Origin of the sequence: Grimontia marina (assembly GCF_900060185.1) — a bacterium.
Classification (GTDB): domain Bacteria; phylum Pseudomonadota; class Gammaproteobacteria; order Enterobacterales; family Vibrionaceae; genus Enterovibrio; species Enterovibrio marinus.
Genome location: NZ_FIZY01000003.1, coordinates 57,672 through 114,922, shown reverse-complemented (window position 1 = coordinate 114,922; position 57,251 = coordinate 57,672). Strand labels below are relative to the sequence as shown.

Below are 57,251 nucleotides of genomic sequence, written 5' to 3'. Positions count from 1 at the left end.
CACAAACCATCGAAGTGCTGTTTTCCAAAGGCGTAGCAAAAGATGCTCTGACCTTAAACTATTTAGATGCGGGTGTGCTCTCTATTCCCGTCTCTGAAGTTCAAAGTGCAAATGCTGCTGGCAGTAATAGCGCCACTGAAGTTGAAGAAGATTCGAAGAGTGTTGAAAGCAGACAATTAAATGGGGATATCTCTTTGCATGCGCGCCCTTACACTTTTGCTGTTTGCGGCAGTTTACCTTCACTTTCAGATGTGTCGAACCTGAAGGCTTTTGTCAAAGCTGGTGATCCGTTTACCGCCGCTTTGAAACCTGTCATATGGCAAAGCGGAGATTTGTCAGGAACTGCACTGACCAACGGAGGAGTCGTTCCACTCAAGCCAAATTTCTGTGGGCGAGCTACAACACCGAGCTTTTGGCATCAAAATGCGCCTGCTGCCACAGTGACCTTGGATGAAACTGCCTTTGTGGTCACGCCAGTTAACGGAAGTAATGCGTCTATAACCGGTATTGTTCCTCTTGCGCATACAGAAACGAATAATGCGAGTGATGTAAACAACGTTCGTTATCGATTTGTAGATGTCTCAGTTGATGAGGTCGGCGCATTTGGAGTTCGTTCAAAGCTGGCAGCAAACTACCTCGATATGGCAGTGAATCCAGGTGAAAGGCCATTAGGCCGTTTTTATCCTTCCCACTTCTCTGTTTCTGGTAGTTTAACTTCTGCTATCACTGCCAGTGAAGACAGCAGCGGTGATGGTTTTACTTACCTCAATCAGCCTTTTGATGGTCAATACACGGTTTATGCAATGACGGCCGATAACAAGCCGGTTAAGAATTACCATCTGTTTGGCGATGCATACAAAGCAGAGTTTGAAGACTATGTAATTAAACCAACATCGACGAATCCCGTTGCGGGTCAGGACCTTTCTGAACGTTGGGTAAGATCATCGCAAACCCAGTGGAAAGCAGGTGACGATGGAACAAGTCAACTGTCACTCACGTCTGAGCGAATGAGTGTTGGGAAAGGGAGCACCCCAGATTCACCATTTGATCCACTGCACTTTGCTGTTGGAGTGAGCAAAAATGATATCGATAACACCGACTTCATCTTTTGTGATGTTCAGAATATTGCTGGGTGTGAGACCAGAGTTGTTAGGCCAGTTAGCGGAGATAGACCATCAACAGATGGCGCTGAATTTTCTACGGGTGAATTCATGTTCGGGCGTATGCGTATCGAAGGTTTCACTGAAACCCATGATTTCTCTTCTGAACAAACCATGCCTGTTGCAGTCGAAGTCTTTGATGGTTCGAGATTTGTCACTAATGCCCGGGACAATGCTTCGTTTGTTTCGACAACGATTGGTGAAAAGGAACTGTTGTTTAGCTCAACGCCAGATGCTAATCAGCAGGCTAAGATTTCACTGAAAGATGATGCGGGCAATACCATCAGCAAGAAAACTGTCAAAAATGGCCGTTCTGAGTTCAGAGTGACCCCTCCATCCCAAAATGGACAGTTAAACCGGGAGCAGTTCCGTTACTGGCAAAAGCTTGGAGAAGGTGTGTTACCTCAAACCTGGTTGCAACATAATTGGCAGGGTAGGCAATTTGATGATGATCCCAGCGCAATTGGAACCTTTGGGTTTTACCGAGGAAGTGATCGTGTCATCTATAAAGGTGAAAAAAACATCACATTGACAGGGGAATGAAAAAAAAGACAGATCTCATTCAGGTTTGTAGATCATCACCTTGCCGCGCCCCGTCAGCGTTGGTACATTTAGCGGAATTTGAAGAATTTTAACGCTTGCAGGATTAACCGAAGATTATGTTTAAGAAACTTCGTGGCATGTTCTCTAACGATCTGTCTATCGATCTGGGAACAGCTAACACTCTCATCTATGTAAAAGGGCAAGGGATCGTTCTGGATGAACCTTCTGTTGTCGCAATTCGTCAAGATCGTGCAGGCTCACCAAAAAGCGTCGCGGCAGTCGGTCATGAAGCAAAACAAATGCTGGGCCGTACGCCAGGAAACATCGCAGCTATTCGCCCAATGAAAGACGGCGTTATCGCTGACTTCTACGTGACTGAGAAAATGCTGCAGCACTTCATCAAAACGGTTCACGACCATAGCTTTATGCGCCCCAGCCCACGTGTACTGGTGGCAGTTCCTTGTGGTTCTACCCAAGTTGAGCGCCGTGCTATCCGCGAATCTGCACTGGGCGCAGGTGCGCGTGAAGTTTATTTGATTGACGAGCCAATGGCTGCTGCAATCGGTGCGGGTCTGCCAGTATCTGAAGCGACCGGTTCCATGGTGGTCGATATCGGTGGTGGTACAACGGAAGTTGCTGTTATCTCTCTGAACGGTGTGGTTTACTCATCCTCTGTACGTATCGGTGGTGACCGCTTTGACGAGTCCGTCATCAACTACGTGCGTCGTAACTACGGTAGCCTGATTGGTGAAGCAACTGCGGAACGCATCAAGCATGAAATCGGTTCTGCGTACCCAGGTGATGAAGTACGCGAAATCGAAGTGCGCGGCCGTAACCTTGCAGAAGGTGTGCCACGTAGCTTTACTCTGAATTCGAACGAGATTCTGGAAGCGCTGCAAGAGCCGCTGACAGGTATCGTATCTGCAGTGATGGTTGCACTGGAGCAATGTCCACCAGAACTGGCATCCGACATTTCTGAACGTGGTATGGTGCTGACCGGTGGTGGTGCGCTACTTCGCGATCTAGACCGTCTGCTGACCGAAGAAACCGGCATTCCGGTTGTTGTTGCTGAAGAGCCGCTGACCTGTGTTGCCCGTGGTGGTGGTAAAGCGCTGGAAATGATCGACATGCACGGTGGCGATCTGTTCAGCGAAGATTGATCCTCTTCCATCAACAAACAGGTTGTAACTGAATGAAACCAATTTTTGGCCGTGGGCCATCGCTACAATTACGCCTGTTCTTCGCTCTTTTAATATCAGCCAGCCTTATGCTGGCTGATAGTCGTTTGGGTGCCTTCACCAATTTCCGTTATTTGCTGAACTCGCTGGTCGCTCCGTTGCAATACGCGTCGAACGTGCCGCGTGATCTGCTCGATAACGTCTTCCGTCAGTTCACTTCGCACCAACAGCTGTTGATTGACAATACCAAGCTCAAAGAAGAAGTCCTGCTGCTGCGAAGCGGACAGTTGATCCTGGATCAACTGGAGCAAGAAAATCAGCGTCTACGCGAGCTGCTGGGCTCTCCGTTTGTGCGTGATGAGCGTAAAATGGTGGCGGAAGTGATGGCAGTGGACTCCGACCCTTACAAGCATCAGGTAATGATTGATAAAGGTCGTACAAACGGTGTGTACGAAGGCCAGCCAGTGATTAACGAGCGCGGTATTGTGGGGCAAGTTTCCTATGTCGGTGCGCACAATAGCCGTGTACTGCTTATCACTGACCCAACCCATGCGATTCCTGTACAGGTGGTGCGCAACGATATTCGCGTTATCGCTTCAGGCCGTGGAGATAACGACAATATCCAACTGGAAAATATCCCCAGCAGCACGGACATTGAGCCGGGTGATATGCTGGTTACATCCGGCTTGGGTGGTGTATTCCCTGAAGGCTATCCTGTGGCGAAAGTGACTTCGTTCTCATTTGATAACAAGCGCCCGTTTGCACAGGTAGATGCCAAACCGGAAGTGCAGTTTGACCGTTTGCGATACCTGCTATTGGTGTGGCCAACTGACGTTGAGAAAAAAGAAGCGGTTGAAGAAGAAGGGCAAACACCTGCAAGTGAAGATGCTCAACCTTCAACAACTGAAGAACAAGCTGAAGAGGTAAGCAATGGCTAATTCAAGCATGCGTGGCCGTGCGCTTATCTGGCTGTCGTTTATTATCGCATTGATCCTTCAGGCCGCTCCCTGGCCGGGTGAACTTGCACCATTCCGCCCATCTTGGGTCTTGCTGGTGGCTTTCTATTGGGTGCTGGCATTGCCGCACCGTGTGAATGTCGGTACCGCACTGATTGTCGGTTTACTTTGGGATCTCATGCTTGGTTCCACGCTCGGCGTGCGTGGCCTGATGATGTCGGTGCTGGTCTATATTGTCGCACTGAACTTCCAGATGCTGCGTAATATGTCGCTTTGGCAACAGGCAGCACTCTTGTCTTTGCTGACGTTGGCAGGAAAAGTGCTAGAGTTTTGGGCGGAGTATTTAGTCTCCAACGTTCAGTTCGATCCCGCACAGCTATGGGCGGGTCTGCTCAACTTCTTATTGTGGCCTTGGCTATTTTTACTGCTGCGACGGGTACGCCGTCAGTTTTCGATCAAGTAACCTGGAGAAACCATGGCAGGTCTTCAACTTTATCTCGCATCTGCCTCACCTCGAAGGAAGGCGCTGCTGGAACAACTCTCTGTCCAGTTCGAGATTTTACGTGTTGACGTTGAAGAGCAGCGCCAGCCTAATGAACAAGCGGCGGATTATGTCCGCCGCTTATCCTTTGATAAAGCCAAAGCTGGTGTAGATATCGCACCCGAAGATCTGCCTGTACTCGGCTCTGATACGATCGTAGTCTGTGATGGCGAGGTGTTAGAAAAACCGACTGACCTTGATGTGTCGCGTGCCATGCTGCGCCAGTTGTCAGATCGCCAACATCAGGTGATGACGGCTGTCACGCTGGCTGACCGGAACCATTTTCTGACTACATTGGTCACAACAAATGTGTGGTTCAAACCCCTGAGTGATAAAGAAATCGAAGCCTATTGGCATAGTGGTGAGCCTTGTGACAAGGCGGGAAGTTATGCGATTCAGGGACTCGGTGGCAGATTCGTGACCCGTATCGATGGTAGCTATCATGCCGTTGTCGGTCTGCCACTTTACGAAACAGATACTCTGTTGAAAGAATTCAAAAAATTAAGCGGTAAAAACTTATGAACGCAGAGTTATTAATTAACGTCACGCCTTCAGAAACCCGGGTCGCCATGATTGAGGCGGGTAATCTGCAGGAAGTGCATATTGAACGCGAAGCGAAGCGCGGTATCGTTGGCAACATCTATAAAGGTAAAGTGAGCAGAGTGCTGCCAGGTATGCAGGCAGCCTTCGTTGATATCGGCCTTGATAAAGCAGCCTTCCTACATGCCTCTGACATCGTTCCTCACACCGAATGTGTGGCTGAAAACGAGAAGCAGCAATTTCAGGTGCGCGATATTTCTGAGCTGGTCCGTCAGGGACAGGATATTGTGGTGCAGGTGGTGAAAGACCCGCTTGGTACCAAAGGCGCGCGGCTGACCACAGATATTACCTTACCTTCTCGTTATCTGGTGTTTATGCCTGGGGCTTCACATGTGGGTGTATCCCAACGTATCGAAAGTGAAGAAGAACGCGAACGACTGAAGAATATTGTTTCTGACTACTGTGACGATCTGGGTGGCTTTATTATACGCACAGCGGCAGAAGGCGCATCAGATCAGGAAATGTCCCAAGATGCAGCTTTCCTCAAACGTCTCTGGAATAAGGTGTTAGAGCGTCGTGCCAAACGCCCTTCTAAGTCGATGCTCTATGGTGAGTTGGGTTTGGCACAACGCATCTTACGTGATTTTGTTGGTACAGAGCTCAACATCATCCGTGTTGATTCCCGTACGGCGATGGAAGCACTTCGCGAGTTTACCGAAGAGTTTGTGCCTGAGCTTTCTGGCAAGCTTGAGCTCTATACCGGTGAACAGCCAATTTTTGATATGTATGACACTGAAAACGAAATTCAGCGCTCGCTTGATCGTAAAGTGGAGCTGAAATCCGGTGGATATTTGATCATCGATCAGACTGAAGCCATGACGACGGTGGATATCAACACCGGCGCTTTTGTGGGCAGACGTAATCTCGAAGAGACCATCTTCAACACCAACACTGAAGCCACTCGTGCCATTGCGCGCCAACTTCGTCTTCGTAACCTCGGCGGTATCATCATTATCGATTTCATCGATATGAGCTCAGAAGAGCATCGCCAGCGTGTGTTGCAGTCACTGGAGCAGGCCCTGTCGAAAGATCGTGTAAAAACCAACATCAACGGATTCACTCAGCTCGGACTGGTAGAAATGACCCGCAAACGCACCCGAGAGAGTATTGAGCACGTTTTGTGTGGCCAATGCCCAACCTGTGAAGGTCGTGGTTCAGTGAAGACGGTCGAAACGGTGTGCTATGAAATTTTGCGCGAAATTACCCGTGTGAACCGAGCATACGAAGCCGACAAGTTTGTGGTATATGCGTCGCCGTCTGTAGGTGAAGCACTGGAAGGTGAAGAATCGCACGCGGTGGCGGAGCTTGAAGTCTTCATTGGGAAACAAGTGAAAGTGCATATAGAGCCGCTGTATACCCAAGAGCAGTTTGATGTAGTGATGATGTAAGCGAGACCGTTCTTTTAATGGCAAAATTTGCTCAACGCTTAGCAGTGACGGTGAAATGGCTTCTTGTTGTTTTACTGGTGAGTGCTGCGGTATTTACCGCAGCCATGCGTCTTGTATTGCCTAATCTTGATACGGCTAAAGCGCCGATACAGCGTTGGGCAAGTGAGACCTCTGGTTTTACTGTCGATTTCTCTACCTTCAAAGGGCACTGGCGTTATCTGGTGCCTTCTTTGTCTTTGAATGACCTAACACTTTCTACTGAAGCCTCCCATCTCGAAATTCTGACGGCTGAAAGCATCGACATGCAGTTCGATCTTTGGGCGAGTCTTCAGCGCCGTAAGCCGACATTTTCCAATGTGACCATCACTGGGCTAAATGTCGACCTAACCCAACTCCCTGAGCGAGATAACACGGGTAATGAAAGTCTGAAGTCCCAGTTGGAGCGCCTGTTTCTGGTCGGGCTTGGCCAGTTTGCTATTCATGACGCCCAAGTGACCTTGCTGTCGCCGTCTGAAGAGCGCAAAACCATAGATATTAACTCTCTGCTTTGGGATAACCGCGCAGGGACTCACCATGTTCAAGGTGTGGTGAGTGTTCAGGGAACATCACTCAATAAGCTGGATGTGCAGGGTGTGTTTACCGAAAACAACGGTTTGGGTTCACTCGATGGTGAGTTCTACGTGAAGGCAGACGATGTGTCGCTGAAAAGCTGGATCAACAAATTCATCAATCCTGACGTATCACTGGCGACTGCAAAAGTGGGTGGCGAAGCATGGCTGAAAGTAGATAAAGGTAACGTACGTTCGGCCCTTATCAGCTTGAATAACAGCGATATTGCCTGGTTCCCGAACGTTCCCGCATTACAAAGCCAGGCCAGCAGTACTCAATCGGTCAATATTCAGCGCGGACAACTCCTGGTTGAGCAATCCGGCGATAGCTGGCATATCGCCACTGATAACTTCGCGATTAAAACCGATGGCAAGCTCTGGCCCGAGCCGAACCTGCGTGCAGATATCAACGATGATGCTTGGCGGGTGAACCTTGGCTACTTTGACGTGCAGTTGTTGCTCCCTCTTCGAGAGTTGGTCGCGCTGCCCAAAGGGGTGGAAAACGCCATCAATGAATTGGCGCCAAAAGGCATGGCGCAGGATATTCGTGTTGAGCAACAAAAAGGCGGTGAGGTTCACTACTCTGCAGCCCTGAAAAACGTTGGTTTCAAGCATTGGACCTACTTGCCGGAAGTACACAAACTGGATTTGACCGTGGCAGGTGTGGGTCAAAACGGCAAGGTCACGTTGGCAATGACTGAGGACATCCTGCCGTATGGAGAGTTCTTTCAGGCACCTCTCAATATCGAGCAGGGTAATGTGGTTGGTTATTGGCAGATGCATGAAGATAGCGTGACTATCTGGTCTGACAGCGTGGCTGTGCGTTCGCCTCATCTGGATGTGGTGGGAGAGTTCCGTCTGGATATCCCGTTTGATAACCGAAGTTCCTGGCTCGCTTTCTATGCCGAAGCCAGCCTGAATAATGCGGGTGAAACTTGGCGATACCTGCCTGCCTTAGCGTTGGATGAAGAGCTCACCGACTACCTTTCAGCTGCGATTCGCGGTGGACAAGCAGACCATGCCAAATTGTTGTGGTATGGCGACTTTGAAACTTTCCCGTACCCTGAGCATCAGGGCATTTTCCAAGCTTATGTGCCGCTCAAACGAGGCCAGTTTAGCTTCGATACCCAGTGGCCGACACTGACCGATTTGGAACTGGATCTGCTGTTCCAAAATGACGCCCTGTATCTTGATGCGTCCAATGTTGGCTTGATGGGTGCGCGTGGCTATGGATTGAAAGGGGAAATCCCTTCCTTCAGCGATGAAGATAGTGTACTGCTGATTGAGGCCAATATTGCCTCAAGTGGTGCAGACCTGCGTGACTACATGCTGGCGACGCCACTTATAGACTCTGTCGGTGCTGCACTGACTCATGTTCAGGTTGATGGAAAAGTGAATGGTAAAATTTCACTGAACATCCCGCTCAATGGTGATGATGTATTGACCAAAGGCAAGGCGACGATAAAAAACAGTACCGTCTCCATCGTTAGTCCTGAAATGACCTTCGAGAAGGTCAGCGGTGCCATCGAATTTGATAACGATGTGGTGTGGGCGAAAAAGCTGAAAGCCAAGTTGTTGCAGCAGCCCATCAACATAGGGTTTAAAGGTGAAACCGAATCCGATAACTATCTGGTTAACATTAACATTGATGGTAAATGGGAGGCAGACAAGCTGAAAGCTGCGTTGGACCAGCCAGATATGTCTTTCATTGAAGGGTATTCTGCATGGGATCTGAACGTTGGTATTGCACTAAAAGATGTGGGCTTTACCTATGACGTGAAGCTCGATGCTGACCTAACGACGTTGGACTTCAATTTGCCTGCGCCTTTAGATAAGCCCTCCTTCATCAAAGGCCAGGGGAGTATGAAAGCCTCTGGCGATGCTCAAAGTTTGGTTGGACAGGTAGAGTTGCCAAACGTGAAATATCAGGCCAATGTCGACATCAGTGGTGAGTTGCCTGTGGTGAAGAGAAGCCGCACTGTGATTGGTAAAGGCGAATTATCGTTGCAGCCACCTTCTGGTAATACGGTCAGTGTTGATGTACCTGTTTTGGATATAGATGCATGGAAAGAAGTGGTGGTAAAAGCTGAAGCAGCGCACCGTCATTCCAAAGATTCGATGCCCATTGTACTGCCAAGCCCGTCACGCCTGAATGTTAAAGGGGGCAAGGTGCAGGCTGGAGATCTGGTCTTCAATAACTTTTCCATGGCGGCGCGTAAGAAAAGCGATGGCTTCCATGTGTTGGTGGGCAGTGAAGAACTGTCGGGTGATGCTTGGTGGGATGAAGATAATTTCCTGACTGTTTCTGTCGATCACCTGTTTCTCAATGTGGATTTGGGCAAAGAGACGCCCGAAGAAGGTGCTGATCGCAAAGATACCCGACTGGCGAATGATGTGGACCAAGCCTTAATGCACTACATCCCATCGACTGATCTGATAATCAGGGAGTTGTGGCTGCAAGGGTACCGTGTTGGTAAGGTGGAAACCCAACTGCTGAAGCGGGGCAAGACGATCACCATGCCGAAGTTTGCCATCGACAGCGGTGGCGCACGTGTTCTTGCCAATGGTAATTGGTCTATATCGAATAAAGGCTTTAACCATTCAGAACTTACCTTTGATGTGTCGGCAAAAAACAGCAGCGATCTGATGGGACGCTTTGCTGTAACGGGTGGTATTCATGACGCGACGGTGAAAACCTCGGGTGAGCTTAGCTTTGATGGTGCGCCTTGGTCGGTGAATGTCGAGACCCTGAATGGCATGCTCGAAACCAAAATAGAGAATGGATATATCAGTGGCGTGGGTGGTGCTGGGCGGTTGCTTGGCCTGTTTAGCCTTGATTCCATCTTACGGAAAATACAGCTCGACTTCACCGGTGTATTTGAGGATGGTCTTGCTTTTGATGAGATAAGTGGCCGTGCTTCAATCACTAACGGGGTAATTGTCACGGATAATATCCAGATGAATGCGCTCGCAGGTGATATGTTTATTAGAGGGATAGCAAATCTTGCGAAAAATCAGGTTAATGCGGACGTAAGATTCGTACCTGATTTGACCTCTGGGATTCCGGTTTTGACTGCATTTGCTGTCACTCCTCAAACCGCTATCTATGTATTGGCAGTCACTACAGTGCTCTCGCCAGTTGTAGATGCGTTCACACAGGTTCGTTATCAGGTAGCCGGGACCATTGATGACCCCGTTGTCAGGGAAGTTTCGCGTAGCACAGGCGAAGTAACGTTGCCTGTGCAGGCCACCAAGCGCCTGCGGGAACAGCAGAAGGAGCAATGAGTAATGACCAAATTTGGCGTCGTACAAATGAATTCAGGGATGGATCCCGAAGCTAATCTGGAAGTGCTGGAAGGCCAGCTTAAGCATCTGAAAACACAAGGCGTAAGCTTGGTGTTGACACCGGAGAACTGTCTGGTGTTCGGCACAAAGGAAGATTATGACAAACACGCCGAAGTGTTGGGTCACGGTCCGCTCCAGAAGAAGCTTTCCCAACTGGCGTTTGAACTCGGTATTTGGCTGGTGATGGGGTCATTCCCTATCCGCAATAACGACGGTACGCTGAGCACGACTTGTTTGGTCTACGATGCTACAGGTAATCTCCGCGCTTCCTATGAGAAGCTGCACATGTTTGATGTCGATATTGCTGACAACCATCGCAGCTATCGTGAGTCTGATACCTTCAAGTCCGGTGACAACTTGGTTTTGGTAGATACGCCTTTCGGCACGCTGGGTCTTTCTATCTGCTATGACATCCGCTTCCCGCAGCTTTATTCGGCACTTCGCCAGCGCGGCGCGGACATCATTGTGGTGCCAGCAGCGTTTACGAAAGTCACCGGTGCGGCGCACTGGGAAGTGTTGCTGAGAGCTCGTGCGATTGAAACCCAATGTTGGGTGCTTGCAGCAGCACAATGTGGCAGCCATCAGGGTGGTCGAGAAACCTATGGTCACTCTATGATTGTTGACCCTTGGGGTCAGGTGGTCTCCGGCCTAAATGACCAGATTGGTGCCGCCTGGGCAGATATTGATTTGGCTTCAAACAGCGCCATTCGTAGCAAAATGCCTGTCATGCAACATGCCCGGTTGCAATGCGCGATGAAATAGCGCAGTCTCGAACTCATATCTTTCCCGCAATACACTTGATTGCTGGACATTATTTTTTTAGTGCTAAAGAGCAGTTTATTCATGAGCCTGGAACACGTGGAAGAAACCATGCTGCACCTTTCCGGTGTCAGTAAAAGTCAACTTAGCGAAACGCTTGAGCATTTGGCGGCAAGAAACATCGACTATGGTGATGTTTACTTCCAGTCGTGCTGGCACGAGTCGCTGGTGCTTGAAGATTCCATCATCAAAGATGGCTCATTTAACATTGATCGCGGTGTTGGTGTCCGAGCTATTGCGGGTGAAAAAACCGGCTTTGCTTATTCAGACCAGATCAATGCTGATGCCTTGATGCAAAGCGCGACCGCGGCGCGCGGAATCGCAGACAAAGGCGGAAAGCTAAAAGTGTCTGCGTTTACTTCCCGTCAGTATCCAATGATTTATCAAGCGACTGACCCGCTGCAAAGCATGTCCAAAGAGGAAAAAATCGCACTGCTGAAAGAAGTAGATGCTTATGTCCGTGCCAAAGAGCCTTTGGTGCAGGAAGTATCAGTCAGCATTGTGGGCGTGTATGAGCAGGTATTGATTGCTGCAACAGACGGTACTTACGCAGCTGATATCCGACCGCTGGTGCGTTTTTCTGTCAGCGTACTGGTGGAAAAAGACGGCCGCCGTGAGCGCGGCTCTGCTGGCGGTGGTGGCCGATTTGCCTATACCTACTTCACCTCAGAAGAAGACGGTAAAACCGTTGCGATGAATTATGCCGATGAAGCAGTCAGACAGGCGCTGGTGAATCTTCATGCCAAAGGTGCACCAGCTGGCACCATGCCTGTGGTGCTGGGCGCAGGTTGGCCAGGCGTCTTGCTGCACGAAGCGGTGGGTCATGGTCTGGAAGGTGACTTTAACCGTAAAGAGTCGTCTGTGTTTACCGGTCAGGTAGGAGAGCAGGTGACTTCTCCACTTTGTACCATCGTTGATGACGGCACTCTGCAAGATCGCCGTGGCTCGCTGAACATTGACGATGAAGGTGTGCCGGGTCAGTACAACGTGCTGATTGAAAATGGCATCCTCAAAGGTTATATGCAGGACAAGCACAATGCGCACCTGATGGGCGTGGCGCCAACGGGTAACGGCCGTCGTGAGTCCTACGCACATTTGCCGATGCCTCGCATGACGAATACCTACATGCTGGCGGGCAAAAGCACGCCGGAAGATATCATCAGCAGCGTGGAATATGGCCTTTATGCCCCTAACTTTGGTGGCGGCCAGGTGGATATCACCTCTGGCAAATTCGTGTTCTCTACCAGTGAAGCCTATCTAATCGAAAACGGTAAAGTGACGACGCCAGTGAAAGGTGCGACGCTAATTGGCAGTGGTATTGAAGCTATGCAGCAGGTGTCTATGGTCGGTAACGACCTGAAGCTGGATCGTGGTGTTGGCGTGTGTGGTAAAGCTGGTCAAAGTGTGGCGGTTGGTGTGGGTCAGCCAACCCTCAAGCTGGATGCAATGACGGTCGGCGGCACAGAATAATTGCTGCGGATTAAAGACTAAGAAGCCGGGTAAACCCGGCTTTTTTAGTCTTCAGACTCTGCTTTCAGCGTTTTCAGCATCTGGAAGATTTCGCGGTAAGCTTTTGGCGGCTTATTGCCTTCCTGTTCTTTCTTAGCCTGACGGGCTAATTGACGCAGTTTCTGACGGTCAGCGGTTGGGTACTGAGCCACTACATCGTTAATGGCAGCATCACCTTCTGCGACGACGCGATCACGAAGCTTTTCCATTTTGTGCAGCTCAATCGACTGTTGGCTGTGCTTGTTACGCAGCAAATCCAAAGCAGCCTGAATAGGCTCAGGATCGCGGGCGCGCATCAGTTTGCCGATGAACTGCATTTGCCGGCGCTTGGCTTCTTTGTCAAAGCGTTGTGCGTCAGAAATTGCTGTACGCAAATCGTCGTCCAGCGGAAACTTTGCCAGTACAGAAGGTTTTAAAGCAACCAGCTCTTCGCCCAGCTTCTGCAGTTCTTCCATGTCACGTTTCATTTCGGTCTTGCTGACCCAAATGATCTCTTCTTCCTCTTCCCAAGGCTCACGTTTGTTCTTACGGCCCATAATTCTTCCCGAGGTTGTTTGACTGTTTCGATAACGGCGTATCTTATCAAGAATGTCGAATTTTGCTGGTGTTTTTTAAGCATTGCGGCCCTCTCGAGTGGTATGCTTATCAGCAACACTCATTAATTTAAGACCTTATGGACGTGAAACAACAGGTTGCTCAGCAACGTACTGAGCTGGAAGCGGCGGTGACCCGTGCGCTGGAGTTGGCGGGTAAGAAAGCGGATGGGGCAGAGGTGGCAATCACCAAAACCACGGGCATTAGTGTATCGACCCGCATGTGCGAAGTGGAAAACGTCGAGTTCAACAGCGATGGTGCGCTGGGTATTACTGTTTATCGCGGCAACCGTAAGGGCAGCGCTTCTACCTCTGATTTGTCTGAAAAGGCGATAGCTCAAACCGTTGAAGCGGCTTTGGATATTGCAAACTATACCTCAGAAGACCCGTGCTCAGGCCCTGGCCCGAAAGAGCTGATGGCGTTTGATTATCCAGATTTGGATCTGTTCCACCCGGATGAGCCAGAGCCGGATCACGCGGCAGAAAAAGCGATTGCTGCTGAGCGTGCAGCGTTGGATTATGACAAGCGCATCAAGTTCAGCGATGGTGCAAGCTATGATAGCCACTACGGTGTGCGTGTTTACGGTAACAGCCATGGCATGCTGGGCAGCTATGCCTCCAGTCGCCACAGCATCAGCTGCAGCGTGATTGCTGAAGACAGCAAAGGCATGGAGCGCGATTACAGCTATACCGTTTCCCGTGACAAAGACGAACTATGGGCGCCGGAAAAAGTGGGTACCGAAGCAGCCAAGCGCACTCTCTCGCGCATGGAGCCGCGTCGTCTGGCGACTGGACAGTTTCCTGTGATGTTTGCTGCGGATGTGGCAACTGGTTTGCTTGGGCATTTGGTGATGGGGATCAGCGGTTCAAATCTCTACCGTAAGTCTTCTTTCCTGCTGGACAAGCTGGGTCATCAGATCCTGCCTGATTGGTTTGAAATCAACGAGCGTCCACACATTTTGAAAGGTATGGCGAGCGCACCGTTTGACAGTGAGGGTCTGGTGACCCGCGATTTGGATATTATCAAAGGTGGCGAGCTGCAAACCTATTTGGCAACCAGCTATGCGGCTCGTAAGCTGAACATGCAGCCGACAGGTCACGCTGGTGGCATTCACAACTGGTTTGTGAAAAACACCGGCCAGTCATTTGAGCAAATGCTGAAAGAACTGGGCACCGGCCTTATGGTGACTGAGTTGATGGGGCAGGGTGTGAATATTGTGACTGGCGATTACTCACGTGGTGCAGCGGGCTTCTGGGTAGAGAACGGTGAAATCCAATATCCTGTCAGTGAAATCACGATCGCAGGTAATCTGGAGGATATGTATAAGCAGATTGTGGCAGTGGGTGCAGATACGGAGTTCCGTAGCCAGATCCAGACCGGTTCAATCCTTATCGAGTCGATGAAAGTGGGCGGCGAATAAGCGCATTGCTGAATAGGCCGAGAGAAGAAAGCCACCTTAGTCAGGTGGCTTTTTTGTCGGCTAATAGCCAATGATATAGCGGGACTTCACTTTTCCTGTCAGGAGTTTGTTCAAGGCAATGGCAATCAACATGCTTAGGGTGATCACAACAAAACATGTCACGAGATAGTACGGAATATTCGTTGATTCCGGGTGATTCAGGAATGGCAGCCTTTTAATGGTGGTCAATACCCATGGATGGATAAAGAAAATCGCAAAGCTGGTATCGGATATCAGATCCGTTAATTTGGTTTTGAAAACGAAGGTTTCCAGTAAGAAATAAAGCCCAATAGATAAAAACATTTTCTGGATAAACATGATATCGATACCGGCATATTCGAAAATGTTTTTTGAGTAGCTCCCTATATGTCCCTGAGTATATTGGTAAAATGCCAATATAACGGCAATTGAAAGAAGAATTAGTGATTTGATACCACAGTTTTTATTGATTTCTTCACGGTAAAGTGAAATGTAGATGCCAGCCAGATAAAAAGGCGTGAAGTAAACCAACATCTGTATCGGGTTAATATTCTCATAAGATCGGTGTAGGAAAATAGAAATAACAGAGGATAAGGTAATAATTATGATTTGAGTACGTCGGGATAGTTCAATAAATTTAAAATGAAATGGAGAAACGAGGAATAAAAGAATGGCAAATGGAATATACCAATAAGCGGTCAGCATTCTTCCTGTTAAGTAATACCTAATAGCTGTCGTAAAGGAGCTGTCATCCTTAGAGAAAAATACAATTCTGTAATAGTCTGCATCCGCAGCGAAGAAGCCAGACTTGATTAAGTATACGAGTGGGATTGCGAGCGAAGTAAGAATCAGGTATGGGACGATAATTCTTTCAAACTTCCCTTTCATAAATAATTTGTATTGATATCTCTTATAGAAGATATGATGGAACATATAGCCAGAGATAAAAACAAAAAGTGCGGTGCCACCAGTAAGGATGTTTTTAATAACTGAAATAATTCCATCTGTATTAACAAAGCCATAAATATATGAGTGACTCATCACGATCGCGATGATTGCGACAGCTCTATAATTATGGATCGATTGTAAGAACATAATAAACTCCTTCTCCAGCATTAGGGCTGGATACTTCACTTTTGATAAGTTATTAATGGAGCCTAATTTTTAATTGTTCGTAAAAAATAAACAGCATGAATTTTTTGCAGTTTTAAAACTAAAAAAGTGTGTAAGTTTTATTTATGGGGAGAGCTTCATTTATTTAGAGATGAATTGGTTAAACTTGTGACAAAAAAGCCTCCCGAAGGAGGTCTTTGTGAAAAAACTGTTGCAACTTAAACAAGGAACAGCGTTGCCAGTCCTAAAAATACTGATAGGCCAACCATATCTGTGATGGTCGTCAGTGCCATTCCTCCAGCGAGGGCTGGGTCGACTTTCATCTTCTTGAGCAATATCGGGACGGTCACACCTGCGACACCCGCAACCACTAGATTGGTCAACATGGCAGCAGCAATGATACCACCCAGCATCAAATTACCTTTCCAAAGCACGACCACTCCGCCGATGATACAGGCCCAGAGCACGCCATTTAGAAGGCCAACCAAAGCTTCTTTGTTTAGAAGCCACCGGGTATTGGAATCACCAATGTGACCAACAGCGAGACCTCGGATAACCAAGGCGACTGTTTGGTTACCGGCAACACCGCCCATGGAAGGGACGATAGTCATCAATACTGCGATGGCTGCCATTTGATCGAGAGTATTTTCGAAAAGGTTGGAGACAGAGGCAGCAGCAAGGGCGGCGAGTACGTTGGCGCCTAGCCAGATGCTGCGGCTTCGGGCTGATTTCAATACCGGCGCGAAGGTGTCTTCTTCGTCATCCAGACCCGCCATACTCATCATCGAGTGCTCCGCATCTTCACGGATGATATCAACCACGTCATCGATAGTGATACGGCCAACAAGCTGGTGTTCTTCATCGACAACAGGTGCCGAAACCCAGTTACGGCGCTCAAAGAGGCTGGCAACGTCACTGTCGCTCATATCGACAGGGATGGCGTCATCTACATCTTCCATCACTTCCAGTACTTCAGTATCAGGCTGGGAAGTGAGCAAGACGGTGATGGGTAATTCACCAATCAGTCTGCTGTTTTCATCGACAACATAGAGAGCGTCAGTGGCTTCTGGCAATTCGCCTTTCATACGAAGGTAGCGCAGCACCACATCCACAGTCACGTCTGAACGGATGGTCACCACGTCGGTGTTCATCATCCCACCGGCGGTTTCTTCCGGGTAGGCCAGAGCCTGCTCTACGCGCGCCCGATCCTGTGCATCCATCTGCGACAGAACGTCTTGGGAGACATTTTCCGGCAGGCTTCGGAGCAGGTAAGCCAGGTCGTCGGTGTCCATACCTTCCGTCGCAGCAGCAAGCTGCTCGGGCTGCATTCGGACCATGATGCCGTCTTTGATGTCCTCAGAAAGCTCTTCGAGAATCTCACCTTGCTCTTCAGGATCGGTCAATTGCCATAGAACCAAACGGCTCTTTGGTGGGGACGCTTCCAGCAGGTGCGCAATGTCCTCGGGCTCCATGTCTTCCAGCATGCGACGGACATGAACGAACATGCCGTTTTCGAGGGCGCGACTCACTTCCTGCAGTGTTTGGTGCGTTTGGCTGGGTTGTTCTACTTCGTAATTCTCTGCCATGTGAGTGTCCGTATGACGGCGGGTAACGCAATGACATGAATATTAACGCAAACAGTCAAAGCTGTCTTTGGCGTTTAAGAAGGAAAAGGGTGGGAAATGAGATTATTTCTGTGAGAAAAGGTTAGTTCTCCTCGTCAAAGCCTGCTTCAATGAGGGCCGTGATAGCATCGAAGGCTTGTTGCGCTTCGGAGCCTTCCGCAGAAACCTTGATTTGTTCACCCTGACTGGAGTCGAGAAGCAGAATACCCATAACACTATCTGCCGTCACGGTTTGTTCGTTTTTGGTCAGCATGATCTGAGCATCAAAACTCTGTGCGAGTTCGACCAGTTTAACGGCGGCACGGGCATGTAGCCCCAGACGATTGCGGATTAGAACGTCCTTGCTGAGTTGATTCATACTTTCCCCTCCAGTGTACGGTGACGAACCTGAACCTGATGACCTGTCGCAGCGAAGTAATCCGCAAGATACTGAGCGATGTATACAGAGCGGTGTTGGCCACCTGTACAGCCAATGGCGACAGTCAGGTAACTGCGGTTGTTGTTTTCCAGTGCTGGCAGCCATGACTCAAGGAAGCTTTTCACCTGGGCAATCAGCATAGCGACGTCCTGCTCACCCGCAAGGAACATTTTTACAGGCTCATCCAGTCCGGTGAGTGGACGCAACGCAGGCTCCCAATGTGGGTTAGGTAAGAAACGGACATCAAACACATAGTCTGCATCAGATGGTAGCCCATGTTTGAAACCGAAGGATTCAAACACCATCACCAAGTCGCGGTTAGTGCGGCCAAGAACCAATGAACGCACAGCTTCACTTAAATCATGCACTGAGTGTTTGGAGGTATTGATAACTTTATCTGCACGCTCTTTGAGTGGGGTCAGCAACTGATTTTCACGCTCAATAGCTTGTTCAAGGGAGAGGTTATCTCGGCTCAGTGGGTGGAGACGTCGGGTCTCGCTGAAACGTTTAACGAGCTCTGAATCGTCGGCGTCGAGGAAGAAAATATCAATATCGACATCGCTTGGCAGCTTGGCCAGTGTGAGGGCGATTTCTTCTGGATCAGCCGGCATATTGCGGATATCGATACTGACAGCAATGAGGCTGTCTTGGTCGTTTTGAGCTGCAATAAACTGCGGCAACAGGTTCACGGGAAGGTTATCAACGCAGTAATAACCCAGATCCTCCAGAACCCTTAGTGCGACGGATTTTCCAGAGCCTGAACGGCCGCTGACAATTTTAAGCTGCATGATGCGCGTCCCTGAGCTGCTTAGCTTGTAATTATATCGTAGAGCTCTTGGTCTGAGCTTGCATGACGAAGTTGACGGCAAATCTGTTTGTCACCGAGCTTCTGCGCAATCAATGAGAGTGTTTTGAGGTGCTCCTTACACTGGTCATCCGGCACCAGCAGGGCGAATAGTAGATCAACAGGTTGGTTGTCGATAGCATCAAACTCGATGGGCTCTGCACACTTTACAAGCACGCCGACGGCGTGGTCACTGTTGAAGATACGGCCATGGGGAATGGCGATACCATTTCCGATACCCGTACTGCCCATTTTCTCTCGGCCAAGCATACACTCGAACAGCTTTTGCGGGTTTTGATCCAATTGGCTGGCAGCCAGTTCGCTAATCACTTCAAGTGCACGTTTCTTACTTGAACAAAGGACTGCACTTTTTGTGCAGTCCAATTTGAGTACGTCTTTGAGTTCCATGATTAATGGTGATTCATCTTTTCTTTGTGTTTGGTTAACTGTTTAATCAGCTTATCGGTCAGCGAATCGATCGCCGCATACATGTTTTCTGAGTCGGCTTTTGCGTGAATTTCACCGTTATTGACATGCAGGGTCGCTTCGGCAATCTGCTGCAGTTTTTCGACGTTAAGCACTACATGAACATTATTGATGTGATCAAAAAAGCGCTCAAGCTTATCAAACTTGGTTGTCACGTAGTCTCGGAGTGCATCTGTGACTTCAACGTGGTGACCGGTGAGATTGATTTGCATAAACATCTTCCTTCTGGTTGAGACGCCTAGATAAGGCGCTTGCGCTGATTTGACGGTGCAATTCCCAGAGACTCACGATATTTTGCTATCGTTCGTCGCGCGACCTGGATCCCTTGCTCCGCCAGAAGTGTGGCAATCTTGCTGTCGCTGAGTGGCTTGGCTGGGTTTTCGGCAGCAACCAATTTTTTCACTAGCGCGCGGATTGCCGTAGAGCTGCATTCACCGCCATTGTCAGTACTGACATGGCTTGAGAAGAAGTACTTCAATTCAAATATGCCACGGGGCGTGTGCATATATTTCTGCGTGGTAACACGGGAGATGGTGGACTCATGCATGTCCACGGCTAGCGCGATGTCGTTAAGAACCATCGGCTTCATGGCCTCCTCGCCGTATTCAAAGAAGTCCTGTTGGTGTTCCACAATGCAACGCGCCACTTTCAGCAGGGTTTCATTGCGGCTTTCGAGACTTTTAATCAGCCATTTTGCATCTTGCAAATGGCTGCGGATAAATTGGCTGTCTGCAGCGCTGCAACCGTTTTTGGTGAGTGCCGCATACTGCTGGTTAACCTTCAGACGTGGCACGGCATCCGGGTTGATTTGCACCACCCACTTGCCACGGTCTTTGAAGACGGAAACGTCCGGAACAACATATTCTGCTTCATTGGTGACGATGAGGTTTCCGGGGCGTGGTTCAAGACTGTGGATGAGGCGCATGACCTCTTTTAGCTCCGGCTCGCGAAGCTTGGTGTCTTTCATTAACTGGCGGTAGTCGCGATTCGCAAGCAAGTTCATGTGCTCACGCAGCACCATGCGCGCTTCAGCCAGCCAAGGCGTATCTTCAGCAAAAGCAGCGAGTTGGATCAGCAAACATTCTTGTAGTGAACGTGATGCGACACCTAATGGGTCAAACTGTTGAACTCGCTTGAGTACGGCTTCGACTTCATCAAGTTCAACTTCATCGTCCTCCGTACCAAGGCTTTCAAGAATGTCTTCTGCAGAAACGGTGAGATAGCCCTTGTCGTCGACAGCATCAATGATGGCGGTAGCAATGGCAAGGTCGACTTCGGTAAAGGGGGTGAGTTGTAGCTGCCAGTTGAGATAATCGTAAAGGGTTTCGGTGGTTTCACCTTGATAAACGGGTGCGTCGTCACTGACGGAAATTCCGGTACTTCCGGTATTGGCACTGTAGAAGTCGTCCCAGGTGGTGTCGACAGGCAAGTCGTCGTGCATTTCCTGCTGACCCAGTGCATCAGAACTATCCATAGTGTCAGGGCCATCTGTTTCAGATTCTGACGCGGAGGCGCTGACTTTCTCTTCCCCCTCAAACTCCTGTGCGCTATCGCCGTCGATATTGTTATCGGCGTTTTCGTCTTGCTCGAGGAGTGGATTAGCTTCCAGCGCTTCCTGGATCTCCTGTTGCAAATCAAGCGTCGACAGCTGAAGCAGGCGAATTGCCTGTTGCAGCTGTGGAGTCATTGCAAGTTGTTGGCCAAGCTTGAGCTGAAGCGAGGGTTTCATAGTTATACTGGCACCTTTCCTTTTATCTATTATCAGTGCAAATGTCAGTGCATATATTGGAGCGATTCGCCAACCGTTCTTCCTTAACTATAGCTTGAACTGGTCTCCGAGATAGACTCGTTTTACATGCTCATCGTTGAGTACTTCATCAGGTGTGCCGTGGGCAATCAAGTGCCCTTGGCTAACAATATAGGCGTGTTCACAAACACTGAGTGTCTCACGTACGTTGTGATCAGTGATTAATACTCCCAGACCCCGATCGCGAAGATGCTCAATGATCTTCTTAATGTCGATAACCGAGATAGGGTCAACACCCGCAAACGGCTCATCGAGAAGAATAAACTTCGGATTTGCCGCCAGTGCCCGGGCGATTTCAACGCGGCGGCGCTCACCACCAGACAAGGCCATGCCCATGCTGTTACGAATGTGCTGAATGTTAAACTCATCCAGCAAATCCTCTGCTTTGTCCTGACGTTCTTCTTTGGTCAGGTCTGAGCGGGTTTGCAGCACAGCCATCAGATTATCGTAAACGCTGAGCTTGCGGAAAATGGATGCCTCCTGTGGCAGGTAACCGACACCCATTCGGGAACGGTTATGCATCGGCTGGATGCTGATATCTAAATCATCGATTTTAATGACGCCTTCGTCACGGGCTACCAAGCCAACAATCATATAGAAAGAGGTGGTTTTACCTGCGCCGTTCGGGCCGAGCAGTCCAACGATTTCGCCAGACTTCACTTCCAGACTCACATCTGTAACGACCTTACGGCCGTTATAGCTTTTAGCGAGATTTTGAGCGGTGAGAATAGCCATGAAAGATTAGTTCTTCTCTTGTTTTGACTGTGGCTGCAATACTGTGGTGACACGACTGCTGTCGTCACTTTCTGCTACCAGCAATTGTTTGTCGATGTTGTAGGTAATCTTCTGGCCTTCTACTTGGTTGCCGCCTTCCTGGATAAGCACAGCATTACGCTTCATGGTCAGGAAGCTTTTCCCGGTTTCATAACGAAGGTCGAAGGCCTCTCCGTTAATTTTCTTACCGTCATCCATGGTTTGCTCAAAAGTGGCAGGCTTACCGTAGGCATCGATCACTTCTACACCTTCCTCACCAGTAGGGCGGGTGACGACGACCTTGTCCGCATTCAGGCGGATAGAGCCCTGACGTAGGTATACGTTACCAGTAAAAATCACGGTGTTGGTGTTCATGTCGAGGTTCTGCGAGTCGGAGTCAATGTAGATCGGCTGCTCTGAGTCTGTTGACAGTGCCATCGCAGTTCCAGAAAACAGCATCAATACCGCGGCAAAAAATTTAGTTCTTTTGTTGTTCATACCTGCTCTTCACTTGGTCAATCAGTTCCATTTGGTGGGAGCCAAAATTACCTTTTACTCTCTCGCCACGAGTTTGCAGGCCCACACCGGTAATTTCGGTTTCGGTGTCTGACCAGAAATCACGTGTCACGAGGTCCAGAGTAAGTTCTTCGGTAGTGACGACTTTAATTTGAGCGTCAGGCAACAGGTTAAAGATCCTGACCCGACCTGTCATCACCAGAGTTTTCGTATCCTCAAGAACAGCGAACTCGGAACTGACACGCCACTCTTCTTCTTCCCCGTTACTGTATGTCCAAAGCACAGGCTCGTTAAAGTGGGTCTCGTCGAGTTGCTGATAGTTCTCTACATGCACAGATTCGATACGGTAGGTCCGGATACCTTGCATGTTGTATGTGGTTGAGTTGATATTATCAGCCGTAAACAGGGGCTTCTCAGCATCTGGCGCAACCTGTATCTCCGCTTCCCAGTAGTGTTGGGTCAGCAGGTAGTACCCTGTATAACCACAGACTGCGAGAAGGGCAACGATACCAAGGCGTTGCAATATCATATACTGAGCCCGTTATGCGCATCGAGTTCTCCACGCGCTTCAAGAATCAAATCGCAGACTTCACGCACAGCACCGTATCCACCCGGAGTGCGGGTGACCACGTCGGCGCGTTTCGCCAAAAGAGGATGACCGTCACTCACACACACGGACAGACCTACCTGAGACATGACTGACCAGTCGATAAGATCGTCACCGATATACGCGGTTTGCTCAGCTGGCACGCCTAGGCGCTTGACGAGGTCTTTGTACGCTGAGGCTTTGTCGTCCTGACCCTGATAAATGTGCTGGATGCCAAGGGCCCCCATTCGACGTTCGACAATAGCGGATTTACGACCGGTAATGATCGCGATTTCCACGCCAGCATTCATCAGCGATTTTACACCGTAGCCGTCACGGGTATGGAAGGCCTTCAGTTCTTCACCGTCATTGCCCATGTATATCCGGCCGTCAGAGAATACACCGTCAACATCGCAAATCAGCAGTTTGATGTCACGGGCTCGTTCCACGAATTCAGTAGGTACAGGGCCATACAGGGTTTCAGTCATGGGTTGCATTACATCACTCCAGCTTTCAGCAGATCGTGCATATTCAGTGCGCCAATCAGCTTGTCATTATCTGTGACCAGCAATCCGTTGATTTTCTTCTCTTCCATTAGCTTTAGGCCTTCAGCGGCCAGCACATCTGAGCCAATCAGTGTTGGCTTTTTGCCCATCACTTCGCCGATTTCGGTGGTGTGAACGTCTATGCGCTGATCCAGAAGGCGACGGAGATCGCCGTCGGTGAAAATACCGAGCACGCTGTCGCTGTCATCGACGATAGCGGTCATGCCAAGGCCTTTGGCAGACATTTCCAGTAGCGCATCACGGATGGAGTCGTTTGGCGCGACTTTTGGCAGTTTGTCGCCAGAGTGCATTACATCAGCAATACGCATCAATAGCTTGCGGCCCAACGCACCGCCTGGGTGGGACAGGGCAAAATCGTCGGCTGTAAAGCCTTTGGCTTGCATAAGCGCAACCGCCAGCGCATCACCCATGACGAGGGTTGCTGTGGTGCTGGAAGTGGGGGCCAGTCCAATAGGGCAGGCTTCTTTTGGCACTTTTATGCACAGGTTGATTTGCGCCAGTCGCGCCATGGTCGAAGAGGGATTGCTTGTCATGGTGATGAGCGCAATGCCACGGCGCTTCACCACAGGCAGCAGCGTAATGATTTCTGAAGCTTCACCGGAATTTGATATTGCCAGGACCACATCGCCTTTCTCAATCATGCCCAGATCGCCATGACTGGCTTCACCGGGGTGAACAAAGAAAGAGGGTGTGCCGGTACTTGCCAGTGTCGCGGCGATTTTGTTACCGATGTGGCCGGATTTTCCCATGCCCATCACGACCACTTTGCCTTTGGCTTTAAGGATGAGACTGCAGGCGTTTTCAAAGTCTTCGTTGATGTACTGCTCAAGTTGGACAATAGCATCCATCTCGGTTTTCAGTGTTGCAATGCCTGCCTGGCGAAAATCAAAAGTCATAATCGGTCCGGTTATGCCGCTAGATGAGAAAACAAGTAGCCTTGGTAGCCCACGAAGCAAACGAGAAGAGCAACGCCTTCCCAACGGTTAATCGTGCGCACTTTGCCGACAGCAAACAGGAATAGTAATACGGACAGTGCCAGCATGACGTAAAAGTCACGATCCATTGCCAGTGGGTTAATGGCTGATGGCGCTAGTATACCCGGAATACCCATGACCGCGAGAATGTTGAAGATGTTAGAGCCGATGATGTTTCCCACCGCCAGATCGTCTTCGCCTTTCATCACACCAGCAATCGATGCTGCAAGCTCAGGAAGGCTGGTGCCGACGGCAACGATTGTCAGACCAATCACCAGGTCGCTCATACCAAAGGCTTTTGCAATGATAACGGCAGAATCAACCACCATGTCTGCGCTGAAAATGAGAAGCACCAGACCAACGACAACCCAGATACCCGCAGACACGTTACTGACGCCTTCAGGAATTTCAGACTCCTGCTCAGCTAGCATAGGGTCTTCTTCTCCGCTTTCACGGCCAAACTTCATCATAAGAAGCAGGAAACCCGCAAAAAACACCGCGAGGAGAACACCTTCAAAAAAGCTCAGGTAGTTGTTCCACAAAATAGCACCTGCCAGCACCGTCACACCCAGCATCAGGGGTAATTCGCGGCGGAGAATGCCAGAACTGATAGCGAGGGGCTTTATAAGAGCTGTCACGCCAAGAATCAGTGCTATGTTGGCAATGTTTGAACCGAGGACGTTACCTACAGCAGTGTCGGTTTTCCCGCTAAGTGCGGCAGTTGCCGAAACCACCATCTCTGGCGCTGAACTTCCCATGGCTAGAATAGTCATACCGATGACAAGGGGAGAGATGCCCACATTACGGGCGATAGCGGCTGCTCCGTAGACGAGCCTGTCAGCACTCCATACCAACAAACACAAGCCCACGATGAGAATAGCGGTCGCTTCAAACATTTAGATACCTTCAGAATTAGCTGGGCTAAGAACAATACAAAAGCGCAATTTTGACCGCTAATTGAGGAAATGTGAAGGAAAAGGACGGATGAGTTTCGACGAGCTTTCCGCAAACCCCCTAAACAGTGAAGTGTTTTCCGCTGAATTACGCCGTCCCCAATTCACAAAATAATAAAAAATCTTACGAACAAAGGTAAAAACGGAGGGCAATTTCTAGCCTGAAATAAGTGATCTTAATTCCAGTGCTTGCATATAGGAAAAGACAGCGATTGTCTGAATATTGATAGGTTACTGATAAAGATTTTGCAAATGAATGGTGTACAATTACTTGTTTTGCCTTTGTCACCCTTCTATGATCGGGCAATTAACACTCAAGGAAATACAACGTCAAAGGGCCTTGATGAGTACTATAAACCTGGTTGAAGTGAACAACCTGACTTTCTCGCGCGGCGAGAGGGTGATTTTTGACAATGTCAGCCTCACAGTCCCTGTCGGTAAGGTCACGGCGATCATGGGGCCTTCAGGAATTGGTAAAACGACACTGCTACGACTGATTGGCGGGCAAATCCAGCCAGAAAAAGGCACTATCGAATTTTCGGGCCAAAATATTCCTTCGCTCTCCAGAAGCAAACTCTACGAAGTGCGAAAGCGCATGAGTATGCTTTTCCAGTCCGGGGCGCTGTTCACCGACATGACGGTTTTTGATAACGTCGCGTTCCCCCTTCGCGAACACACTGAGCTTTCCGAATCTCTGATCAAAACCATTGTGCTGCTTAAGCTTGAGGCGGTTGGTCTGCGTGGCGCTGCTGATTTGATGCCAAGCAGCCTTTCTGGTGGTATGGCAAGGCGTGCGGCACTTGCTAGAGCGATTGCGCTTGACCCTGAGTTGATTATGTTTGATGAACCCTTTGTTGGTCAGGACCCTATCACTATGGGTGTTTTAGTTTCCCTTATCCGCAACCTTAATCAAGCATTGGGCTTGACCTCTATCGTGGTGTCGCACGATGTGCCGGAAGTCATGAGTATCGCCGACCACGTTTATCTGCTGGCGGATGGTAAGATCATCGCATCGGGTTCCCCACAGTCTTTGCGTGACAATCCTGATCCCCGTGTCAGTCAGTTCCTTCAAGGCGATGCTGACGGTCCTGTTCCGTTTCGCTATCCGGCTAAGGACATTAAACAGGAGCTTTTCTCGTGATTGTAAGCATGGTGCAGGCGATAGGTGCTCGCGCAATGGCTGTGTCCCAAACTATGGGACGTGCGACATTTGTCTTGCTAGGTGCCCTCATTGGCAGGCCTCAGCCAAAAAAAATGTTTCCACTACTGTTAGCCCAAATTTATTCGGTTGGCGTGCGCTCACTGGCGATAATCATGGTGTCAGGGCTGTTCATCGGCATGGTGCTCAGTCTTCAAGGCTACCTTGTTCTGGCCGATTTTGGTGCAGAGAGTTCCCTTGGGCAGATGGTGGCGTTGTCGCTACTACGTGAACTTGGTCCGGTCGTGACCGCACTCTTGTTTGCGGGCCGCGCAGGCTCAGCGTTGACCGCAGAAATTGGCTTAATGAAAACGACTGAGCAGCTTTCCAGCCTTGAGATGATGGCGGTTGACCCGCTGCGCCGAGTGGTTGCACCGCGCTTTTGGGCGGGTGTCATCTCAATGCCACTTTTGGCAATGATTTTTATGATGGTGGGCATCTGGGGCGGACAGCTCGTGGGTGTTGACTGGAAAGGTATTGATTACGGTAGCTACTGGGCGGTGATGCAGTCATCCGTTGAGCTGGGTTATGACATCGGACAGTCTTTTATCAAGAGCTTGGTGTTTGCCATTACCGTAACCTGGATTGCCTTGTTTAATGGTTATGATGCGATTCCCACTTCAGAAGGGATCAGCAGAGCCACTACACGTACTGTCGTGCATTCATCTTTAGCAGTGTTGGGATTGGATTTTGTCCTCACAGCACTGATGTTTGGGAGCTAATTAAATGCAACAAAACCGAAAAACAGAATTTTGGGTAGGCACTTTTGTCATTGCGGGGATTGCAGCAGTGTTACTGCTCATTTTCCAAGTCGCTGATGTTAAGAGCTTTTCGCGATCTGAGCACTACTCGCTTGAAGCCCATTTCGATAACATTGGTGGTTTGAAAGTTCGCTCTCCGGTGAAAGTAGGCGGGGTTGTTGTGGGCCGTGTTAGTCATATTGCTTTGACGGCACCGGACTATATCCCGACGGTAACAATGGATATTGAGCGCAAATACGGCTATTTCCCGGAAACCAGTTCGGCGGCGATTTTGACGTCAGGACTTCTGGGTGAACAATACATTGGCATTCGCCCAGGGTTTCTGGATGAAGACATAGATGTCCTACAGGATGGCGATTTGCTGGAAGATACACGCTCAGCGATGGTATTAGAAGATCTTATTGGTCAGTTCCTATACAGCGTCGGTGGGTCTGAGGAGTAAAGTAATGAAAAAGTGGTTTGTTACTGTGTTTGCTGCATTGACAGTGACGTTATCATCATTTTCTTTCGCTGCAGAGATTGACGCGAAAGACCCTTACTTTTTGATTAATCGTGTGGCAGAGAATGCTTTCAGCCGTCTCAAGGCCGACAAAGATCAATTCATTCAAAACCCCGAGCTATTACGTGTCGTGGTTAGAGAAGAATTGATGCCTTACATCAATGTCCGCTATGCCGCGATGAAAGTACTGGGCCCACAGGCACGCAAAGCCAGCAAAGAAGAGCGCGATCTGTTCACTGAGGCATTTTATGATTATCTGGTTGCTTCCTATGCCCAGATCCTGACGCAATATACCGATCAGGAAATCAGTGTGGAACCAGCAAAGAAAATTGATGCCAAACGTAAAGTAGTGTCTGTTCGTGTTGATATTCTAGATAAAGCCCGTCCTCCCATTCGTCTGGATTTTGCTTTGCGCAAAAACCGTAAAACGGAAGAGTGGCAAGGTTTCGACGTACAGGTTGAAGGTGTGAGCATGCTGGATACCAAAACCAGTGAATGGAGTAGTGAACTTCGCCGCAATGGCATTGAGGAAGTGTCCAAGCAATTGATTGAACGTTCAAAAACGCCAATTACCAGAGATGAGACCACATCGTGAGTGAAGCATTATCACTTCAGCAACTCACAAACGGGCATTACTGCTTGTCAGGAGAGCTTGATCGTGACACAGTTCCAGCATTTTGGAGCCGACGCGCCAATTGGCTGCCTTCAGACAAACAGGTTGTACTCGATCTGTCTTCGTTGAAACGCATCGATTCGGCGGGCATGGCAATGTTGCTCCACTTGCAGCAAGAGCTCAACAACAGTCAGCAAGCGCTTTTGTTGAGTAACACTCCTTCGCAGCTTAGCGTCCTGCTGCAGTTGAGTAACGTGGAAAGTCTTTTTACTGGTGTAAGTGCATCGGTTGACGGGGAATAGTTGTGGAACCTACTGAAATCAAAGCCATATTAGAACAAGCTCTGACGCTGGATGAAATTCATGTTAAAGGTGATGGCAGTCACTTCGAAGTGATCGCGGTTGGCGATATGTTTGATGGTATGCCGCGTGTGAAAAAACAGCAGACTATCTATGGCCCACTGATGGAACACATCAGAACCAATGCAATCCATGCTCTTAGCATCAAAGCGTTGACCCCGGCAGAGTGGGCGCGCGACAAAAAACTGATGCAACCGCTATAAGTTCACGAGGAACAGCATGCAAAAATTCCGTGTCCATGGTGGTGGCCCACTGCGTGGTGAAGTCACAATTTCCGGTGCCAAGAATGCGGCACTGCCTATTTTGTTTGCCGCGCTGCTGGCTGAAGAGCCTGTAGAGGTCGCGAACGTTCCTAAATTGCGTGATATCGACACCACTATGGAGTTGTTATCACGACTGGGTGCGAAAGTATCCCGAAACGGTTCTGTTCATGTTGATGCCAGTGACATCAACGAATTTTGTGCACCTTACGATTTGGTTAAAACCATGCGTGCATCAATCTGGGCGTTAGGGCCTTTGGTGGCTCGTTTTGGTAAAGGCGAAGTGTCGCTGCCTGGTGGCTGTGCTATTGGCGCCCGTCCGGTTGATCTCCACATTCATGGTCTGGAGCAACTGGGTGCCACCATTACTCTGGACGAAGGCTACGTGAAAGCCTATGTAGACGGTCGCCTGAAAGGTGCACACATCGTCATGGATAAGGTGAGTGTGGGCGCGACGGTGACTATCATGTCAGCAGCGACGTTGGCTGAGGGCACGACTGTGATTGAAAACGCTGCTCGTGAACCTGAGATTGTGGACTGTGCGAAGTTCCTTAATATGCTGGGTGCGAAAATCACTGGTGCGGGTACCGATGCTATCACTATCGAAGGCGTTGAGCGTTTGGGTGGCGGCTATCATGAAGTGGTTGCGGACCGAATTGAAACTGGCACCTTCTTGGTAGGCGCAGCAGTATCTGGTGGTAAAGTGAAGTGCTACAATACCTCGCCGAAACTGATGGAAGCGGTACTGGCTAAGCTGGAAGAAGCTGGCGCGCTGGTGGAAAGCGGGAATGATTGGATATCACTGGATATGACGGATCGCGAGCTGAAAGCGGTGAACATCCGTACTGCTCCGCACCCGGGGTTCCCAACCGATATGCAAGCGCAATTCACGTTACTTAACCTGATGGCAAAAGGCACAGGCATTATCACAGAAACGATTTTTGAAAACCGCTTCATGCATGTGCCTGAGTTGCAACGCATGGGTGCCCACGCTGAAATTGAAGGTAACACTGTGGTATGTGGCGATTGCGATGGCCTGAGTGGTGCTCAGGTGATGGCAACTGACCTGCGTGCTTCTGCGAGCCTTGTAATTGCTGGTGCGATTGCGAAAGGTGAAACCATCGTTGACCGTATTTATCATATCGATCGTGGTTACGAACACATCGAAGATAAGCTCAAAAAGCTGGGTGTCAGCATTGAACGTTTCAGTGACTAATAGCAATAGATGAAGAGAAGGCCACTTTAAAAGTGGCCTTTTTGTATCTGTTGAACTGGTGGGTAGTGAGCTTACTGGAGTTTCTCTTCGCCGATCGTGACAATGATATCAATGGGTTGTCCGTTTCGTATTACTCTGAAAGGTACTTTAGTCCCAGGACGGATGTCGACCACGATATCCAACGCATTCCGGACGCTGCTTATTGGCTTTTCATTGATAGCAATAATCAAGTCATTGACCTTTAGCCCAGATTTTTCTGCTGGCCCATTTGGGTCCATGCTTCCAACCATCACCCCTCTTAACTGTTCCGCATCAAGAAGCCTTGCCATCACAGGGTTCACTTCGCGTCCTTCCACACCAATGTAACCACGGATCACGCGTCCATCGGCGATCAGCTTTTGCATGATCTTTAATGTGAGTGAGTAGGGGATAGCAAAAGAAATACCATAGGTGTCTACATCGGTAGCCTGCTGAAATGAGGCCGTATTGATGCCAACCAGTTCCCCGCGACTGTTGACCAATGCGCCACCGGAGTTACCTTTGTTGATTGCCGCATCGGTTTGCAAGAAGTCCTGTTGACGATTGAAGCTCATGCCCGGGCGGCCAGTGGCCGAAATTATACCGAATGTAGTTGTTTGGCCGAGGTTGTAAGGGTTTCCGATGGCGAGCACCACATCGCCGACATTGGGCTCATAGCTGTCGTTAAAGGGAATGACCGGTAGGTTTTCCAGCTCAATCTTTAGCACGGCAAGATCAGTACGTTGATCTTTACCTACCAGTTGAGCGGTACTGATACGACCATCCTGCAGAGCCACAATGACTTGGTCTGCACGTGCAACGACATGATAGTTGGTCACGATATAGCCCTTGTCACTCATGATGACACCGGAGCCCAAGCCTTCCGCACTCAGTTGAAGTCGATTTTCGCTGCTATAGCGGCGGGTATAAATGTTAACAACGGCCGGTGAGGCACGTCGGACCGCGTAGTTATAAGAAATGAGGTTGTTGTTGGTTTCAAACGCGGGGAGAGTGGCCTCCGGTAACAGCCGGGCATTTCGCAACGATGGAATGGCAACGAGCAGCACAGCAGCGACCAGAACGCCGTACACTACAGAACGTGCTAGAAAAGCCAGCATGCAATTCCCCATAAAACCATTAAATACAAAGCACCGAGAATATCATTGAATACTCGGTATGAGTAGTTGAAGAAAGCAAATAAAAAAGAGCCTGACAGTGTCAGGCCCCTGATTTGAAACACTTTGTGTAAAGCGTTTGGTTAACGGATCACCAAGTACATGGTAGAGTCACCGCGTAGGATGTTGAGCGCTAACACGGACGGTTTGCTCTCAAGTTGCTTGCGTAAATCGCCAAGGTTCTTCACCTTGTTTCGGTTCAGGCCAACAATCACATCATCTTGCTTCAAGCCGTAACGCGCAGCGATGGAGTCTTTTTCGACACTAGAAACACGAACGCCTGACACCTTGCCTTCTTTATAGTTTTCCAGCTCAGCGCCCTTCAGCGCTTCATGCAGCGTTTCTGCATTAGCTTTGGCTAGGCTTGCTTCTTTGAGCTTGGCGGTAACTGTCTTTTCTTTACCGTCACGAATGATGCCAAGCTCCACGTCTTTACCTGCGCCGAGCGTAGCAATTTTCGCACGAAGCTCGCCAAAGCTTCGGATCTCTTTTCCGTTTACCGAAACAATAATGTCACCGGCTTCAATACCTGCTTTCTCCGCAGCCGAATCGGGTACGATCTGACTGACGAAGGCACCATGGTTGGTTTCATAACCGAACGCTTCAGCCAATTCTGAAGTTAGCTCTCCACCTTGAACCCCCAGCACGCCGCGCTTCACTTCACCGAACTCTAGGATCTGGTCGACAAGATTTTTCGCCATGTTCGCTGGAATCGCAAAGCCGATGCCAACGTTACCGCCGTTTGGCCCCAAGATAGCCGTGTTGATACCCACCAGTTCACCATTTAGGTTTACCAGAGCACCTCCCGAATTACCGCTGTTAATTGCCGCATCAGTCTGGATGAAGTTTTCAAAGTTTTCGACATTCAGACCACTGCGGCCCAGTGCTGAAATGATGCCTGAAGTGACAGTTTGGCCAAGGCCAAACGGGTTGCCAATCGCAATGGCAAAATCGCCAACACGCAGTGCATCAGAGTCAGCCAGTTTGATTGCGGTGAGGTCTTCCGACTTCTCAAGTTTCAAAAGCGCAACGTCAGACATGCCGTCGCTGCCGATTAGCTCAGCATCGTACTCGCGGCCGTCGTGCAACTGAACGCGGATTTTGTTAGCACCATCGATCACATGATGGTTAGTGATTACGTACCCTTTGTCTGCGTCAATGATGACACCCGATCCCAAGCCACGGAATGGACGTTCTCTGACTTGCTCAGAAGGCATGTCCGGGCCAAAGAAGAAACGGAAAGATTCAGGAATGCGTTGTTTTGATGTGTGGCTGCCTTCCACCGCAATACTGACTACCGCCGGGCTGACGGCTTCGAGCATGGGCGCGAGGCTTGGCAGACTCTCACCAGCAACTGCGTTTGGTAACGCAGCAGTTGTTGGCAAGGCTGTCATGGTTGTACTAACGGCGAGTGCAATCGCACTCATAGCAAGCAAAGACTTCTTTTTCATAAACACACTCCCCTCTATAGGTACGTTTTAAGAGTGGGGGTAGGTCAAAAAAGTTCAATGCCCCATAAAGTGATATTTGTGATCGAGTTAACTCGCCTTGCTGGTTTCTTTCTGATCTTTGAGCAAGCCTGATGCGCCATCAGAATAATCACGGGGCGGTTCTTGAGAAGATGACGACTCTTCAGTGACTTCAGAAATTTTGCTGATACGTTTTGCGAATGGATTATCTTGCTCCGGCAGGTTTGGCATCAGCTCGGCGGATGTATTCGCCATATGTTGATAAAGCTTGCTGTAATCACGGGAAATATTGTCAAGTAATTCAGCGCTTTGTGCGAAGTGATCGACCAACTCTTGTCGGTACTGCTCCAATTCGTAGCGCGACTTTTCCAGTTCTTTTTTCAAGTCTTTTTGTTGAGAGTTATCACGCATTGTCAGGCGGGCAATAATGAAGCCAATGACAATACCAATGATCACAAATACCAGCGTGTTGATCCAAGCCATAAGTGCTCCTTAACTTATTCCAACCGGTTGGATAAATTGCAGTTTTTTTGCCGATGAAATGGCAATCAAAAGAAAACTACAAACCCCTTAATACTCTTGGTTTACTATACATGCCAAGATAGACGCATGGTACTATTGATTTTGAGAACGCCACGGGTGCGAGTGAGAGCTAGGTTCAAGGATGACACCACTAGAGCAATACCATAACGACTTACAAAGACCGGACTTTTTTGAAGATGCTTCCCAACGAAATGCCGTAGAGAAGCTAGAAGATGTTTATCACCGTTTGGTAGCGAGGGCGAGTGCGCCCGTTAAGAAGCCGGGCTTTTTAGAATCCCTATTCAAGAAAAAAATGCCGGTCAAAGTACCGGAGAAAGGCCTCTATTTTTGGGGAGGCGTAGGCCGCGGAAAAACCTATCTCGTCGACACATTCTTTGAAAGCCTGCCATTTGATAAAAAATTGCGAATGCACTTTCACCGCTTTATGCATCGTGTTCATTATGAGTTGACACTACTCGATGGCGAACAGGACCCTTTGAAAAAAATTGCTGATAAGCTCGCCGACGAAGCTCATATCCTCTGTTTCGATGAGTTTTTCGTTTCAGACATAACAGATGCAATGATCTTAGGGACGTTGATGGAGGCTTTGTTTGAGCGTGGGATCTGTCTGGTCGCGACGTCAAATATTGTGCCGGATGAGCTATATCGCAATGGTTTGCAACGCGCCCGTTTCCTTCCCGCGATTGCCCTAATTAATCAACATTGTGAAGTCGTGAATGTTGATGCTGGCACCGATTATCGCTTGCGGACTCTCGAGCAGGCGGAGATCTTTCATTTTCCTTTAGATACCGCTGCAGGTCAGAATCTCAAAGAATATTTTTATAAGCTCGCGACTGAGCCATGTTATGAATCCTTTGAAATTGAAATCAACAATCGAAAGCTGATCGCTGAGCGGGAAGCGGAAGGCGTAGTTCAGTTTGAATTTACTACCTTGTGTGATAGCCCGCGCAGTCAGTCAGACTATATAGAGATAGCCCGTCTTTACCACACGGTTTTACTGGCAAACGTACCGCAAATGGGCCTATCAAAGGATGATGCTGCGCGTCGATTTATCGCGATGGTCGATGAATTCTACGAAAGACACGTGAAACTTATCATTTCGGCTGAAGTTACCTTGAATTCACTGTACACAGATGGGCGCTTGTCATTCGAATTCAAGCGCTGCATTTCGCGTTTGAAGGAGATGCAAAGCCATGATTACTTGGCTTTGGAGCATCTTCCATGACCAGCCTTGCGGTAATAACAGTATTGATAAAAATCTAATGGAGAAAAAGTCAGGACTTTTTTTGAAAAAAAGGTGATTTTTTCTCCACCCTTCCTTATAATCCTGCGACCCACCGTTACTGTTGAAAGGCTTCGGCCGAGGGAACCACCACTCGAAGGGGTGTTGAATGGGCTCTTAACAGTGGGAGCGAGAGCTCCTTAAGTGAAATCTAAATTTATCGGGTAATTATTAGCATGAAAACATTCGTTGCTAAACCAGAAACTGTAAAACGCGACTGGTACATTGTAGACGCAGAAGGTAAAACTCTGGGTCGTATCGCAACTGAAATCGCATCTCGTCTGCGTGGTAAGCACAAGCCGGAGTACACTCCGCACGTTGACACTGGTGACTACATCGTAGTTATCAACGCGGAAAAAGTTAAAGTAACTGGCGCGAAAACTACTGACAAGATGTACTACCACCACTCTGGTTTCATGGGTGGCATCAAGTCAATCAGCTTCGACAAACTGATCGCTAAGAAACCAGAAATGGTTATCGAGCTTGCTGTTAAAGGTATGCTACCACGCGGTCCTCTAGGTCGTGCAATGTACCGTAAACTGAAAGTTTACGCGGGCGCAGAGCACAAGCACGCGGCACAACAACCGCAAGTACTGGACATCTAAGGGGACTTCAAAATGGCAGAACAATACTACGGCACAGGTCGTCGCAAAAGCTCCGCAGCTCGTGTATTCATCAAGCCGGGCAGCGGTAACATCGTAATCAACAAGCGTTCTCTGGAAACCTACTTCGGTCGTCCAACCGCTCGCATGGTTGTTATGCAACCTCTTGAGCTGGTAGAAATGACTGAGAAGCTGGACCTGTACATCACCGTTGCTGGTGGTGGTATCTCTGGTCAAGCAGGTGCAATCCGCCACGGTATCACCCGTGCGCTGATGGAATACGATGAGACTCTGCGTCCTGCACTGCGCGCAGCTGGCTTCGTTACTCGTGACGCACGTCGCGTTGAACGTAAGAAAGTTGGTCTGCGTAAAGCACGTCGTCGTCCACAATTCTCTAAGCGTTAATTCGCTTCCGGATTATCCGGGAATTCTGGTCCAAAAAAGCCTGGCTTATGCCGGGCTTTTTATTATCTCCATTCAGGCATTTACCCCTCCCGTCAATGCGCGAACTGTGCGCTTGTCCCCAATTTCCTCATTTTGACATTTCCGCAAATTTTTTCTTTTTTGGCAGTTAGTTAAAAAACGGTGTATACCTCACATTTGTTACAAAAAGGTAGCTTTATCTTGTCAAAAAGTGGGGTTTTCCTTATCATTTAGGCGACGTATTAATAGGTTTTTGTTGGTTAAACCACCCGTTTCTACGTGAGAAAAATACTTAATTTGAGTTAGCCGTACGCTCCAGGGACGCATAAGGAAAGTTATAAGAATCCATGCGGGAGCACATGGGAGAATGTTGGATGAGCAATGCGCCAGTGAATTCCGGCCGACGTCGTTTCCTGACTCTGTCAACCGCTGTGGTTGGTGGTGTGGGTGCAGCAGCAGTCGCTGTACCTTTTATCAAGTCATGGAACCCTAGCGCCAAAGCTAAGGCTGCCGGTGCCCCGGTCGAAGTCGATATTAGCAAAATTGAAGAAGGTCAATTAGTCAGGGTGATTTGGCAGGGCAAGCCGGTCTGGATTGTTCGCCGTGGAGAACAAACGCTGGAAACGTTGAATGAGATTGGTGATCAACTACGTGACCCAGAATCTCTTGAACCACAGCAGCCTGAGTATATTGTTAATACTTACCGTTCAGTAAAACCAGAAATTTTTGTCGCAGTTGGTTTATGTACCCATTTGGGTTGTTCACCAACTTACTTGCCTGATAGCTTTGGCGAGCAAGTAGAAGGCGTCTCCTCCGGTTTCTTCTGCCCTTGTCACGGCTCCAAGTTTGATATGGCTGGTCGTGTATTCAAGAGTGTGCCAGCGCCACTTAATCTGGTTGTTCCACCTTATACGTACCTTAACGATAACCGCATTTTGGTTGGCGCAGATGAGGGGACAGCGTAATGGAAAACTTGCTTAACTGGTTTGAGAAACGCCTTCCAGCGATAAATGCTTACAAAAAGCATTTGTCTGAATACCCAATGCCGAAAAACTTTAACTTCTGGTACCTGTTTGGCTCACTGGCCATGCTGGTGCTGGTAAACCAGCTATTAACCGGTATTTGGCTAACGATGAGTTACAACCCTTCTGCAGAGGGGGCTTTTGCGTCAATTGAATATATTATGCGGGACGTGGAATACGGATGGCTGCTGCGTTATATGCACTCCACAGGTGCTTCTGCGTTTTTCGTGGTTGTCTACCTGCACATGTTCCGTGGCCTGATTTATGGTTCATACCAGAAACCACGTGAATTGCTGTGGATTTTCGGTATGCTGATCTTCCTTGCGCTGATGGCGGAAGCTTTCATGGGCTACCTGCTGCCATGGGGTCAGATGTCTTACTGGGGTGCACAGGTAATCATTTCCCTGTTTGGTGCGATTCCGGTTATCGGTGACGACCTGACATTGTGGATTCGTGGTGACTATGTTTTGTCTGGCGCAACACTGAACCGCTTCTTTGCACTCCACGTTGTAGCGCTACCTATCGTGATTCTGTTGCTGGTTGTACTGCACATCCTGGCACTTCATGAAGTGGGTTCAAACAACCCGGATGGTATCGAAACCAAGTTGCCTAAAGGCACTAAAGGCGAAGGGTACGAAACTCAGTTCCCATTCCACGAGTACTACACTAAAAAGTACGACATCATCGATTCTGTGCCTTTCCATCCTTACGGTACAGTGAAGGATCTGATTGGTGTGGGTCTGTTCGGTATTCTGTTTGCTTACGTTATCTTCTTCAATCCAGAGATGGGCGGTTACTTCCTTGAGCCACCTAACTTTGAAGCAGCTAACCCGCTGAAGACACCTGAGCACATTGCGCCAGTGTGGTACTTCACCCCGTTCTACGCCATCCTACGTGCAGTTCCTGACAAATTGATGGGCGTTGTGTTGATGGGCCTCTCCATCGCTGTTCTGTTCCTTCTGCCGTGGCTTGATCGCTGTAAAGTACGTTCATACCGTTACCGCAGCAAAATCCATCTGGCAAACATTGCGCAATTCACTGTTTCGTTCATTGCGCTGGGTATTCTGGGTGCGCTGCCAGCAACCCCAACTTATACCTTGATGGCACAGATCTTTAGCTTTGGTTACTTTATGTTCTTCGTCGCGCTGTTCTTCTACAGCAAAAACGAGGCGACGAAACCATTACCGGAGAGGGTGAACTACAAATGAAGAAGTGGATTGTAATTCTGTTCGCACTGTTACCTTCTCTGGTGATGGCGGCTGGCGCTAAGGTTCCGCTAGACGCTGCGAACAATGACTTGTCTGACAAGGCATCACTGCAAAACGGTGCGAAACTGTTCATGAACTACTGTTTTGGCTGTCACGCGACTCAGTATCAGCGTTATGAGCGCATTGCAGAAGACTTGGATATCCCGAAAGAACTGATGTTGGAAAATCTGGTTTTTGACAGCAATGCGAAAATCGGTGATCTGGTGAACAATGCGATGACTGCAGAAGATGGTGCGACCTTCTTTGGTGGTCCGGCACCAGATCTGACGTTGGTTGCTCGTGTCCGTGGTACAGACTGGATTTACACCTACCTACGTTCTTTCTACCAGGATGACTCTCGTCCGTTTGGTGTGAATAACTCAGTGTTCCCAAGCGTGGGTATGCCTCACGTGCTGGAAGAGCTTCAAGGTACACCGGTCAAGCAGTACAAAACTGTCATGGTTGATGGTGAACAGGTTCAGGAATTCATGGGGATCGAATCACTGGGTAACGGTGAGTTGAGCCCTGAAGAGTACGACGATGCGGTTCGTGACTTGGTGAACTTCCTTGAGTATTCAGGTGAGCCTAACAAGCTTGAGCGTCAGCAAATGGGTTACTGGGTGATTGGCTTTATGGTCATTTTCCTCATCCTAGCCATTTTGCTCAAGAAAGAGTATTGGCGTGACGTTCACTGATCGGTTAATCTAGTGAGTTGCTGATCCACAATGGGAGCAGGTGCTCCCATTGTTTTTTCTATAGATGAAACATTCTGGAGGGGTTAATGGCTGTTGCTGCCAATAAACGCTCGGTGATGACGTTGTATTCAGACGCATCAGACATGTATAGCCATCAGGTTCGCATCGTTCTGGCAGAGAAAGGTGTGACATACGAGATTGAGCTTGTTGATCCAAATAACCTGCCAGAGGATTTACTCGATCTGAATCCGTATAACTCGGTTCCGACTCTGGTTGACCGTGAGTTGGCGTTGTATAACGCAAACATCATCATGGAATACCTGGATGAGCGTTTCCCACATCCGCCGTTGATGCCGGTTTACCCGGTAGCACGTGGTAACAGCCGTCTGATGATGTACCGCATCGAACGTAACTGGTACACACTGGCTGAGAAAATTGAAAAAGGTAATGCAGAAGAAGCTGATAAAGCTCGCCGTCAATTGCGTGAAGAGCTGTTGGCTCTTGCTCCTGTGTTTGCCGAGTATCCTTTCTTCATGAGCGAAGAGTTTAGCTTGGTTGATTGCTACCTGGCTCCGCTACTGTGGCGTTTGCCGGTAATGGGCATCGAACTGAGCGGCCCTGGCGCTAAAGAAGTGAAAACTTACATGGCGCGCGTATTTGAACGTGATTCATTCCTGGCTTCTCTGACTGAAGCTGAGCGTGAGATGCGTCTGGCGCAATAATGAGCGACATCAATCTGAAACCTCGACGCCCGTATCTGTTACGGGCGTTTTACGACTGGTTACTCGACAACGATCTGACGCCACACCTAGTTGTGGACGCAACAATGCCTTACGTGAATGTACCTTTTGAGTACGTACAGGATGGACAGATCGTATTGAACGTTGCACCACGTGCAGTGGGCAACCTTGAATTGGGCAATGACGAAGTCAGTTTCAATGCGCGATTCGGTGGTCGGCCGATGCTGGTGACTGTGCCTATGTATGCTGTGATGGCAATTTATGCACGTGAAAATGGTGCTGGTACCATGTTCGATCCAGAGCCAGCATACGATGAAGAGCTGGAGCGCATTGAATCTGAACCGGAACTCAATGCTGTCGATGAAGTACAGGAAGACGTTGAAACTGTTGTGGAGACTGATGAGCCAACTTCAGAACCAGCGCAGAAACCGAAAGGTCGTCCGACGCTAACCGTCGTCAAATAAAAAAAGCAGCCTAGGCTGCTTTTTTCATGTCTGAATCTATCAAATTATTCCAAATTATTCGCTGCTGGCGCTTGGCTCATAATATTGAAAGCCTTTGATGACCTGCTTAACGCCACTTAGGTTACGGGCAATTTCAGTGGCTTCATTTGCTTGCTCGCGGGTGACATAGCCTAACAGAAAGACCTCGCTGTCTTCTGTGATCACTTTGATGTTCACGTTACGGAGCTTCTTGCTGCCAATAAGAGCTGATTTCACCTTGGTGGTGATCCAAGTGTCTTTGGAAACATCACTCACAGACAAAGGTGCCTTGATGCGTATTTGATCGTAGATGGTCTCTACGCCTTCGAGTTCTCGAACTTTAGTCACGATAGCCTTTTTGAGGTCTTCGGTTTTCGCCTGACCAATTAATAACAGTTTGCCATCGTAGGAAACGGCGTTAACACGGGTATCGCCTTTAAAAGGGGCTTTATTAACGATCCCGGCGACTTCCATTCCTAGTTGTGTGTCTTGCCATTCCGTTTTCGCGGTACGGGTATCCTGCTCGTAAATCGCTGAACAGGCACTCAACCCCAATACTGCTGCAAGTAAAAGCGCCTTCTTCATGTTTATTCTCCGTGTGTCGGGAACAGGTATTGATCGATAAGATCGCAAAGTGTGTGTAAGGTGATCAGGTGAACTTCCTGTACGCGGGAAGTACGCTGGGAAGGAATGCGGATTTCCACATCCTGCTCACCCAAGAGGCCTGCCATTTCACCGCCATCTTTGCCGGTAAGCGCAACAATGGTCATGTCACGGGTAACCGCGGCTTCCATTGCCTTGATGATGTCTTTGCTGTTACCGCTGGTAGACAGCGCCAAAAGCACGTCTCCGCCTTGTCCGAATGCTCGTACCTGCTTGGAGAAGACTTCATCGTGGTGGTAATCATTCGCGACTGCTGTCAGGGTGACGGTATCCGCTGTCAACGCTAGTGCAGGCAGGCTAGGGCGCTCTGTTTCAAAGCGGTTAAGTAGACAGGAAGCGAAATGCTGGGCATTTGCTGCGGAGCCACCGTTACCACAACACAGGATTTTGTTGCCGTTAAGCAGACACTGCACCATCACCATCGCGGCTTTGGAAATCTGCTCTGGCAAGGCTTCTGCTGCAGCGATCTGTGTCTGGATACTCTCGGTGAAACTCTCTTTGATGCTATCTAGCATTGATTACCCTTCAAATACGATATTTTTCATCCAGTTTACCGAGTTTACGTTGCCTTCAAAAGTCACGGCATCAAATCTAAACTCGGTATGTGTCGCGGACAGGCCATTTTTCGCCAACCACAAATAGGCGGCTTTGAGCATACGACGTTGTTTTTGTGGGGAGATACTGGCTGCGGCGCCACCATAGGTGGTTTGGTTACGGTATTTGACCTCAACGAAAACGAGGCAGTTTTGCTCCCGCATGATGAGATCCAATTCGCCGCCCTTGAAGCGGGCATTCTTTTCGATGGTCTTAAGGCCCTGCCGCTCGAGAAAGCGGCAGGCTTGTGTTTCGTAGTGATCGCCGGTTTGCTTTTTACTTAACCGAAACAATCCCTTGCTCCCCAAACATCGCCCAGGAAACGCTGCGGTTGACGGTGCAGTAATCACCCAATGACAATTCACCTGACAACCCTTCAAAGCGGTAGTCCGGCAATGCCTGCATCTGAGGAAGTGCTTCAATCAACGCATACGCGTCCATGCCCAGTGCGTAAAGGCGGGTCATGCCATTATCCAGACCCGGCCAGAGTTGATTAAAACGTGCTGCGGTCGGATTGTTAGGCTCAACCAGAAGTGGTACGTCACTGAACTCAATGCCGCGAAGCTCACCAATTTCGCCAACGCCGTTCACACGGTTGTTAGAGCGGGAGCTTGAGTACAATTTCGGCGGTTGAACACCTGGGTTGATGGCGACTTCAATGAACGGCTTAAGCAGTGTGAGCTCGCCTGCGTTAGCAACAAGGTAAACGGCATCAACATCGCGGCGGCTGCGCTGCTCTGATTCCATTTCCATTCCCAGAAGCTGTTGCATCTGCTGAATACGCCCTTGGCTCTCTGTTAAGCCAAATACGCGTTGGACGGTCTTCTGCATGGCTGCACGGTTTTTGAAAAATTCAATTTCTGCAGGCTCGCCGGTTTGCTCTTCCCACTGTTTAGAGAAGGCTTCACTGACGCGTCGACCAAAGCCATTATCTGGAGCAATCACCAATGGGTATTGATGTTTGTTCTGTTCAATATGCAGTGCAGCTTGCTCTGCTTCCTGCTCTGGAGAGAGTGTGAAGAAGCAAGTATTCGCCGCACCCTCGTCTTCGTTTGGAATATTCAGCGCCAGCGTGGGAATCGCGTTTTGGCTGATAGTCAGGAACTCTTCAATTTTATCTTTGCGAAGAGGGCCGATAGCAAACTGAATACCGTCTGCACGCATCTGATTGACGATGTCCGTCGTTGAAAGCCCGTTGGTGTCGTAGAACATCACAGAAGGTGCAGTATCGCCAGAATCATCATCCAGCAGCGCCTGTACCAAACCATTACGAATAGCTTCGCCTTGTGCCGCGAACTTGTCGCTTAGTGGCAGCATCACACCGATGCGGTCAGGACGGAGGATCTCCATCGACTGAAGTGCAGTCAGGTCATTCGGTAGGTATCGGTTAGCCGGGTGAGATGGATTTGCTGCTAGCCATTGGTTCAGCGCTTCTTGTTGCTGAGCAGGACGACCCGAGTAACGGCGCAAGAGGTTTACCAGCTCGACCCAGCCATTCAGAACTGGATTGGTGGTTGCAGACAGAGAGTTCAGCTCAGATGGTGGCATTTTCACCAGCAGTGTCCAAACGTTTTCCCAGTTTTGCTGCTTATCGTAATTGTCCGTAATGAAAGGAGAGCCCTCTGCATAAGAGAGCACAGCGCCTGGCATGTTGCCCAGTGCTTCGTAAAGTTCGCCTTTCAACAGGTAATAGCGCTGGTATTGAATAGCCGGAATACCCCAAGATGGCTGGAAGTTCAGGTTATCAACAGCGGTCTGCAGATCGCCTTTTTGCTGAGATAACAAAGCGCGGTTCAGTTGCCATTCGGAAAGTTGCAGTGGGGTCAGTGGCAGTTTTGCCAAACGACTAACCAAAACATCGGCTTGTGCGTACTGTTTTTCAGCAATCAGTGCTTTTAACGCCAACAAATACCAGTCAGCTTTTGCTTCTCCGGTTTCGGTTTCTGATTTCAGCAAATAGAAAGTCGATGACTCCAGCGCCGGCGCTGTGATGTCATATTGCGGTCCTTGCTCAACAGGTGGTGTGGTGGTACACGCCGAAAGCACCAATGCCAGCGCGATTGGTGGAAGAACTCGTGATACACTTTTGCACTTATGGGTTATTTTACGCATGAACATCTTCTGTCCGTAACTTGTTGCCCTCTATATTAATCGCCGAAGGGTTGTGAAACAAATGACTGATGAAACTTCAACCATGGTTGACGTCTCAACTTTATATATCGTGCCGACACCGATCGGAAACCTGGGAGATATCACCCAGCGTGCTTTGGAGATTTTGCAGCAGGTCGACATCATCGCTGCCGAGGATACCCGCCACACTGGTAAACTACTGTCCCATTTTGGAATCACCACCCGAACTTTCGCGCTGCATGACCATAATGAACAACAGAAAGCAGATTTTCTGATTGAAAAATTAGTCAGTGGGCAAAATATCGCGCTGGTGTCTGATGCGGGCACGCCGTTGATATCCGATCCAGGTTACCATTTGGTGACCCGTTGTCGTCAGGCGGGTGTCAAAGTTGTCCCTTTACCAGGGCCTTGCGCAGTTATCACCGCGTTGAGTGCGTCTGGCTTACCTTCTGATCGTTTCAGCTTCGAAGGCTTCTTACCGCCGAAAAGCAAAGGGCGCCGAGATAAGTTTTCTGACATTGCGGAAGACCCACGAACCCTGATTTTTTACGAATCACCGCACCGTATTCTCGATACGCTCGACGACATGCTGGCGGTATTGGGTGCGGAACGTCAGGTAGTGCTGGCGCGGGAGCTGACCAAAACCTATGAAACCATTCATGGTGCGCCGCTGGGCGAGTTGATTGAATGGCTGAATGAAGACAGCAACCGTATCCGCGGTGAAATGGTGCTTTTGATTGCAGGTCACCGCGCCGAGAAAGAGGATTTGCCATTGGAGGCAACCAAAGCGGTTACTTTGCTGGCGAAGGAACTGCCACTGAAGAAGGCGTCTGCGATTGCGGCTGAGCTGTATAACGTGAAAAAAAATGCCCTCTATAAGTGGGGTTTAGAAAACCTAGAGTAAGAAGTCCGGTGTTTTCGCTGGATCCGTGGCGGTGAACTCTATATAATCCGCCGCCTGAGTTGGCCGGGTAGCCGCTGCTTCGTTGATGTCCTTTGGGAGACTGACGAGGGGGAGGAAAGTCCGGGCTCCACAGGGCAGGGTGCCAGGTAACGCCTGGGGGGCGCAAGCCTACGACCAGTGCAACAGAGAGCAAACCGCCGATGACTCTTCGGAGAACAGGTAAGGGTGAAAGGGTGCGGTAAGAGCGCACCGCGCGACTGGCAACAGTTCGTGGCACGGTAAACTCCACCCGGAGCAAGACCAAATAGGTCCCCTTTGGCGCGGCCCGCGTTGGGGACGGGTAGGTTGCTGGAGCCTGTGAGCGATTGCAGGCCTAGACGAATGGCTACCACCGTTTTTTACGGTACAGAACCCGGCTTATAGGCCGACTCACTAAATAAAATGGGCGAGTTTAGCGATAAACTTGCCCCAGAGAAGGCGAGCATTAGCTCGCCTTCTTTTGTTTTGGCTTCAATAAAAGTCAACAGGCCCCAATGGGGAATGCCGTGCGGTTAAAAAATGCACGGCTCAGCAAGGTGTTCAAGCTGTTGAAATAGAATGCGCTTCGCGATTACGTGATCTTTGTCGCGCTCGATGCTTGCTTGACTTTCTTTTTGCCTGATACTTACACTTCCTAGTGGGAAAATGTGGAATAAAGTGGGTTATTCTGGTGAAAAAGGGTAGTCAGTGACATGTTGAGGGGCGTCAGCGCCATATCGCCCGACGCGAAAGGTCGCGTCGCATTGCCAAAGCGTTATCGGGAAGAACTCGATGCGGTGTGCGATGGCGTGTTTGTCTGCACCATTGATCATCAGTTACCATGCCTGCTGCTATACCCCTTGCCTGAATGGGAGCGCATCGAAGCCAAGCTATCCCGCTTATCCAGCCTCAATCCAGCCGAGCGTCGTTTACAGCGATTGCTGCTTGGTCATGCGTTTGAGTGTGAGATGGACGGACAGGGGCGAATTCTGATTGCACCAACACTGCGCGATTACGCCGGTTTGAATGGAAAAGCCATGCTGGTGGGACAACTCAACAAGTTTGAGATTTGGAACAGCGACAAATGGCAGCAACAGATCGACCAGGATATTCAACATCAAGCCGAATCAGCGGAAGCGCTGAGCGACAGGCTCAGTAACTTATCGCTTTAGGTAATCAAGATTATGTCAGAGCAGTTTTCACACATTTCCGTCCTCCTCCACGAATCTATCGAAGGTCTCGCACTTAAACCTGACGGCATTTATGTCGATGGTACGTTTGGCCGTGGTGGACATACCCGAGAAATTTTACGTCGTCTGGGTGATGGCGGTCAGCTATACAGTATCGACCGTGATCCACAGGCAATCGAAGAAGCGGGCACGATTGATGACCCACGCTTCAATATTATTCATGGTCCGTTTTCTGGTATTCAACAGTACATCGAAGAACGTGGACTGAGTGGCAAGATTGACGGCGTATTGCTGGACCTGGGTGTCTCCTCTCCCCAACTGGATGATCCAGAACGCGGCTTCAGCTTTATGCGTGACGGCCCGCTCGACATGCGTATGGACCCAACATCTGGTATTCCAGCCTCCCAATGGCTGGCTGAAGCAGAAGCCGATGACATTGCCTGGGTGTTGAAAGAGTTTGGTGAAGAGCGTTTTGCCAAGCGCATCGCCCGTGCGATTGTGGCGCACCGTGAAGATGAAACCAAAGAACCACTAACCCGCACTTTGCAGCTGGCAAATCTGATTGCTGCGGTATCACCTTCCCGTGATCGTAAAAAGCACCCAGCGACCCGCTGTTTTCAGGCGATTCGCATTTACATCAACAGTGAGCTTGAAGAGATTGAAACGGCGATGCAAGGTGCGCTTGAAGTGCTGGCGCCGGGCGGACGCCTATCCATCATTAGCTTCCACTCATTGGAAGACCGTTTGGTGAAACGCTTCATGCGTAAGCAAAGCAAAGGGCCGGATGTGCCACATGGCGTGCCACTGACCGAAGATCAAATCCGTGCACTGGGTCAGGCAAAGATGAAGCTGGTGGGCAAAGCATTGAAACCGTCTGACGTGGAAGTCTCAGACAACACTCGCTCCCGAAGCTCGGTGCTGCGTGTGGCAGAAAAATTGGGTGACTGATGTCGGCAGAAAATCCAGGACTGACAAGGCAAATTCTGCAGGATCTGACCAGTATCGGTCGGGTTCCTATGGTGCTTTTGGTTCTGGTACTGCTTTCTGCATTGGGCGTGGTTTACATCACCCAGCAAACGCGTGCTGCGATAGCCCATCATGACCAACTTTTGATGGAGCGCGAGCAACTGGAAGTCGAATGGCGTAACCAGTTGCTTGAGGAGCATGCGTTATCAGAACACAGTCGTGTCGAAGCGATGGCACGGCAGGATCAGGATATGATCCGTCCAGACAGTCGACGTGAAGTCATAGTGAGCCAATAGCGTGAAGGGAAAAACGAAACCGACCAATCAGCGAGCGAAAAAGCCAACACCGAATTTGATTCGGTGGCGCTTTGTCACGGTCTGTTTCTGTATTTCCCTTGCCATGGTCGCGTTGATTGCCCGCGCCGCATTCATTCAAGTCATCGAGCCGGATCGCCTTCTTCAGGAAGGCGATATGCGTTCTGTCCGTGTCAAAGCCCTTCATTCCGCACGCGGCATTATCACTGACCGTAACGGCGATTCGCTGGCCGTCAGTGTCCCGGTTGAAGCGGTATATGTGGATCCGGTGACTGTGTTTAAGAACGGCGGCCTTAAAGATATTGACCGCTGGTACGCGCTGGCTGATGTGTTGGGTATCGACCGTCAGGCGATGGTAAACCGTATTGAACGCAATAAAACCAAACGCTTTATCTACCTGCAGCGTCAGGTTGGCCCAGCTGTGGCTGACTATATTTCCGGTCTTCGCTTACCGGGAATTGGCATGAATGACGAGTCCCGTCGTTTTTATCCGGCCGGTGAAGTCAGTGCACACCTTGTGGGTGTGACGGGCATTGATGGCCGTGGCCTTGAAGGTATTGAGCGTGGCTATGATGGTTGGCTGAGTGGTGAGCCCGGCCGTCGTACTGTGCGCAAAGACCGCTATGGCCGTGTCGTGGAAGTGATTTCCAAAGAGGCCAAGGAAGAAGGCAAGCCGCTTCAACTGAGTATCGATCAGCGCCTTCAGGCGATTTCTTATCGCGCCATCAAGCAAGCGGTTGCGGACTACCGTGCGACCTCTGGCTCATTGGTCATGGTCGATGTGCGTACTGGTGAAGTACTGGCGATGGTGAATGCACCGTCGTACAACCCGAATAACCGCGCCGATCTGAAAAGTTTTAAAATGCGTAATCGCGCCATCACTGACGTTTTCGAGCCAGGTTCCACTATCAAACCTCTGGTGGTTTTGGCTGCATTGGAAAATGGCGTAGCGGATAAGTCGACCATCATTGATACGGGTAACGGTGTGATGAGTATCGGCGGAGCGCGTGTCCGAGATGTTTCCAAAGTCGGTGAAGCAAACCTCCGTAAAATCCTCCAAAAATCCAGTAACATCGGTGTCAGTAAACTGTCTCTTTCTATGCCAGTCGAAGCACTGCTTGGCCTTTACAGCAGCTTTGGCATCGGTGACGCAACTGGTGTGAACCTGGTCGGTGAGTCTTATGGACTCTATCCGAATCGTCGCCGTTGGTCTGACTTCGAACGCGCAACGCTCTCCTTTGGTTATGGCCTTTCTATCACGCCGGCTCAGCTTGCCCGCGCTTATGCGGTACTTGGTGCGGAAGGTGTGAATCGCCCGCTGTCGATTTTGAAAACAGAATCCGTGGTACCGGGTAAACAGGTCGCATCACAAGAAAATACCCGAAAAGTGTTGGATATGCTGGAGTCTGTGACGCAGGAAGGCGGCAGTGCCCGCCGTGCAGCGGTTGATGGTTATCGCGTTGGGGCAAAAACAGGTACAGCGAAAGTTGCGGTGGCCGGTGGCTACGGTGATGAATATATCGGTTATACGGCGGGGATCGCACCTTTGAGCGAGCCGCGCATTGCCATGGTGGTGGTGATCAATGAACCCCAAGGCGACAAATATTACGGTGGTCAGGTTGCGGCCCCCGTGTTTTCTGACGTGATGAAGAGCGCGTTGCAGATCCTCAATATCGCACCGGACGCTCAGCAGCCATTTTTACAGATTGCTAATACGGACAATCGGAACTGATGCCGAACACGAGCTTTAAAGAATTATTGGCGCCTTGGTATGACGCCATCCCAGAAACACCTATTACCGGTTTGACGCTGGATAACCGCCAGATCCAACCGGGTGATGTATTTATTGCCGTTCAGGGGCATTCCCTGGACGCGCGCCGTTTTATCCCTGCAGCTATTGAAGCCGGCGCAGCGGCGGTGATTGCCGATGATGGTGATACTAACGGCCAGTTTGATGTCACCTTGCAAAATGGTGTGCCAGTCGTTGCCTTCCCTCACTTGAAATCCACCCTGTCGGAAATCGCCGACCGTTTTTACCAATCACCCAGCAAAATGATTAAGGTGATTGGTGTGACAGGCACCAATGGTAAAACCACGGTGAGCCAGTTAGTTGCGCAGTGGATTGATCTGCTTGAAGGTAAAGCGGCAGTGATGGGAACCACAGGTAACGGCTTCCTTGATGCATTAGAGCCAGCTTTAAACACCACAGGCAGCGCGTTGGATATACAACAGCAACTGGCAGCGTTTAACCATCAGGGTGCGACTCACGTGGCGATGGAAGTGTCTTCCCATGGTTTGGTGCAGGATCGCGTGAAGGCCGTGGCTTTTGATGCTGCTATCTTCACAAACCTCAGTCGTGACCACCTTGATTACCACGGCACCATGGAAGCGTACGCCGAAGCCAAGCTTCGCCTGTTTACCCACTATGGCTCACCGGTTTCCGTGATTAACGTTGACGACCCGGTCGGTGCAAACTGGGTCAGTAATATGCCGGAAGCGGTGGCAGTTTCTTTGCTGGAGGACAATGTTCTTCAGCATCAAGGCCGCAAGCTTTGGCTAACATCTGTCGACTATGCGACAAGTGGCGTGACCATCAGCTTTGACTCTTCATGGGGCGCTGGTCAATTTACTGCGCCGTTGGTGGGTGAATTCAATGTCATGAACCTTTTGGTTAGCCTGACCACGCTTCTGGGACTTGGCTACGAAAAAGAAACTCTGATGGCAGCTGCCAGCAAGTTGCAGGCGGTGATTGGGCGCATGGAAGTTTTTCATCGTGCTGACAAACCTATGTTGGTGGTGGATTATGCTCACACCCCCGATGCTCTTGAAAAGGCGCTGATGGCTCTTCGCCGTCACTGCGACGGTAAGCTTTGGTGTATTTTCGGTTGTGGTGGCGATAGGGATACAGGTAAACGCCCAATGATGGCAGACATTGCTGAAAGATTGGCTGATGTCGCTATTCTGACCGACGACAATCCCCGCTCTGAATCTCCGGAAGCGATTGTGGCTGACATGCTTAAAGGCATGGTAGATCCCGATCAGGCAATTATCCTTCACGACCGCGCGGAAGCGTGTGGCTATGCATTTGAAAATGCGTCAGAAAAAGACGTGATTCTGGTCGCAGGAAAAGGACACGAAGACTATCAAGTGCTGGCATCAGGTACTGTTCACTATTCCGATCGTGAGACCGTACGCCGTTTGTTGGAGGAAGAGGCATGATCCCAGTTTCGTTGAAATCACTGCAGGCTGTTTTAGACGCTGATCTGGTCGGCGAAGATGTGGTGATTGATGCCGTTTCCACCGACACACGAACGCTTGGCAATGGCGCTTTGTTTGTCGCGCTGGTGGGCGAGCGATTCGATGCTCATGATTTTGTAGAAACTGCGCATGAAAACGGCGCGTCAGCGCTTTTGGTTTCCAAACCTGTCGATGTCGCACTGCCACAACTGATCGTGAAAGACACCAAGCTTGCTTTGGGGCAACTGGGCGCATGGGTGAAATCTCAATGTGACGTGAAGACGATTGCGCTCACAGGTAGTTGCGGTAAAACCACTGTCAAAGAAATGCTGGCTGCCATTCTGTCTCCAAAAGGCCAGACGCTATACACCGCGGGTAACTTCAATAACGACATTGGTGTGCCGCTGACCTTGCTTCGCCTGCAACCTTCTGATGAGTACGCTGTGATGGAATTGGGCGCTAACCACATTGGTGAAATTGCCTATACCACGTCTTTGGTTAAACCGGATCTGGCGATGGTCACTAACCTTGCAGCAGCACATTTGGAAGGCTTCGGTTCCCTTGATGGGGTGGCAAAAGCCAAAGGTGAAATCTTCCAGGGGCTTGCTGACGGTGACTTGGCAATCGTTAATCAGGACAGCAATGGTGGGGCTTTCTGGGATGACGTACTGAAAAGTAAGCAAGTACTTACCATGACAGTGACTGACAAGCCTGCAGACTACCACGCCGAGAATATTCATCAGGTCGACAACGGCTGCTATGCCTTCGATCTGGTTTCACCACAAGGTACCTATCCGGTGACACTCAGCCTTCCCGGCGAGCACAACGTTGCGAACGCGATTCTTGCTGCCATTGCTGCGACCAGAATCGATAGTAAGGTGACGATGGACGATGTGGTCCGAGGTCTTGCTTCTGTGTCGCCTGTTAAAGGCCGCGGTGCGATAAGCTTCCCGCGCCCAGGTCTTCGCCTGATTGATGACAGCTACAACGCCAGCCTTGCAGCAATGAAAGCCGCAGTGGATTTGCTGGATGGCTTCGACGGAGACAAAGTCATCGTCTTAGCTGATATGGGTGAGATGGGCGAACATTCCGAATCGGTGCATGGAGAAGTTGCAGAGCACCTCAGCAAAGCCGCTATCCAAACCGTGATTACTTATGGACCTGCCAGCGCCGCGATTAGCGAACGTTGCGGGGGTCAGCACTTTGAAGATAAAAGCGCATTGATTGCGCATGTAGTAGAACTGATGAAAACAAAACGCGAAGTATCCGTTTTGGTCAAAGGGGCCAACGGAATGAAGATGTCTGAAGTGGTTGCAGCAATAGAGGAGGCAGCCAAATGCTAGATTGGCTATCAGATATCCTAACCCAACACATTCCGTTTTTCCGACTGTTTGATTATCTGACATTCCGCGCAATCCTGAGCGTGTTGACTGCATTGACGTTGTCACTCTGGATGGGACCGCGCTTGATCGCTCGCTTGCAGATGCTGCAAATCGGTCAGGTAGTACGTAACGAAGGTCCGGAATCCCACTTCAGCAAACGTGGTACGCCAACCATGGGCGGCATCATGATCCTAACAGCGATTACGGTCACCGTGCTGCTGTGGGCTGACCTTTCCAACCCTTACGTTTGGGCGGTATTGTTCGTGACTCTGGGTTACGGTGCTGTCGGTTTTGTCGATGACTACCGTAAAGTGGTACGCAAGAACACAGATGGCCTGATTGCCCGCTGGAAGTATTTCTGGCAATCCGCCATTGCGCTTGTTGTGGCCTTCGCCCTCTATATCCACGGTAAAGATACTGCCGCCACCCAACTTGTGGTGCCTTTCTTCAAAGACGTGATGCCTCAGCTTGGCCTGTTCTACATCGTCTTCACCTATTTCGTGATTGTTGGCTCGAGTAACGCGGTGAACCTCACTGACGGTCTTGATGGTTTGGCCATCATGCCAACCGTGATGGTGGCCAGTGGTTTTGCCTTTATTGCTTGGGCGACAGGTAACGTGAACTTTGCTGAATACCTGCACATCCCTTATATCAAAGATGCCGATGAATTGGTGATTGTCTGTGCGGCGATTGTCGGCGCAGGTCTGGGCTTCTTGTGGTTTAACACCTATCCGGCACAAGTATTTATGGGGGATGTGGGCTCACTGGCACTGGGTGGTGCACTGGGCACGATTGCCGTGTTGGTGCGTCAGGAATTTTTGCTGGTGATCATGGGTGGTGTGTTCGTGATGGAAACCTTGTCAGTGATCCTGCAAGTGGGCTCTTACAAACTGCGTGGTCAGCGCATTTTCCGCATGGCGCCTATCCACCACCACTACGAATTGAAAGGCTGGCCAGAGCCGCGCGTAATTGTACGATTCTGGATTATTACCCTGATGCTGGTTCTTGCAGGACTGGCAACATTGAAGGTGCGCTAAATGAAGACAGACGCCGCGAAAAACATTGTGGTGATTGGGCTCGGTATGACCGGGCTCTCTGTCGTTAATCATCTTGTGAGAAAAGATGATGGCGCGACTGTGAAAGTGATTGATACCCGTGCAAACCCGCCAGGCGCAGAGCAGTTACCGAAAAATGTGGCATTGCACGCTGGTGGCTGGAATATGGATTGGCTGGTTTCAGCAGACCAGATTGTGGCAAGCCCAGGCATTGCGCTGGCAACGCCAGAGCTTAAAGAAGCGGCTGCGAAAGGCATTGAGATTGTCGGTGACATTGAACTCTTCGCCCGCGATGTAAGAGCGCCTGTCATTGGTATTACCGGCTCAAACGGTAAAAGCACCGTGACCAGTCTGGTTGGTGAAATGGCAAAAGCGGCAGGCATCAATGTCGGTGTTGGCGGCAATATCGGCTTTGCAGCTTTGGATGTGCTGGCCAGTGAGCACGAGCTTTATGTACTGGAGCTGTCGAGCTTCCAGCTTGAAACCACCTCCTCCCTGAACTTGGAAGCGGCAGTGTTCCTCAACCTCTCAGAAGATCATATGGATCGCTATGAAGGGATGGATGACTACCGCGATGCCAAATTGCGCATTTTCGACCAAACCAAGCTGTCGGTTTGGAACCAAGACGATCTCCAGACCAAAAATACACAGACCAAAGGCGGCAATGTGCCTGCTATCAGCTTCGGCTTCACGTCAGGTGAGTACACACTCACCGAGAAAGACGGCGCAGAGTGGCTGACGTCAAAAGGCGACCTTGTGATGGCGGTGTCTGATATCGCGCTGGTGGGTCGTCACAACGTGGCTAACTGTCTGGCGGCGATGGCGCTGGCTGATGCAGTGGGAGTGAGCCGTGAAGCGCAATGTCAGGCGATGCGTGAATACCGGGGTTTACCTCATCGCTGTCAGCAAGTGATCGAACACAACGGCGTGCTTTGGGTGAATGACTCTAAAGCGACCAACCCCGCGAGCACTGAAGCGGCACTTGATGGCCTGCAACTAGCGGGGCGTCTGCACCTTTTGGTGGGTGGTGATGGCAAAGGCGCCGACTTCTCTTCGTTGAAACCTATTCTCGATAAGCTGAACGTGACTTTGTACTGCTATGGCCGAGATGGTCATGCTTTTACAAATCTGGTTGCGTCGCCTGTGGTAATTGAAACCATGCAGGAAGCCATGGATATCGCGGCATCAACTGCGACATCTGGTGACATGGTGTTGTTATCTCCAGCATGCGCGAGCTTCGACCAGTTCATCAACTTTATGGTACGAGGTGATACCTTTGCTGCATACGCGCAAGAGATTGCACAGCGAAGCGCAGAGGAGAGCGTGACGGAATGATGAGTGCGAAGTGGGACGACAACCGTTTGATGCGCTGGATTTCGAATCCAGCGCCAACGGCATTGTATGACCGCCAGCTGGTGTGGCTGTCATTCGGCCTGATGATGGTTGGCCTCATCATGGTGTCCTCTGCTTCTATTCCTGTTTCTGTCCGTTTGGTTGATGAGCCGTTCTATTTCGCCATGCGTCAGGGCGTCTATCTGGTAGGTGCACTTATCATTGCCGGCGTGGCCATGCAGATACCTTTGTCGCGTTGGCAACAACTCAGCATTCCTCTGCTTTTTATCTCGCTCGCGCTTTTGCTGGCGGTTCTGCTGGTCGGTAAATCGGTAAACGGTGCATCCCGTTGGCTGCCAATGGGCTTTTTTAACCTGCAGCCAGCAGAAGTGGCCAAATTATCACTCTTCCTGTTTATTGCTGGCTACCTTGTTCGTCGCCATGGTGAAGTCAGAGAAAGCGTCACCGGCTTTTTGAAACCACTGGCGGTGCTGGTGGTGATTGCTGGTCTTTTGCTGCTTCAACCTGACCTTGGCTCTGTTGTCGTCATGTTTGTTACGACGGTAGGCATGCTGTTTATTGCCGGCGCCAAGCTATGGCAGTTCGGTGTCTTGCTGTTTACCGGTCTTGGACTGGTGGGTCTTTTGATCATTGCTGAGCCCTACCGTGTTGCTCGCGTGACCTCCTTCTTGGATCCTTGGCAAGACCCATTTGGCAGTGGCTATCAGCTGACGCAATCTTTGATGGCCTTTGGCCGCGGCAGCTGGTGGGGTCAGGGGCTGGGCAATTCTATCCAGAAACTCGAATACCTACCGGAAGCCCATACGGACTTTGTTATTGCGGTGCTGGCAGAAGAGCTCGGTCTTATTGGCGTCACTGTCGTTTTGCTGATGGTATTTGCATTGGTCTTTCGTGCGCTGTTTATCGGGAAGCGTTGCCTTGAAGCGAACCAGCTTTTCGGTGGTTTTCTGGCATTTGGTATTGGCATTTGGTTTGCGTTTCAGGCGCTGGTGAATGTCGGTGCAGCGGCAGGTATTATGCCGACTAAAGGTTTGACGTTACCGCTGGTCAGTTATGGCGGTTCCAGTTTATTTATTATGTCGACGGCGGTGGCGCTACTTCTTCGCATTGACCACGAATACCGTTTGGAAACGGCGCAGGCGCACCAACGAATTGTCTCTCATGAAAAACGAAAACGAACAAAAGCATAAACGATTATTGGTGATGGCCGGTGGAACCGGCGGTCACGTTTTCCCGGGACTTGCAGTAGCCAAAGAGTTGCAGGAACAAGGTTGGGAAATTCGCTGGCTGGGAACGGCAGACAGGATGGAAGCGGATTTGGTGCCAAAACATGGCATTGAGATCGACTTTATTGAAGTAAAAGGGCTGCGTGGTTCGGGCTTTGCGCGTAAACTTCTCGCCCCTTGGATGGTACTTAATGCTGTTGTTCAGGCAAAGCGCCATATCAAAAACTGGAAACCGAATGCTGTGCTGGGCATGGGAGGTTATGTGAGTGGACCGGGTGGTTTGGCGGCATGGCTAAGTCGCATTCCCGTTGTACTCCACGAGCAAAATGCCGTCGCGGGGTTAACCAACCAGTGGCTGGCCAAGATAGCCAAGCGTGTGTTGCAGGCTTTTCCTGGTGCATTTAATGGCAAGGAAGTCGTTGGCAATCCGGTAAGAAAGGATGTTTGCGCCTTGCCAGAGCATAAGGCTTATGTAGATGGCGCACCGCTAAAAGTGTTGGTGATGGGAGGAAGCCAAGGGGCTCGAATCTTAAACCACACAGTGCCGGAAGCGGTATCGAAGCTGAACCGAGAAGTGGTGATTCGTCATCAGGCGGGTAAAGGCAATCAGTCTGACACGGCAGAGCGCTTCCAGAAAGCGGGCGTGGTGAATGTTGAAGTCATCGAGTTTATTGATGATGTCGCTGAAGCCTATGATTGGGCAGATATCCTGATTTGCCGCTCTGGTGCTTTGACGGTATCGGAAGTATCTGCAGCAGGTGTGCCATCGATCTTCGTGCCTTTCCAGCACAAAGATCGCCAGCAGGCACTGAATGCTGAGCACCTCGTCGAGAGTGGCGCGGCGCTAATGATAGAACAACCGGATTTGAGTGCTGACGCATTGGCGGCGGCACTGGAAGATAAAGATTCATCGTCATTGATGGCGATGTCGAAGGCTGCTAGAGCCGCGGCAATAACCAATGCCGCTGAGCGTGTAGCCAGTGTCATCAAAGACGTAGCGAAGTAGAGAACAAAGTGATGGGCAAATTTGATAGTCATCAATTAGAAAAAATTCGAACCATGGTGCCGGAAATGCGCCGTGTGAAGCGCATTCACTTTGTGGGTATTGGCGGTGCCGGTATGTGCGGTATTGCGGAAGTGCTGATCAACGAAGGTTATGAAATTACGGGCTCTGACCTTTCTGAGAATGCAGTGACTCAGCGTTTGGAGAGTAAAGGCGCTAAAGTTTTCTTCGGTCACGCCGAGAGTAATGTTGATGGTGCAAGCGTCGTTGTGGTTTCGACTGCAATCCGCCAGGACAATCCAGAGTTAGTTGCAGCGAAAGCCGCACGTATTCCTGTAGTACGCCGCGCAGAGATGCTGGCCGAACTCATGCGGTATCGTCATGGCATTGCCGTTGCGGGTACGCATGGTAAAACCACTACAACAGCGCTAACTACGCTGATTTATCAGGAAGCAGGTCTGGATCCAACGTTTGTGAACGGTGGTCTGGTGAAAAGTGCAGGTACTAACGCGCGTTTAGGTTGCAGCCGTTACTTGATTGCTGAAGCCGATGAAAGTGATGCCTCCTTCCTGCATTTGCAGCCAATGGTGGCGATTGTCACTAATATTGAAGCTGATCACATGGATACCTATGGTGGCAACTTTGACAACCTGAAGCAGACGTTTGTCGACTTCCTGCACAAGCTGCCTTTCTATGGTCAGGCGGTCATGTGTGTGGATGATCCTGTGGTGCGTGAGCTTATCCCTAGTATTGGCCGACAGGTGATCACTTATGGTTTTTCTGAAGATGCCGATGTGCGCTTGAAAGATTATCGCCAGGAAGGCCAAAAAGGTATTTTCACGATTTTGCGTGCTGGCAAACCGGAGATTCACATCGAACTGAATATTCCAGGCCGACACAATGCATTGAATGCGGCAGCTGCCGTTGCAGTGGCAACGGAAGATGGCGTGGAAGACGACGCTATACTGCGCGCGCTGGCGAGCTTTGAAGGTACAGGCCGTCGCTTTGACCAACTGGGTCTGTTCCCGGTGGAAGATGGTAATGCACTACTGGTGGATGACTATGGTCACCACCCAAGCGAAGTGGATGTCACCATTCAAGCTGCGCGTGCGGGTTGGGAAGATAACCGCCTGGTGATGGTGTTCCAGCCACACCGCTACAGCCGTACCCGCGATTTGTATGACGATTTTGCCAATGTGCTTGAGCAGGTTGACGTGCTGCTGATGCTGGATGTGTATTCTGCCGGTGAAGCGCCAATTGCCGGTGCCGATGGCCGAAGTCTGTGCCGCACT

The 57,251-nt window shown here is 49.9% G+C and carries 58 protein-coding genes and 1 other RNA gene (2 of these 59 cut by a window edge); 38 read left to right on the top strand and 21 right to left on the bottom strand.

The genetic code is table 11. The features are described from left to right. The 9 genes from GMA8713_RS02830 to tldD all read left to right on the top strand — a co-directional run. Positions 1-1,703 carry the 3' portion of a DUF6701 domain-containing protein gene (locus GMA8713_RS02830; RefSeq protein WP_062705525.1) on the top strand. Its footprint begins 1,393 nt before the window's first position, so the window shows 1,703 of its 3,096 coding nt (coding positions 1,394-3,096); its start codon lies beyond the left edge, outside the window; it ends in the stop codon at positions 1,701-1,703. Between the two features lie 116 nt (positions 1,704-1,819). Next, positions 1,820-2,863, top strand: coding sequence for a rod shape-determining protein (locus GMA8713_RS02825; protein ID WP_062705524.1), 1,044 nt, complete (start codon positions 1,820-1,822; stop codon positions 2,861-2,863). Between the two features lie 32 nt (positions 2,864-2,895). Continuing rightward, on the top strand, positions 2,896-3,819 hold the full coding sequence (mreC, locus tag GMA8713_RS02820) for a rod shape-determining protein MreC (RefSeq protein WP_062705523.1): 924 nt from the start codon (positions 2,896-2,898) through the stop codon (positions 3,817-3,819). Next, a complete protein-coding gene (gene mreD / locus GMA8713_RS02815; RefSeq protein ID WP_062705522.1) occupies positions 3,812-4,300 on the top strand; it encodes a rod shape-determining protein MreD in 489 nt (162 codons plus the stop codon). The genes mreC and mreD overlap by 8 nt, the downstream gene beginning before the upstream one ends. A 12-nt stretch (positions 4,301-4,312) precedes the next feature. Then, on the top strand, positions 4,313-4,900 hold the full coding sequence (locus tag GMA8713_RS02810) for a Maf family protein (protein WP_062705521.1): 588 nt from the start codon (positions 4,313-4,315) through the stop codon (positions 4,898-4,900). Continuing rightward, a complete protein-coding gene (rng, locus tag GMA8713_RS02805) occupies positions 4,897-6,366 on the top strand; it encodes a ribonuclease G (protein WP_062705519.1) in 1,470 nt (489 codons plus the stop codon). The genes GMA8713_RS02810 and rng overlap by 4 nt, the downstream gene beginning before the upstream one ends. Before the next feature lie 17 nt (positions 6,367-6,383). Next, a complete protein-coding gene (locus GMA8713_RS02800; protein WP_062705517.1) occupies positions 6,384-10,259 on the top strand; it encodes a YhdP family protein in 3,876 nt (1,291 codons plus the stop codon). Between the two features lie 3 nt (positions 10,260-10,262). Further along, a complete protein-coding gene (locus GMA8713_RS02795) occupies positions 10,263-11,081 on the top strand; it encodes a carbon-nitrogen hydrolase family protein (RefSeq protein ID WP_062705515.1) in 819 nt (272 codons plus the stop codon). An 81-nt stretch (positions 11,082-11,162) separates the two neighbouring features. Next, positions 11,163-12,608, top strand: a complete 1,446-nt coding sequence (gene tldD, locus GMA8713_RS02790; RefSeq protein ID WP_062705514.1) for a metalloprotease TldD — start codon at positions 11,163-11,165, stop codon at positions 12,606-12,608. 44 nt (positions 12,609-12,652) lie between these two features. On the opposite strand, the gene yjgA is transcribed toward tldD, so the two are convergent. Further along, positions 12,653-13,183 carry a ribosome biogenesis factor YjgA gene (yjgA, locus tag GMA8713_RS02785; RefSeq protein WP_062705512.1) on the bottom strand — a complete coding sequence of 177 codons (531 nt, stop codon included), beginning with the start codon at positions 13,181-13,183 and terminating at the stop codon, positions 12,653-12,655. A gap of 137 nt (positions 13,184-13,320) precedes the next feature. Here yjgA and pmbA point away from each other — a divergent pair, with 137 nt between their 5' ends. After that, a complete protein-coding gene (pmbA, locus tag GMA8713_RS02780) occupies positions 13,321-14,661 on the top strand; it encodes a metalloprotease PmbA (RefSeq protein WP_062705510.1) in 1,341 nt (446 codons plus the stop codon). 60 nt (positions 14,662-14,721) lie between these two features. On the opposite strand, the gene GMA8713_RS02775 is transcribed toward pmbA, so the two are convergent. From GMA8713_RS02775 to GMA8713_RS02715, 13 genes are all read right to left on the bottom strand, one after another. Then, entirely contained in the window at positions 14,722-15,774 is a 1,053-nt protein-coding gene (locus GMA8713_RS02775) for an acyltransferase family protein (protein WP_062705502.1), read from the bottom strand. A 236-nt stretch (positions 15,775-16,010) separates the two neighbouring features. Further along, positions 16,011-17,378, bottom strand: a complete 1,368-nt coding sequence (mgtE, locus tag GMA8713_RS02770) for a magnesium transporter (protein WP_062705500.1) — start codon at positions 17,376-17,378, stop codon at positions 16,011-16,013. 121 nt (positions 17,379-17,499) lie between these two features. After that, entirely contained in the window at positions 17,500-17,775 is a 276-nt protein-coding gene (locus tag GMA8713_RS02765; protein ID WP_062705498.1) for an HPr family phosphocarrier protein, read from the bottom strand. Further along, positions 17,772-18,623, bottom strand: a complete 852-nt coding sequence (rapZ, locus tag GMA8713_RS02760; protein WP_062705496.1) for an RNase adapter RapZ — start codon at positions 18,621-18,623, stop codon at positions 17,772-17,774. Before rapZ ends, GMA8713_RS02765 begins: the two co-directional genes overlap by 4 nt. Positions 18,624-18,643: 20 nt before the next feature. Then, positions 18,644-19,087: a PTS IIA-like nitrogen regulatory protein PtsN gene (gene ptsN, locus GMA8713_RS02755; RefSeq protein ID WP_062705494.1), complete on the bottom strand. Its 444-nt coding sequence runs from the start codon at positions 19,085-19,087 to the stop codon at positions 18,644-18,646. A gap of 2 nt (positions 19,088-19,089) precedes the next feature. Beyond that, complete coding sequence (gene hpf, locus GMA8713_RS02750; RefSeq protein ID WP_062705492.1) at positions 19,090-19,377, bottom strand: ribosome hibernation promoting factor; 288 nt, start codon at positions 19,375-19,377, stop codon at positions 19,090-19,092. Positions 19,378-19,403: 26 nt separating this feature from the next. Further along, on the bottom strand, positions 19,404-20,894 hold the full coding sequence (locus GMA8713_RS02745) for an RNA polymerase factor sigma-54 (protein WP_062705490.1): 1,491 nt from the start codon (positions 20,892-20,894) through the stop codon (positions 19,404-19,406). Between the two features lie 87 nt (positions 20,895-20,981). Further along, the gene (lptB, locus tag GMA8713_RS02740; protein WP_062705488.1) at positions 20,982-21,707 is read right to left on the bottom strand and encodes an LPS export ABC transporter ATP-binding protein; all 726 of its coding nucleotides are present in this window, start codon (positions 21,705-21,707) and stop codon (positions 20,982-20,984) included. Positions 21,708-21,713: 6 nt separating this feature from the next. After that, positions 21,714-22,223: a lipopolysaccharide transport periplasmic protein LptA gene (lptA, locus tag GMA8713_RS02735; RefSeq protein ID WP_062705486.1), complete on the bottom strand. Its 510-nt coding sequence runs from the start codon at positions 22,221-22,223 to the stop codon at positions 21,714-21,716. Next, complete coding sequence (lptC, locus tag GMA8713_RS02730; protein ID WP_062705483.1) at positions 22,204-22,770, bottom strand: LPS export ABC transporter periplasmic protein LptC; 567 nt, start codon at positions 22,768-22,770, stop codon at positions 22,204-22,206. The genes lptA and lptC overlap by 20 nt, the downstream gene beginning before the upstream one ends. After that, complete coding sequence (gene kdsC, locus GMA8713_RS02725) at positions 22,767-23,324, bottom strand: 3-deoxy-manno-octulosonate-8-phosphatase KdsC (RefSeq protein WP_062705481.1); 558 nt, start codon at positions 23,322-23,324, stop codon at positions 22,767-22,769. Before kdsC ends, lptC begins: the two co-directional genes overlap by 4 nt. Next, positions 23,324-24,289, bottom strand: a complete 966-nt coding sequence (locus tag GMA8713_RS02720; RefSeq protein WP_062705478.1) for a KpsF/GutQ family sugar-phosphate isomerase — start codon at positions 24,287-24,289, stop codon at positions 23,324-23,326. Before GMA8713_RS02720 ends, kdsC begins: the two co-directional genes overlap by 1 nt. 11 nt (positions 24,290-24,300) lie before the next feature. Then, complete coding sequence (locus tag GMA8713_RS02715; protein ID WP_062705476.1) at positions 24,301-25,263, bottom strand: calcium/sodium antiporter; 963 nt, start codon at positions 25,261-25,263, stop codon at positions 24,301-24,303. Between the two features lie 400 nt (positions 25,264-25,663). On the opposite strand from GMA8713_RS02715, the gene mlaF reads away from it, so the two are divergent. From mlaF to murA, 7 genes are read left to right on the top strand one after another with little or no spacing between them, the layout of a single operon-like run. Beyond that, complete coding sequence (gene mlaF / locus GMA8713_RS02710; protein WP_062705474.1) at positions 25,664-26,461, top strand: phospholipid ABC transporter ATP-binding protein MlaF; 798 nt, start codon at positions 25,664-25,666, stop codon at positions 26,459-26,461. 8 nt (positions 26,462-26,469) lie between these two features. Further along, complete coding sequence (gene mlaE, locus GMA8713_RS02705) at positions 26,470-27,240, top strand: lipid asymmetry maintenance ABC transporter permease subunit MlaE (RefSeq protein ID WP_198159443.1); 771 nt, start codon at positions 26,470-26,472, stop codon at positions 27,238-27,240. Between the two features lie 4 nt (positions 27,241-27,244). Then, positions 27,245-27,721 (top strand): outer membrane lipid asymmetry maintenance protein MlaD, encoded by a 477-nt coding sequence (gene mlaD, locus GMA8713_RS02700; RefSeq protein ID WP_062705470.1) that lies wholly within the window; start codon positions 27,245-27,247, stop codon positions 27,719-27,721. A gap of 4 nt (positions 27,722-27,725) precedes the next feature. Next, a complete protein-coding gene (gene mlaC / locus GMA8713_RS02695; protein ID WP_062705468.1) occupies positions 27,726-28,373 on the top strand; it encodes a phospholipid-binding protein MlaC in 648 nt (215 codons plus the stop codon). Further along, positions 28,370-28,693: an STAS domain-containing protein gene (locus tag GMA8713_RS02690; protein ID WP_062705466.1), complete on the top strand. Its 324-nt coding sequence runs from the start codon at positions 28,370-28,372 to the stop codon at positions 28,691-28,693. The genes mlaC and GMA8713_RS02690 overlap by 4 nt, the downstream gene beginning before the upstream one ends. A 2-nt stretch (positions 28,694-28,695) precedes the next feature. After that, the gene (gene ibaG, locus GMA8713_RS02685; RefSeq protein ID WP_062705464.1) at positions 28,696-28,953 is read left to right on the top strand and encodes a BolA family iron metabolism protein IbaG; all 258 of its coding nucleotides are present in this window, start codon (positions 28,696-28,698) and stop codon (positions 28,951-28,953) included. 16 nt (positions 28,954-28,969) lie between these two features. Continuing rightward, positions 28,970-30,226: a UDP-N-acetylglucosamine 1-carboxyvinyltransferase gene (murA, locus tag GMA8713_RS02680; protein ID WP_062705461.1), complete on the top strand. Its 1,257-nt coding sequence runs from the start codon at positions 28,970-28,972 to the stop codon at positions 30,224-30,226. A 71-nt stretch (positions 30,227-30,297) separates the two neighbouring features. On the opposite strand, the gene degS is transcribed toward murA, so the two are convergent. From degS to zapG, 3 genes are all read right to left on the bottom strand, one after another. Beyond that, on the bottom strand, positions 30,298-31,362 hold the full coding sequence (gene degS, locus GMA8713_RS02675; protein ID WP_062705459.1) for an outer membrane-stress sensor serine endopeptidase DegS: 1,065 nt from the start codon (positions 31,360-31,362) through the stop codon (positions 30,298-30,300). Positions 31,363-31,502: 140 nt separating this feature from the next. Further along, positions 31,503-32,870 (bottom strand): Do family serine endopeptidase, encoded by a 1,368-nt coding sequence (locus GMA8713_RS02670; RefSeq protein ID WP_062705457.1) that lies wholly within the window; start codon positions 32,868-32,870, stop codon positions 31,503-31,505. A gap of 87 nt (positions 32,871-32,957) precedes the next feature. Continuing rightward, positions 32,958-33,371 (bottom strand): Z-ring associated protein ZapG, encoded by a 414-nt coding sequence (zapG, locus tag GMA8713_RS02665; RefSeq protein ID WP_062705455.1) that lies wholly within the window; start codon positions 33,369-33,371, stop codon positions 32,958-32,960. 181 nt (positions 33,372-33,552) lie between these two features. Between zapG and zapE the strand changes: the two genes are divergently transcribed. The 8 genes from zapE (at position 33,553) to sspB (ending at position 39,906) form a co-directional block, all read left to right on the top strand. Continuing rightward, positions 33,553-34,656, top strand: a complete 1,104-nt coding sequence (zapE, locus tag GMA8713_RS02660; RefSeq protein WP_062705452.1) for a cell division protein ZapE — start codon at positions 33,553-33,555, stop codon at positions 34,654-34,656. Between the two features lie 233 nt (positions 34,657-34,889). After that, entirely contained in the window at positions 34,890-35,318 is a 429-nt protein-coding gene (gene rplM, locus GMA8713_RS02655) for a 50S ribosomal protein L13 (RefSeq protein WP_002537332.1), read from the top strand. Between the two features lie 12 nt (positions 35,319-35,330). After that, positions 35,331-35,720, top strand: coding sequence for a 30S ribosomal protein S9 (rpsI, locus tag GMA8713_RS02650; RefSeq protein WP_002537334.1), 390 nt, complete (start codon positions 35,331-35,333; stop codon positions 35,718-35,720). A 392-nt stretch (positions 35,721-36,112) separates the two neighbouring features. Further along, complete coding sequence (gene petA / locus GMA8713_RS02645; protein ID WP_062705451.1) at positions 36,113-36,703, top strand: ubiquinol-cytochrome c reductase iron-sulfur subunit; 591 nt, start codon at positions 36,113-36,115, stop codon at positions 36,701-36,703. After that, positions 36,703-37,968 carry a cytochrome b gene (locus GMA8713_RS02640; RefSeq protein WP_062705450.1) on the top strand — a complete coding sequence of 422 codons (1,266 nt, stop codon included), beginning with the start codon at positions 36,703-36,705 and terminating at the stop codon, positions 37,966-37,968. Before petA ends, GMA8713_RS02640 begins: the two co-directional genes overlap by 1 nt. Then, positions 37,965-38,702 carry a cytochrome c1 gene (locus GMA8713_RS02635; RefSeq protein WP_062705449.1) on the top strand — a complete coding sequence of 246 codons (738 nt, stop codon included), beginning with the start codon at positions 37,965-37,967 and terminating at the stop codon, positions 38,700-38,702. Before GMA8713_RS02640 ends, GMA8713_RS02635 begins: the two co-directional genes overlap by 4 nt. Positions 38,703-38,788: 86 nt before the next feature. Beyond that, positions 38,789-39,424 carry a stringent starvation protein SspA gene (gene sspA, locus GMA8713_RS02630; protein ID WP_002537343.1) on the top strand — a complete coding sequence of 212 codons (636 nt, stop codon included), beginning with the start codon at positions 38,789-38,791 and terminating at the stop codon, positions 39,422-39,424. Next, on the top strand, positions 39,424-39,906 hold the full coding sequence (sspB, locus tag GMA8713_RS02625; protein WP_002537345.1) for a ClpXP protease specificity-enhancing factor: 483 nt from the start codon (positions 39,424-39,426) through the stop codon (positions 39,904-39,906). Before sspA ends, sspB begins: the two co-directional genes overlap by 1 nt. A gap of 54 nt (positions 39,907-39,960) precedes the next feature. On the opposite strand, the gene GMA8713_RS02620 is transcribed toward sspB, so the two are convergent. From GMA8713_RS02620 to GMA8713_RS02605, 4 genes are read right to left on the bottom strand one after another with little or no spacing between them, the layout of a single operon-like run. Beyond that, the gene (locus GMA8713_RS02620; protein WP_062705448.1) at positions 39,961-40,509 is read right to left on the bottom strand and encodes a BON domain-containing protein; all 549 of its coding nucleotides are present in this window, start codon (positions 40,507-40,509) and stop codon (positions 39,961-39,963) included. 2 nt (positions 40,510-40,511) lie between these two features. Next, positions 40,512-41,102 carry a phosphoheptose isomerase gene (locus GMA8713_RS02615; RefSeq protein ID WP_002537348.1) on the bottom strand — a complete coding sequence of 197 codons (591 nt, stop codon included), beginning with the start codon at positions 41,100-41,102 and terminating at the stop codon, positions 40,512-40,514. A 3-nt stretch (positions 41,103-41,105) separates the two neighbouring features. Continuing rightward, positions 41,106-41,474 (bottom strand): YraN family protein, encoded by a 369-nt coding sequence (locus GMA8713_RS02610; protein ID WP_062705447.1) that lies wholly within the window; start codon positions 41,472-41,474, stop codon positions 41,106-41,108. Next, complete coding sequence (locus GMA8713_RS02605) at positions 41,458-43,299, bottom strand: penicillin-binding protein activator (RefSeq protein WP_062705445.1); 1,842 nt, start codon at positions 43,297-43,299, stop codon at positions 41,458-41,460. The genes GMA8713_RS02610 and GMA8713_RS02605 overlap by 17 nt, the downstream gene beginning before the upstream one ends. A 55-nt stretch (positions 43,300-43,354) precedes the next feature. On the opposite strand from GMA8713_RS02605, the gene rsmI reads away from it, so the two are divergent. From rsmI to murC, 13 genes are all read left to right on the top strand, one after another. Further along, positions 43,355-44,215 (top strand): 16S rRNA (cytidine(1402)-2'-O)-methyltransferase, encoded by an 861-nt coding sequence (rsmI, locus tag GMA8713_RS02600; RefSeq protein WP_002537354.1) that lies wholly within the window; start codon positions 43,355-43,357, stop codon positions 44,213-44,215. Positions 44,216-44,270: 55 nt separating this feature from the next. Further along, positions 44,271-44,651, top strand: an RNA gene (gene rnpB, locus GMA8713_RS02595) — RNase P RNA component class A. Between the two features lie 295 nt (positions 44,652-44,946). Beyond that, positions 44,947-45,405, top strand: a complete 459-nt coding sequence (mraZ, locus tag GMA8713_RS02590) for a division/cell wall cluster transcriptional repressor MraZ (protein WP_062705443.1) — start codon at positions 44,947-44,949, stop codon at positions 45,403-45,405. 12 nt (positions 45,406-45,417) lie between these two features. After that, positions 45,418-46,371, top strand: a complete 954-nt coding sequence (gene rsmH, locus GMA8713_RS02585) for a 16S rRNA (cytosine(1402)-N(4))-methyltransferase RsmH (protein WP_002537359.1) — start codon at positions 45,418-45,420, stop codon at positions 46,369-46,371. Next, positions 46,371-46,685 carry a cell division protein FtsL gene (ftsL, locus tag GMA8713_RS02580; RefSeq protein ID WP_002537361.1) on the top strand — a complete coding sequence of 105 codons (315 nt, stop codon included), beginning with the start codon at positions 46,371-46,373 and terminating at the stop codon, positions 46,683-46,685. Before rsmH ends, ftsL begins: the two co-directional genes overlap by 1 nt. Position 46,686: 1 nt before the next feature. Next, on the top strand, positions 46,687-48,435 hold the full coding sequence (locus tag GMA8713_RS02575) for a penicillin-binding transpeptidase domain-containing protein (RefSeq protein ID WP_062705441.1): 1,749 nt from the start codon (positions 46,687-46,689) through the stop codon (positions 48,433-48,435). After that, positions 48,435-49,922, top strand: coding sequence for a UDP-N-acetylmuramoyl-L-alanyl-D-glutamate--2,6-diaminopimelate ligase (gene murE, locus GMA8713_RS02570; protein WP_062705439.1), 1,488 nt, complete (start codon positions 48,435-48,437; stop codon positions 49,920-49,922). The genes GMA8713_RS02575 and murE overlap by 1 nt, the downstream gene beginning before the upstream one ends. Beyond that, a complete protein-coding gene (locus GMA8713_RS02565; RefSeq protein ID WP_062705437.1) occupies positions 49,919-51,283 on the top strand; it encodes a UDP-N-acetylmuramoyl-tripeptide--D-alanyl-D-alanine ligase in 1,365 nt (454 codons plus the stop codon). Before murE ends, GMA8713_RS02565 begins: the two co-directional genes overlap by 4 nt. Beyond that, positions 51,277-52,359 carry a phospho-N-acetylmuramoyl-pentapeptide-transferase gene (gene mraY / locus GMA8713_RS02560; RefSeq protein WP_002537368.1) on the top strand — a complete coding sequence of 361 codons (1,083 nt, stop codon included), beginning with the start codon at positions 51,277-51,279 and terminating at the stop codon, positions 52,357-52,359. The genes GMA8713_RS02565 and mraY overlap by 7 nt, the downstream gene beginning before the upstream one ends. Next, a complete protein-coding gene (gene murD, locus GMA8713_RS02555; RefSeq protein WP_062705434.1) occupies positions 52,360-53,712 on the top strand; it encodes a UDP-N-acetylmuramoyl-L-alanine--D-glutamate ligase in 1,353 nt (450 codons plus the stop codon). Next, entirely contained in the window at positions 53,709-54,920 is a 1,212-nt protein-coding gene (ftsW, locus tag GMA8713_RS02550) for a cell division protein FtsW (protein WP_062705432.1), read from the top strand. Before murD ends, ftsW begins: the two co-directional genes overlap by 4 nt. After that, positions 54,892-55,962, top strand: coding sequence for an undecaprenyldiphospho-muramoylpentapeptide beta-N-acetylglucosaminyltransferase (murG, locus tag GMA8713_RS02545; protein ID WP_062705430.1), 1,071 nt, complete (start codon positions 54,892-54,894; stop codon positions 55,960-55,962). Before ftsW ends, murG begins: the two co-directional genes overlap by 29 nt. Before the next feature lie 11 nt (positions 55,963-55,973). Then, positions 55,974-57,251 carry the 5' portion of a UDP-N-acetylmuramate--L-alanine ligase gene (murC, locus tag GMA8713_RS02540; protein ID WP_062705428.1) on the top strand. It continues 186 nt past the right edge of the window, so the window shows 1,278 of its 1,464 coding nt (coding positions 1-1,278); the start codon lies at positions 55,974-55,976; the stop codon falls past the right edge of the window.

Coding starts and splice junctions, on each gene's coding strand:
- GMA8713_RS02795 (WP_062705515.1), top strand. CDS start 10,263: ATGACCAAATTTGGCGTCGTACAAATGAATTCAGGGATGGATCCCGAA.
- sspB (WP_002537345.1), top strand. CDS start 39,424: ATGAGCGACATCAATCTGAAACCTCGACGCCCGTATCTGTTACGGGCG.
- petA (WP_062705451.1), top strand. CDS start 36,113: ATGAGCAATGCGCCAGTGAATTCCGGCCGACGTCGTTTCCTGACTCTG.
- kdsC (WP_062705481.1), bottom strand. CDS start 23,324: ATGCAACCCATGACTGAAACCCTGTATGGCCCTGTACCTACTGAATTC.
- mlaD (WP_062705470.1), top strand. CDS start 27,245: ATGCAACAAAACCGAAAAACAGAATTTTGGGTAGGCACTTTTGTCATT.
- zapG (WP_062705455.1), bottom strand. CDS start 33,371: ATGGCTTGGATCAACACGCTGGTATTTGTGATCATTGGTATTGTCATT.
- GMA8713_RS02765 (WP_062705498.1), bottom strand. CDS start 17,775: ATGAATCAACTCAGCAAGGACGTTCTAATCCGCAATCGTCTGGGGCTA.
- GMA8713_RS02635 (WP_062705449.1), top strand. CDS start 37,965: ATGAAGAAGTGGATTGTAATTCTGTTCGCACTGTTACCTTCTCTGGTG.
- mreD (WP_062705522.1), top strand. CDS start 3,812: ATGGCTAATTCAAGCATGCGTGGCCGTGCGCTTATCTGGCTGTCGTTT.
- rplM (WP_002537332.1), top strand. CDS start 34,890: ATGAAAACATTCGTTGCTAAACCAGAAACTGTAAAACGCGACTGGTAC.
- zapE (WP_062705452.1), top strand. CDS start 33,553: ATGACACCACTAGAGCAATACCATAACGACTTACAAAGACCGGACTTT.
- murA (WP_062705461.1), top strand. CDS start 28,970: ATGCAAAAATTCCGTGTCCATGGTGGTGGCCCACTGCGTGGTGAAGTC.
- mraY (WP_002537368.1), top strand. CDS start 51,277: ATGCTAGATTGGCTATCAGATATCCTAACCCAACACATTCCGTTTTTC.
- GMA8713_RS02720 (WP_062705478.1), bottom strand. CDS start 24,289: ATGACTTTTGATTTTCGCCAGGCAGGCATTGCAACACTGAAAACCGAG.
- rsmH (WP_002537359.1), top strand. CDS start 45,418: ATGTCAGAGCAGTTTTCACACATTTCCGTCCTCCTCCACGAATCTATC.
- GMA8713_RS02715 (WP_062705476.1), bottom strand. CDS start 25,263: ATGTTTGAAGCGACCGCTATTCTCATCGTGGGCTTGTGTTTGTTGGTA.
- hpf (WP_062705492.1), bottom strand. CDS start 19,377: ATGCAAATCAATCTCACCGGTCACCACGTTGAAGTCACAGATGCACTC.
- murE (WP_062705439.1), top strand. CDS start 48,435: ATGCCGAACACGAGCTTTAAAGAATTATTGGCGCCTTGGTATGACGCC.
- degS (WP_062705459.1), bottom strand. CDS start 31,362: ATGCTGGCTTTTCTAGCACGTTCTGTAGTGTACGGCGTTCTGGTCGCT.
- mlaE (WP_198159443.1), top strand. CDS start 26,470: ATGGTGCAGGCGATAGGTGCTCGCGCAATGGCTGTGTCCCAAACTATG.
- mreC (WP_062705523.1), top strand. CDS start 2,896: ATGAAACCAATTTTTGGCCGTGGGCCATCGCTACAATTACGCCTGTTC.
- rapZ (WP_062705496.1), bottom strand. CDS start 18,623: ATGCAGCTTAAAATTGTCAGCGGCCGTTCAGGCTCTGGAAAATCCGTC.
- GMA8713_RS02670 (WP_062705457.1), bottom strand. CDS start 32,870: ATGAAAAAGAAGTCTTTGCTTGCTATGAGTGCGATTGCACTCGCCGTT.
- pmbA (WP_062705510.1), top strand. CDS start 13,321: ATGGACGTGAAACAACAGGTTGCTCAGCAACGTACTGAGCTGGAAGCG.
- GMA8713_RS02615 (WP_002537348.1), bottom strand. CDS start 41,102: ATGCTAGATAGCATCAAAGAGAGTTTCACCGAGAGTATCCAGACACAG.
- murD (WP_062705434.1), top strand. CDS start 52,360: ATGAAGACAGACGCCGCGAAAAACATTGTGGTGATTGGGCTCGGTATG.
- lptC (WP_062705483.1), bottom strand. CDS start 22,770: ATGATATTGCAACGCCTTGGTATCGTTGCCCTTCTCGCAGTCTGTGGT.
- mlaF (WP_062705474.1), top strand. CDS start 25,664: ATGAGTACTATAAACCTGGTTGAAGTGAACAACCTGACTTTCTCGCGC.
- GMA8713_RS02620 (WP_062705448.1), bottom strand. CDS start 40,509: ATGAAGAAGGCGCTTTTACTTGCAGCAGTATTGGGGTTGAGTGCCTGT.
- lptA (WP_062705486.1), bottom strand. CDS start 22,223: ATGAACAACAAAAGAACTAAATTTTTTGCCGCGGTATTGATGCTGTTT.
- tldD (WP_062705514.1), top strand. CDS start 11,163: ATGAGCCTGGAACACGTGGAAGAAACCATGCTGCACCTTTCCGGTGTC.
- GMA8713_RS02605 (WP_062705445.1), bottom strand. CDS start 43,299: ATGTTCATGCGTAAAATAACCCATAAGTGCAAAAGTGTATCACGAGTT.
- ptsN (WP_062705494.1), bottom strand. CDS start 19,087: ATGGAACTCAAAGACGTACTCAAATTGGACTGCACAAAAAGTGCAGTC.
- GMA8713_RS02565 (WP_062705437.1), top strand. CDS start 49,919: ATGATCCCAGTTTCGTTGAAATCACTGCAGGCTGTTTTAGACGCTGAT.
- rpsI (WP_002537334.1), top strand. CDS start 35,331: ATGGCAGAACAATACTACGGCACAGGTCGTCGCAAAAGCTCCGCAGCT.
- GMA8713_RS02640 (WP_062705450.1), top strand. CDS start 36,703: ATGGAAAACTTGCTTAACTGGTTTGAGAAACGCCTTCCAGCGATAAAT.
- rsmI (WP_002537354.1), top strand. CDS start 43,355: ATGACTGATGAAACTTCAACCATGGTTGACGTCTCAACTTTATATATC.
- sspA (WP_002537343.1), top strand. CDS start 38,789: ATGGCTGTTGCTGCCAATAAACGCTCGGTGATGACGTTGTATTCAGAC.
- mraZ (WP_062705443.1), top strand. CDS start 44,947: ATGTTGAGGGGCGTCAGCGCCATATCGCCCGACGCGAAAGGTCGCGTC.
- rng (WP_062705519.1), top strand. CDS start 4,897: ATGAACGCAGAGTTATTAATTAACGTCACGCCTTCAGAAACCCGGGTC.
- mlaC (WP_062705468.1), top strand. CDS start 27,726: ATGAAAAAGTGGTTTGTTACTGTGTTTGCTGCATTGACAGTGACGTTA.
- ftsL (WP_002537361.1), top strand. CDS start 46,371: ATGTCGGCAGAAAATCCAGGACTGACAAGGCAAATTCTGCAGGATCTG.
- GMA8713_RS02745 (WP_062705490.1), bottom strand. CDS start 20,894: ATGAAACCCTCGCTTCAGCTCAAGCTTGGCCAACAACTTGCAATGACT.
- mgtE (WP_062705500.1), bottom strand. CDS start 17,378: ATGGCAGAGAATTACGAAGTAGAACAACCCAGCCAAACGCACCAAACA.
- GMA8713_RS02825 (WP_062705524.1), top strand. CDS start 1,820: ATGTTTAAGAAACTTCGTGGCATGTTCTCTAACGATCTGTCTATCGAT.
- GMA8713_RS02800 (WP_062705517.1), top strand. CDS start 6,384: ATGGCAAAATTTGCTCAACGCTTAGCAGTGACGGTGAAATGGCTTCTT.
- GMA8713_RS02775 (WP_062705502.1), bottom strand. CDS start 15,774: ATGTTCTTACAATCGATCCATAATTATAGAGCTGTCGCAATCATCGCG.
- yjgA (WP_062705512.1), bottom strand. CDS start 13,183: ATGGGCCGTAAGAACAAACGTGAGCCTTGGGAAGAGGAAGAAGAGATC.
- lptB (WP_062705488.1), bottom strand. CDS start 21,707: ATGGCTATTCTCACCGCTCAAAATCTCGCTAAAAGCTATAACGGCCGT.
- GMA8713_RS02810 (WP_062705521.1), top strand. CDS start 4,313: ATGGCAGGTCTTCAACTTTATCTCGCATCTGCCTCACCTCGAAGGAAG.
- ftsW (WP_062705432.1), top strand. CDS start 53,709: ATGATGAGTGCGAAGTGGGACGACAACCGTTTGATGCGCTGGATTTCG.
- murG (WP_062705430.1), top strand. CDS start 54,892: ATGAAAAACGAAAACGAACAAAAGCATAAACGATTATTGGTGATGGCC.